The organism is Pseudomonas sp. CNPSo 3701 (assembly GCF_028674975.1).
GTDB lineage: Bacteria > Pseudomonadota > Gammaproteobacteria > Pseudomonadales > Pseudomonadaceae > Aquipseudomonas > Aquipseudomonas straminea.
The window spans coordinates 619339-674133 of sequence record NZ_JAQZSI010000004.1; the positions used below are offsets into that span (position 1 = coordinate 619339).

Consider the following 54795-nt stretch of genomic DNA (forward strand, 5'->3'; position numbering starts at 1 on the left):
CATCGGCGATCACCGCCAGATAGCGCACCGCCTGACCGGCCAGTTCGCCATCGGCTACGCGCAGCGAGGCTGGTAAACCCTGTTGCGGCTGGGCATCGCCGGTCAGGGCCTGGAACCAGTGCAGGCCGCGTTGTTCTTGGACTGTGCTCATGTTCATGCTCCCTGGTAGGCGTTGCGCACGGCAGCGGCATCGGCCTGGACGGTGGTGTCGACGGCGCGCAGACGCTGCAGGAACCAGGCGTGACGACGGCTGCGCTCCTGGGTCGGCTTGCCCTTGGCGAACAGCCCGTGCAGCTCGCTGCGAATGGCCTCGACGTCATCGGCTACATAGCCATCCACCAGACCGCTGGCGTGACGCTGCTCGCCACCGGTCAGGCTCCAGATGAACGGACGGTCGCGCGAGTCGTATTCGTCCAGCCCGGCTTCCTGTTCGATCACCTGCGGGCCGTTGAGGCCCAGGCGCGCCTCACGTGTCACCAGCAGATAGCTGCACAACCCGGCGGCGATGGACATGCCGCCGAAGCAGCCGACCGGGCCGGCCGCCAAGCCGATCACCGGCTGATACTGGCGCAGCTCGACGATGGCCGCCTGGATCTCGGCAATGGCAGCCAGGCCCAGGTTGGCTTCCTGCAAACGCACGCCACCCGTTTCCAGCAGCAGCACGGCGAGAGTCGGCGTGCCGTTGCGGTTATCTTCGGCGGCCAGCTCCAGAGCACCGGCAATCTTCGCGCCACCCACTTCACCCAGGCTGCCGCCCTGGAAGGCACCCTCGATGGCGATCACCACCGCAGGCTGGCCATCGATCAATCCCTTGGCCACCACCACGCCGTCATCGGCCTGGGGCACGATGCCCTGCTTGGGCAGCCAGGGCGACATCAGCCGAGCAAAGGGGTCGAGCAGCTCGCGGAAGCTGCCGCCATCGAGCAATGCGCGAGCGCGCTCGCGGGCACCCAGTTCGGTAAAGCTGCGCTGCGCCAGCAGGCGCTGGATATTCTGCTCAGCCATGGTTCAGTTCCTCCAGGCCCTGTTCCAGACGCAGGCGCACCACGCCCGGCGTGGCGCCGAAATCATGAATGGCGATGTTCAGCGCGGGCAGCTGCTGCTCGCGGAACATGCGCTCGAACAAAAGCTGCCAGCGCGGCGCACTGCCGTTGACCGAGGTCACCACCTGGATCGCCAGGGTGCCGGCCTGGCCGGGTTCGAGCAGCACTTCCAGGTCGCCGGAGCCAACGCAACCCACCAGCGCGCGACCCTGGGCCGGTTGCCCAGCGGGGAATTGAAAAGACAAGGTTTCCATTTCACAGACTCCCAAGCTGCGCCGGCAGGCCATGCTGCAGGCGGTCGAGGAACAGGGTGGCAGCGAGCAGATCGGCAGCGCCGCCAGGCGAGGCGCGCAGGTGCAGCATGTCGCGCTCCAGATCACGCAGCAGGCGGCGACCGTCGAGGCTGGCGCAGCCGCCGGCGGCTAGCACCGCGCGGGCGCCGCTCTGCATGCGGGTCAGCCCGGCCATGCCGGCGCGGTAGAGCACGCAGGTGTCGGCCAACTGGGTCATGATCGCCAGCAACGCATCGAGGCGGGCGTTCTGCTCCCCGGCCCCGGCGGCCCGGCTGCGCGCCAGTTGCGGCAGCGCCTGCTGGATGACTGCCGGGAAGCCCAGCTGCGCCTCCTCGCGGGCACCATGCACGCCGTACAGACGGCAGACCTGGGCACCATGGCTGTCGCCAGTGACGGGCGCGGCGCGGTCGTTGAGCATGGCTAGGCGTGCGGCGCGCAGGGCGACCTGGGCCGGCGCCAGCGCGCTGACGTCCAGTGCGGCGGCGCTGCTGAGCAGACCCAGCGCCCAGATCGCGCCACGATGGGTGTTGATGCCACCGGTGACACGCAGCATCTCCAGTTCACCTTCGCGACCGATGCGGCCGACGTCTTCACGCAGTGCCTGGCCGATCTCGCCGCGCTGCTGCGCGGCCTCGGCCATGGCCTTGAAGCTGGGCCACAGGGCCAGCGCCGAAGCGTGCATCAGGCCCAGGTGCAAATCGGTATGCGCGCCGCTACCACGGCGGTCGACCAGGCCCGGCTTGGGCGACAGGTCGGCCTCGTCGATCAGCGCGTCGACCGCCAGGTCCGCCAGCCAATCGCCTAAAGAGAGCTGTTGCTGAATTGCATTCAGTGCATTCATCACCAGCTCCTGAATTTGGCGGGCGGGTTGTACAGGCCGCCCGACCACTCGACCAGCTCGGCGATGCTCTTGGCCGCGAGCAGTTCGCGGCTGGCATCGGTGCGGCGGATGCCGAGGTCTTCGGGCAGGGCGATCAACCCTTCGCGGCGCATGCGCGCGGTGTCTTTCGGGTTATGCCGCAGGCCGATGGCGGTGACACCCGCGACCGCGGCGATCATCGCCTGACGCTCTTCCAGGGTGCGCGCCTTGTACAGGTAGGCGATGCCTTCCTCGGTGAGCAGATGGGTGACGTCGTCGCCGTAGATCATGATCGGCGCCAGCGGCATGCCGGCCTTCTTCGCTACGTCGACGGCATCCAGACGTTCGACGAAGGTGGGTTTGCCGCCCTCTTGGAAGGTCTCGACCATCTGCACCACCAGCTTCTTGCCGCGTTCGAGCAGAGTCACCGGGCCTTCGCCACCTGGCGTCGCCATGTCCAGCCAGGCCGGTGTGCTGTGGCGGCGCCCGCGCGGGTCATGGCCCATGTTCGGCGCGCCGCCGAAACCGGCCAGGCGCCCACGGGTCACGGTCGAAGAGTGGCCATCGCCGTCCACTTGCAGCGTGGCACCGATAAACAGGTCGACCGCGTATTGCCCAGCCAACTGGCACATCATGCGGTTGGAGCGCATCGAGCCGTCGCGGCCGGTGAAGAACACGTCCGGGCGCTGGGCGATATAGCCTTCCATGCCCAGTTCGGTGCCGAAACAGTGCACGCTTTCCACCCAGCCGGTCTCAATGGCCGGAATCAGCGTCGGGTGCGGGTTGAGCGTCCAGTTACGGCAGATCTTGCCCTTCAGCCCCAGTGATTCGCCGTAGGTCGGCAGGATCAGCTCGATGGCAGCGGTGTTGAAGCCGATGCCGTGGTTGAGCGACTGCACGTTGTGTTTTTCGTAGATGCCGCGAATCGCCATCATCGCCATCAGCACATGCACCGGCTTGATATGGCGTGGGTCGCGGGTAAACAGCGGCTCGATGTAGAACGGCTTGTCGGCCACCACCACGAAGTCGACCCAGGAAGCAGGGATGTCGACCCGCGGCAGCTCGTCGACGATCTCGTTGACCTGGAAGATCACGATGCCGTCGCTGAACGTCGTGGGCTCGACCAGCGCCGGGGTGTCCTCGGTGCTCGGGCCGGTGTAGATGTTACCGTGGCGGTCGGCCTGGAAGCCGGCGACCAGCGCGACGTTGGGGATCAGGTCCACCAGCAGGCGCGAATAGAGTTCGATATAGGTGTGGATGGCGCCGACTTCCATCTGCCCGTCTTCGAGTAGTTGGCCAATGCGCAGGCTCTGCGGCCCGGCGAAGGAGAAGTCGAGCTTGCGGGCGATGCCGCGCTCAAACAGGTCAAGGTGCTCGGCGCGGCTGACGCTGGGCATGATCATGTGCAGGTCGTGCAGGCGGCCGGGGTCGGCCTGGGCCAGCGAGCGGGAGAGGAAGTCCGCCTGCTTCTGGTTATTGCCTTCGAGCACCACGCGATCGCCGGGGGCGATCAACGCTTCGAGCGCCGCGACGATCTTGTCGCTGGGCAACACCACGCCATCGGCGAGGTTGCGCACCTGATCGAGTCGCCGGGCTTTTTCAGCGCGACGACGCGACCACTGCGGCGGTGGGGATATTGTTGTTGTCATTGAAGACTCCACGAGTTCCGCTGTCGTGGCGACACAGTAGGAGCGCAATTCCCACCCATCAATCAAGCCCGGCGTCTTATCGTTACGCTCAGGTTAACAATTGGTATCGGTTAACCTTGTTCAGCAGACCGGGCATACTGCCCCACCCTCCTCCTTTACCTTGGCCACCATGCGCATTCACGTCACCTTCATCGACCGCGTTGGCATCACCCAGGAAGTGCTCGCCCTGCTGGGCGGACGCAACCTGAACCTTGATGCCGTTGAGATGGTGCCGCCCAACGTCTATATCGACGCGCCAACGCTCAGTGCGGCGGTGCTCGAGGAGCTGCGCGACGCCCTGTTCAAGGTGCGCGGTGTGCAGGCGGTGACCATCGTCGACATCCTGCCTGGTCAACGTCGTCGCCTGCAGCTCGATGCGCTGCTGGCCGCCATGAGTGACCCGGTGCTGGCTGTTGACGGCGGCGGTCGCGTGCTGCTGGCCAACCCAGCCTTCAACGCGTTGTGTGGCCGCGAGCCGGAAGGTGAAGCCCTGGGCGAGCTGTTTGCTGAGGCCGATCTACAGCAGGCGCTGCTCGACCAGCAGTTCCGCCTTCCGCTGCGTGAGGTAACGCTCAACGGCCAGGCGCTGCTGCTCGACGCCACGCCCATCCGCGAAACCGCCGAAGCCGGCCAACTGGCCGGCGCGCTGCTCACTCTTTATGAGCCCAGCCGCATTGGTGCGCGCCTGGCGGCACTGCACCATGACCATGCCGAAGGGTTCGACTCGCTGCTCGGCGACTCACAGCCCATTCGAACGCTGAAGGCCCGCGCCCAACGGGTCGCGACACTGGACGCGCCCCTGCTGATTCACGGCGAAACCGGCACAGGTAAGGAGCTGGTGGCCCGCGCTTGCCATGCCCTGAGCCCGCGCCATGCCGCGCCATTTCTGGCACTCAACTGTGCGGCATTACCGGAAAGCCTCGCCGAGAGCGAGCTGTTCGGTTACGCCCCCGGCGCCTTCACTGGCGCCCAGCGTGGCGGCAAGCCCGGGCTGCTGGAGCTGGCCAATCACGGCACGGTATTTCTCGATGAGATCGGCGAGATGTCGCCGTATCTGCAAGCCAAGCTGCTGCGTTTTCTCAGCGACGGTACCTTTCGCCGGGTCGGTGGCGACCGCGAAGAGCGCGTCAACGTGCGCATCATCAGCGCCACCCACCGCGACCTCGAACGCATGGTCGCCGAAGGCGATTTCCGTGAGGATCTGTTCTACCGCCTCAACGTGCTGAACCTGCAGGTGCCGCCATTGCGTGAGCGCGGTCAGGATATCGTGCTGCTTGCCCGGCACTTCATGCAGCAAGCCTGCGCACAGATCCAGCGTACCCAGTGCCGGCTTACGCCCGACACTTACCCCGCACTTCTCGGCAATCGCTGGCCGGGCAATGTGCGGCAGTTGCAGAATGTGATCTTCCGAGCGGCAGCGATTTGCGAGAGCAATCTTGTACAGATCGATGATCTCGACATCGCCGGTACGGCAGTCGCCCAGCATTCAGGAGGTGAGGTGACCAGCCTGGAAGCAGCTGTGTGGAGTTTCGAGAAGGAGTTGCTGGAAAGGCTCTACGTCAGTCATCCCTCGACGAGGCAGTTGGCAACGCGCCTGCAGACGTCACATAGCGCCATTGCGACGCGGCTACGCAAATACGGTATCAAGGCCAAGCGCTAACTTCGCCAAGTGGGCGGGTGCTCCCAACCGCGGAGGCAGAAACACCCACGCCCGGTCAGCGCTTACTGGCTGGCGCCGCCGCCAGTGCCACCTGCACCACCGCTACCACCGGTGCCGCCACCCATGCCGCCGCCGGTGCCGGTACCTGTCCCAGTGCCCGAACCGCCGGTGCCGCCACCATTGGTACCGGTGCCGCCAGGCATCGGATCGGAACCAGCGCCCGTGCCATTGCCGGTCCCCGTTCCGGTGCCCGGGGTGGTGCTGGTGCCATCGGTACCAGGCGCAGGAGTGCCCGGGGTCATCATGCCGTTATCGGTAGGCGGGGCACCCGGTGTGGTCGACGGCTGCGGCGTAGTGGTGCCCGGGGCCGGCGCGCTGGAATCCGCAACGGCAGGCAGAACGGCACCGGCTAGCAGGCCGCTAAGTACGAGGGCAGGAATCTTCATCTTGTTCATTGTCGTCACCTTTCATCCAGTTGGTGTGCAAGCTCATCCGCTTTCTTCAATGAAAGCGAACGCTCCCTACACCCGACTGGCCGTGGTTCGACAACGTTCGTAAATCAGGATAAACGGTCGTTTTCCTGCAACATCCCGACAAATTCGTTGATCCACGGCTCCGCATCCTGCTCCGGCGTGACGCTTTCGCTGGCATCGATACGCAGCATCGGCAGCACTTCGCGCACGCCCAGTTCGCCATACAGTTCGCGGGCCTGTTCGCCGCCTGCGCAATAGGTATCGCCATAGCTGGAGTCGCCCAGGGCGATCACCCCGCCTGGCAGACCACTCCAGGCCGGCAGCTGATCGCGGATATGGTGATAAAGCGGTTGCAGGTTATCCGGCAGCTCACCCATGCCGGTAGTCGACGTCACCACCAGAAAGGCTTCAGGGGCGAAGGCCTTGACCTCATCCAGGGTAGCGCGCGGGTTGTGCCAGGCTTGGATACCGGCCTTTTTGAGCAGCGACTCGGCATGCCGGGCCACTTCTTCAGCAGTACCGTAAACCGAGCCGGAAAGAATCGCGACTTTCATGAAAACTCCATCGATTAGAACTGCGCGCCATTATGCCGTATCACGCGGCGCTGCCGTGCACAGCGAAGCGGCATTAGGAGTACCTCTGATAGACTGGCAAAAATCGACGGGGGCGCTTGTGATGATCAATGCCAACTTGCTGCAACGGGTGGTCGAGGCTTCAAACGACGGCATCGTGGTCGCGGAACAGGAAGGCGATGACCACATTCTCATCTACGCAAACCCAGCCTTCGAAGCACTGACCGGCTACGGCGGCGAAGAGATCCTCTATCAGGACTGCCGATTCCTGCAGGGCGAGGAGCGTGATCAACCCGCTCTAGAGCTGATCCGCAAGGCCATCCACAGCCGCCAGCCCTGCCGCGAGGTGATTCGCAATTACCGCAAGGACGGCAGCACCTTCTGGAACGAGCTGTCGATCACCCCGGTCTTCAACGAAGCCGATCAGCTGACCTACTACATCGGCATCCAGAAGGACGTCAGCGAACACGTCGCCAATCAGCAGCGGGTCAAAGACCTCGAAGCCGAGCTGGTGCAGGTGCGCGCCGAACTGGCAACGCTTAAAAACGCTCGGTAGCGGTAACTAAAGGGGTTGCGAGTTGTCACAAGGGAGCCCCACTCCCTTGCGTAGAAGCAGTCATGCAAGACTCGTCGCTGTTAACCCCGCTCGAAATGGAATTCATTCAACAGCTTACGGAAAGCGCCCCCACACCCGCCGAGCCAGAACCGGTTCTGCAGGTCGATGCTGCACGTCAGACCGCTGAGCTGCTGGCCAGTTGTGCTGCCAAGGAGCAATTGACCATCGAAGCGCACATCGACAATCAACGCCTGACCTTCAAGCCGCACCTGGTCACCGATGCCCATAACACACCGCATCTGGAGCTGGGCGTGCCGCAGATTTTCGAGGAAGGTTCCTTCAACCGCGCCTGGCGCCTGCCACTGGACCCGCCGCAGCCGTTACTGCGCCGTGATGGCCAGCCGAGCAGCCTGGAGATTCATGAACTTTCACTGAGCGGCCTGCTGGTGGCGCAAACCGCCAAGGCCTCGCCGCCGGAGCGCTTCAGCCTGGGTTTGGATATCGAGGATATCGAGCCGGTGATCCTGCAGGGCAGCCTGGTGCGCATTACCGACGAGGGTATGCTGGCCTACGAACTGGCGCTCGACGAAGACAGCAGCGAGCGCCTGCAGGCGCACCTGTACCAGCAGCACCGCAAGCTCTACCCCGAAGCGCACAGCCTATAAGAGGCAACTCAGGTATCCAGCCGCCCCGTCAGAAACTGCCGCAGACGGCGTCTGATCAGTCGCCCGTCGCTTCCCAGGCAAGCGATGGCCGAGCCGCGGAAGGTATCCTCCAAGAGATCGGCACCCTCGCCTACAATGGCCAGCGGGCATTCCAGGCTCATCGACAGGCGCTCCAGCTGTTGCGCGGTGTCGGCGGCCGGCGCTTGATTGGAAAACACCACCACCGCCACCGGTTGCATCTTGTCGCATACCTGCGGCAGCTCTTCCAGCGCTTGCCCAATGCCAAGTACATGCACCGCGGCGTCGGCCGGATTGAGCAACAGCCCGGTCACCAGCAACTCCAGCTCGCGGCAGCGCCCCGGCAACGCCACCAGCAACAGGCGACGGCCTGGCTCGTCCCGCAGGTTGTGCAGGCGCTGCAACACCCGGGTGCGCAGGTAGGTGTCGAAGAACAGCCACTCGCTGCCGTAGCCTGGCCGCCCGTAACGCAGCAGCAAACGCTGCCAGAGCGGCATGATGATGTCTTGAAAGGTCACTGCTTGCGGATAGCTGGAAAACACCTGGCCGTAGACCCGATCAAGCTCGGCCTCGTCGAATGCCTGCACAGCCGCCAGCAGCCGCGTTTGCCACTGCGCCCACTCACCCGAGGTGGCCGATTCGTAGGTCGGCGTGACGCTGGCCTGAGTGGTTTCATTGCGCGCCAGGATGCGCCCAACCTTGCTAACCGGCACGCCGCGCTCGATCCACGCCAGTACGCTGCGCACCATTTCCACGTCTGCCGGGGAATAAAGCCTGTGGCCACTGTCGGTGCGAACCGGCTGAATGAGGCCGTAGCGCCGCTCCCAGGCGCGCAGCGTCACCGGGTTCACGCCAGTCAAGCGCGACACCTCGCGGATCGGGAACAGGTCCTCTTCCTTAAAGGCATTGACGTTGAAAGGTGCGGAACCAACCAGATCGGACATAGAAAAAACCGTTGCTGAGGTCAGAATTCACAAGTCTACTCCAGCTCGGGCCGCCATTGACGTTACTTGTACAGGCCCTGTACAGACGATAAGAACTCCCGGCTGCTGTGCTCCCTAACGAATCCAGACTGCCCAAGCCGGTGCAAAGTTGAAGTGAATCGCGGGTAGCTGACTGGCGAATGCCGCTTTGGCCGACGAACGGCAAATTGCCTCTCGTCCCTGTAAATGCAGGCACCTGGCCATATTTTTCAGTTTGCCCGCAAAGGCCTCTAGCTAATTGGCCGGAAATAGGAATAATCCTTGCTGCAATCACGACGCGGCTCAACACCCCGAACCGCGTCTATCGCCTGGCCCTACCCTGGTCATGTGCTCAGCAGGAGATACACGATGTCTACCGAACCGGTCACCCTCATGGTGGCGCGCCGCGTCGCTGGCGAGCGCTATCACGATTTCATCGCCTGGCTGCGCGAAGGCGAACAACTGGCTACCGACTTTCCCGGTTATCTGGGTTCGGGCGTACTCGCCCCGCCGCCTGGCGACGACGAATTCCAGATGATCTTCCGCTTCACCGACGAGCACACCATGGCCACCTGGGAGCACTCCGCTTCGCGCCGGACCTGGCTGGAGCGCGGCAAGGGCCTGTTCGCCCAACCCCACGAACATCGTGCCCTGGGTCTGGATGCCTGGTTCGGTAGCGGCGTGCGCCAGCCGCCGCGCTGGAAGCAGACCATCGCCATCTGGCTGGCGTTCTTTCCGGTTTCGCTATGTTTCAACCTGCTGTTTGGCGGTCTGCTGGCCGATGTGCCACTGGTCACCCGCATATTGCTAAGCACCCTGGCGCTGACGCCGCTGATGACCTACCTGTTCATTCCGCTGGTCACCCGCATGCTCGCCCCCTGGCTGCAAGGTACCCGCAGTGCAGCAATGCCGCGCCGCGCGAGCCCTTCGACAAACAGCTGAATCAGTACGCCGGCGCCTTACGGTGACGGCATTTCACTTTCCCGTAGAAGTCGAAGGGTTGTACAGGTTGTACGGCTGCTATAACGTTGTACAACCTGATTAGCCGGCATGCATTGCGGCGCCTCCTTCGTTCACCTGCGGTCGACTTCTATGAGCGCCAGCAACGCCCCGATTCTGATCACCGGTGCCAGCCAGCGCGTCGGTCTGCATTGCGCCGAACGCCTGCTCGACGACGGCCATCAGGTGATCCTCACCTTTCGCAGCGAAAGACCTGCTCTGCTCCGCCTACGCGAGCGCGGTGCGCTGACCCTGCAAGCAGACTTTCGCGACGAAGCCAGCATCCTGGCCTTCATTGGCGAACTCAAAACACATACCGATAGCCTGCGCGCCATCGTGCACAACGCCTCGGCCTGGTTCGCCGAGGCGCCCGACGAGGAGGCCTCGGCCTTCACGCAGCTGTTCACCGTGCACATGCTGGCGCCCTACCTGATCAACCTGCACTGCGCCGAGTTGCTGCAGCGCAGCGAGCAGGCAGACATCATCCACATCAGCGATGACGTGGTGCGCAAGGGTTCGAGCAACCGCCCGGCCTACTGCGCCAGCAAGGCAGGCTTGGACAGCCTAACCCTGTCGTTCGCGGCCCGCTTCGCGCCCGACATCAAAGTCAACGGCATCGCCCCGGCGTTGTTGATGTTCAACGAAGAAGACGACGCCCAATACCGCGCCAAGGCCCTGAGCAAATCCGCCCTGGGTTTCGAACCCGGCCCCCAGGTGATCTACCAGAGCCTGCGCTACTTGCTGGACAACCCCTACATCACTGGCACCACCCTGACCGTGAACGGCGGCCGCCATCTCAAATGAGCCGCTTTGAGGACCTGACGATGAACCCATTACTGCCCAACCATTACCGTGAAATCCTCGTTGGCCTCGGCGAGAATCCCGAGCGCGAAGGCCTGCTCGACACGCCCAAGCGCGCCGCCAAGGCCATGCAGTACCTGTGCAACGGCTACGAGAAGAGCCTGGAGGAAGTCGTCAACGGCGCGCTGTTCAGCTCGGAAAGCGATGAGATGGTGATCGTCAAGGACATAGAACTCTATTCGCTGTGCGAGCACCACCTGCTGCCTTTTATCGGCAAGGCGCACGTGGCTTACATCCCCACCGGCAAGGTGCTCGGCCTGTCGAAGATCGCGCGTATCGTCGACATGTACGCACGCCGCCTGCAGATCCAGGAAAACCTCACCCGGCAGATCGCCACCGCCATCGAACAGGTCACCCAGGCCGCCGGCGTGGCCGTGGTGATCGAAGCCCAGCACATGTGCATGATGATGCGCGGCGTGGAGAAGCAGAACTCGGTGATGAGCACCTCGGTGATGCTCGGCGCCTTCCGCGAGTCCTACAATACCCGTCACGAATTCCTGCAACTGATCGGACGGAGCAAGTAAACATGCCCAGACTCGAACCCGGCATGGCGCGCATCCGCGTCAAGGACCTGCGCCTGCGCACCTTCATCGGCATCAAGGAAGAGGAGATCAACAACAAGCAGGACGTGTTGATCAACCTGACCATCCTCTACCCTGCCGTCGACGCGGTGCGTGATAACGACATCGAGCATGCGCTCAACTACCGCACCATCACCAAGGCCATAATCGCCCACGTGGAAGGCAACCGCTTCGCCCTGTTGGAGCGACTGACCCAGGAGATTCTCGACCTGGTGATGACCCACGAGGCCGTACGCTACGCGGAAGTGGAGGTCGACAAGCCCCACGCGCTGCGCTTCGCCGAGTCGGTATCGATCACCCTCGCCGGGCACCGCTGAGCCATCGGCCGCCCGGTTGCCGAGCGGCCTGCCGGCTTCTATCATCGCCGCCATCCCTCCCGGAGAGAGCATCGCCATGAACGACCAACAACGCCTCGAACTGGAAGCTGCTGCCTTTCGCCGCCTGGTACAGCACCTGCGTGAACGCCCGGATGTGCAGAACATCGACCTGATGAACCTGGCCGGTTTCTGCCGCAACTGCCTGTCCAAGTGGTACAAGGCCGCGGCTGACGATCTGGAAGTCTCTATCACTCCGGATCAGGCCCGCGAAGAGGTCTACGGCATGCCCTACGCCGAGTGGAAAGCCAAGTACCAGACCGAAGCCAGCCTCGAGCAGCAGGCTGCCTTCAACGCCAAGAACCCGAAAGGATCCGCATGAGCCACCTGAACGACTTCCGCGCCCGCCTGGGCGCCGAGCATTTCGCCTTCGCCGAAACCCTGGCCTTCATCGCCGAGCACTACGACTACCAGCCCAGCGCCTTTCGCAACGGCGAAGTGAGCAACGCAGCCGGCCAGAACGAAGGCTCTTGCAAAACCCTGGGCCTGGCCCTGCTCGAGGGTCTGACCGACCTGGAGGCCCTGCAGAGCTTTGGCGAGCACTACCGCAGCGTGTTGGCCACGCCCGAAGGCAGTGACCATGGCAACATCCGCGCCCTGATGAAGAACGGCTTGGCCGGCGTTGCGTTCGACCAGCAACCATTGACTCGCAAAGCCTGACGATCTCCCCTCACCCGCCAGAACGCCTGGCGGGCATTCCCGCGCCAAATCATCACGCCCACAGCCCATCGCCCCTGCCGGCCGTAGAGCCAGAGCGGTGAAAGAGGTGCGGGTGATGGAAACAGAGTCGTGAATCGCCCAGCGCCGCCCCGGCGAAGGCGGGGCGGCGCGGTGAGCGGGATGCCAGCGCTTACAGCAGCTTGCGATCCTTGCCGGCGGCGATGCGCAGGCGCAGGGCGTTGAGCTTGATGAAGCCCGCCGCGTCGGCCTGGTTGTAGGCGCCGCCGTCTTCTTCGAAGGTGGCGATGTTGGCATCGAACAGCGAATCGTCGGACTTGCGGCCGACAACGATGACGTTGCCCTTGTACAGCTTCAGGCGAACCACACCGTTCACGCTGGCCTGGGATGCGTCGATCATCTGTTGCAGCATCAGACGCTCCGGGCTCCACCAGAAACCGTTGTAGATCAGGCTGGCGTACTTGGGCATCAGCTCGTCTTTGAGGTGAGCGACTTCACGGTCCAGAGTGATCGACTCGATGGCACGATGAGCTTTGAGCATGATGGTACCGCCCGGGGTTTCGTAGCAGCCACGGGACTTCATGCCGACGAAACGGTTCTCGACGATGTCCAGCCGGCCGATGCCGTTCTCACCGCCGATGCGGTTCAGTTCGGCCAGCACGGTGGCCGGGCTCAGTTCCTTGCCGTCGATGGCGACGATGTCACCGGCCTTGTAGGTCAGCTCGATGTAGGTCGGGGTATCCGGCGCCGCTTCCGGCGACTTGGTCCAACGCCACATGTCTTCTTCGTGCTCGGTCCAGGTGTCTTCCAGCACGCCGCCTTCGTAGGAGATGTGCAGCAGGTTGGCATCCATGGAGTACGGCGACTTCTTCTTGCCGTGACGCTCGATCGGGATGGCGTGCTTCTCGGCGTAGTCCATCAGCTTCTCGCGCGACAGCAGATCCCACTCGCGCCATGGGGCGATGACTTTCACGCCAGGCTTGAGCGCATAGGCACCCAGTTCGAAACGCACCTGGTCGTTGCCCTTGCCGGTGGCGCCGTGGGAGATGGCGTCGGCGCCGGTCTCGTTGGCGATTTCGATCAGGCGCTTGGCGATCAGCGGACGGGCGATGGAGGTACCCAGCAGGTACTCGCCTTCGTAGATGGTGTTGGCGCGGAACATCGGGTAAACGAAATCACGCACGAACTCTTCGCGCAGATCGTCGATGTAGATTTCCTTGACGCCCATGGCCTGGGCCTTGGCGCGGGCCGGCTCGACCTCTTCGCCCTGGCCGAGATCGGCGGTGAAGGTCACCACTTCACAGTTATAGGTATCTTGCAGCCACTTGAGGATCACCGAGGTGTCCAGGCCACCGGAATAGGCCAGAACTACCTTTTTGACGTCCGCCATGCCATCCACTCCACGGGGTTGTTCGAAAGCCCGTGATTCTACTGCCCATGGCCGCCGATTTACAGGGGCGCGACAGGCGATGGCGTCGAAGCGACAGACTCAGGAGGTGGAAGCCGGGGTTGCCGGCACCGCCGGCGCTGCGGGTGTGGCCTGCTCGGTCGGCTGCACCGGCGCTTCCGGCACCCTGTCCAGACGCACGGACACCCGGCGGTTCTTGTCACGGTTGGCAGGACTGTTGTTGGGCACCAGCGGATAACGCTCGCCATGAAAACGCATGATGATGCGTTCGTCTGGCACGCCCTGGGCCTTCAGGTAATCCATCACCGCAAGGGCACGGCGGCGCGACAAGTCGCGGTTGGTCAGGCGATTGCCGCTGTTGTCGGAATGCCCGTCCAGCTCGATGCGGTTGACCGTGGGGTCGGCCTTCATGAAATCGAGAATGATCTCAAGCTTGGCCTTGGCCATGGCATCGAGTTCGGTGCCACCGCCTGGAAAACCGATGTTGGACTGGCGCACCTGGTCGAAATTGACCGGCAGCAGCTTGGTCGTGCAGTTGAGGTAATCCTCGTAGGCCTTGCGAAAACGCACCGGCAACAGCCGCACTTCCAGGCTCTCTCCGCCCATGGAAGTGCGATGGCGTACCAGCGGGCTGCGCCCCTCCAGCAGGCCGGTGAGCAGGCGCCCGGCCTGTTCCTGGCTGCTGTTGAACGGCACCTCGCCACTGACCACGCTGACTGCGCCCAGATTGATGTCGCCGCGCCCCGGCTGCCACGGCGCCGCGGCCGCCAGCAAGGTGGCCGAGCCGCTGCCCAGCCAGCGCTCGCGAACCTGCAGGCGGAAGGTGGCCTGCTCGCCAGCGCGCCGCACGAATTCTCCAGCACCGAAATCGGTGATTGGCTGGCTAAGGCGGCACTCGAACTTGTCGCCAGCCACCTGCCACTCGACCTTTTCCAGGCGCGTCTGGAAGCTGATCGCGTTGGCCGGCAAGTGTATGCCGGCGCTGACGAGCAAGCCGATGATGAGGGAAAGAGGCTGTCGCACAGCGAGCTCCGGGAAAACACTAGGTACTGTCTGGGTATCGGTGGCCGGCGGGAAAACTTGAGTGCGCTGCCCACCTATCTGCGGCGTGCCCCCGCCGCCCTTTTCCGGTAGCATTCCGGGCATGTTTTCGCCCCGCCTGGAAGCCTCAATGACCGACCGCATCACCCTGCTGCGTCCTGACGACTGGCACATTCACCTGCGCGACGGCGCTGTACTGCCGCACACCGTTGCCGATGTGGCCCGAACCTTCGCTCGCGCGATCATCATGCCCAACCTGGTGCCACCGGTGCGCAACGCCGCCGAAGCAGGTGAGTATCGCCAGCGCATTCTCGCCGCACGGCCAGCCGGCAGCCAGTTCGAGCCGCTGATGGTGCTTTACCTCACCGACCGCACCACCGGCGACGATATCCGCGCTGCCAAAGCCAGCGGTTACGTGTATGCGGCGAAGATGTACCCGGCGGGCGCTACCACCAATTCCGACTCCGGCGTCACCAGCCTGGACAACATCAGCGGTGCCCTCGAGGCCCTGGCCGAAACCGGTCTGCCGCTGCTGGTGCACGGTGAGGTGACACGCTCGGAAATCGACGTGTTCGACCGTGAGAAGGCCTTTATCGACGAACACCTGTGCCGCGTCGTCGAGCGTTTCCCGACACTCAAGGTGGTGTTCGAGCACATCACCACCGCCGATGCCGCGCAATTCGTAAAAGAGGCACCGGCCAACGTCGGCGCCACCATCACCGCCCAGCACCTGCTGTACAACCGCAACCACATGCTGGTCGGCGGCATTCGCCCGCACTTCTATTGCCTGCCGATCCTCAAGCGCAACACCCACCAGCAGGCGCTGCTGGATGCGGCCACCAGCGGCAGCCCGAAATTCTTCCTGGGCACCGACTCGGCGCCCCACGCCAAGCACGCCAAGGAAAACGCCTGCGGTTGTGCCGGCTGCTACACCGCCTATGCAGCCATCGAGCTGTACGCCGAGGCGTTCGAGGAGCGTGGTGCGCTGGACAAACTGGAAGGTTTTGCCAGCCACTTCGGCCCGGACTTCTACAGCTTGCCGCGCAACACCGACACCATCACACTGGTGCGTGAACCCTGGGTCGCGCCGGCCAGCCTGCCGTTCGGCGAGCAGACGGTGATTCCGCTGCGCGCCGGCGAAACCCTGCGCTGGCGCCTGCTGGAGGCCGGTCAATGACTGAAGAACTGTACGACGACGAACAGGACCTGCCGACCAGCAGCGGCGCACGCCACCCAATGGCCGCGCGCTTTCGTGGCTACCTGCCGGTGGTCGTGGATGTCGAGACCGGCGGTTTCAATAGCGCCACCGACGCCCTGCTGGAAATTGCCGCCACCACAGTCGGCATGGATGAAGGTGGCTTCCTGTACCCGGACCACACCTACTTCTTCCGGATCGAGCCGTTCGAGGGCGCCAATATCGAACAGGCGGCGCTGGATTTCACCGGCATCAAGCTCGACCATCCGCTGCGCATGGCGGTCAGCGAAGAGCATGCGCTAACGGAAATCTTCCGTGGCCTGCGCAAATCCCTCAAGGCCAACGGCTGCAAGCGCGCCATTCTGGTGGGCCATAACAGCAGCTTCGACCTGGGTTTTCTGAACGCTGCGGTCGCCCGCTGCGACCTCAAGCGCAACCCCTTCCACCCCTTCTCCAGCTTCGACACCGCGAGCCTCGCCGGCCTCGCCTACGGCCAGACCGTCCTGGCCAAGGCCTGCCAGGCCGCCGGCATCGAGTTCGATGGCCGTGAAGCCCACTCCGCCCGCTATGACACCGAGAAGACCGCCGAGCTGTTCTGCGGCATCGTCAATCGCTGGAAGGAAATGGGCGGCTGGGAAGACTTCGACGAGTGAATGCCATGAAAAAATATCAGATCTTCATCGATGGTCAGGCCGGCACCACTGGCCTGCAGATTCGCCAGCGCCTGGCCAATCATCCGCAGATCGAAGTGGTCACCATCGACCACGACAAGCGCCGCGACGTGGACGCCAAGCTCGCGCTGATGCGTTCGGTCGACATCACCGTATTGTGCCTGCCTGACGACGCAGCCAAGGAAACTGCCGTCCAGGCCCGCGAAGTTGGCTGCCGCGTGCTGGACGCCAGCTCCGCTCACCGCACCGCCAGCGACTGGGTGTTCGGCATGGCCGAACTGGCCAAGGGTCAGCGCGAAGCGATCGCCAAGGCGCGCGCCGTCAGCAACCCGGGCTGCTACGCCACCGGCGCCATCCTGCTGCTGCGCCCGCTGATAGATGCAGGCCTGCTGACTGCAGATCGCGAGCTGTGCATCAACGCGGTATCCGGCTACACCGGCGGCGGCACCAAGATGGTCGAGCGCTATGAAGGTGAAGGCGCGCCAGTCTACGCCGCCTACGGCTTGGGCTTCGATCACAAGCACATTCCGGAGATCCAGCACTGGAGCGGCCTCAAGGCCCGCCCGATTTTCCAGCCGGCGGTCGGCAGCTATGACCAGGGCATGTTGGTGATGATCCCGCTGCAAGGCAGCAATGGCACCGAGCTGCACAAAGCGCTGGCCGCCTACTATCAGGGCGAGCAGTTCGTGCAGGTGCAGCCCTACAACGAGATCGCCGCGGAAACCGCACCGTTCATCACGCCCCACGGCCTGAGCGGCAGCAACCGCGCCGAACTGCAGGTATTCGGCGCCGCCAACGGCCAGCAGGCGCTGCTGGTGGCCAAGCTCGACAACCTGGGAAAAGGTGCCTCGGGCGCTGCCGTGCAGAACCTGAACATCATGCTCGGGCTAGAAGAAGGACTCTGCACGCAGATTGGCTGAGCCCTGCCCGCCCCCGAAAAAAAACCGGCCACAAGCCGATTTTTTATTGCCTGCGCGTCAGCTTCCCAGCCGATTTGCAGGGCCGTTTACCGGCGCAGAGTACCGCCTGTCCAAAGTCTGCCAATCAAGAGTCGGTTTATCTTTGACACGCATTCTCATTAACATTAGTATCCTTCGCCATCAGTCACAGCCAAGCGACGGGCCCAAGCCTATGTACGTCTGCCTCTGCGAAGGTGTCACCGACGGTCAGATCCGCGAAGCAATCTATGAAGGTTGCTGCAGCTACCGTGAAGTCCGTGAAACGCTGGGCGTTGCCAGTCAGTGTGGCAAATGCGCGTGCCTGGCCAAGCAAGTGGTGCGCGACACGCTGAGCGAAGTGCAGCAAAGCCAGGGCGTAATGGCCTACTCAGGAAATTTTGTTGCGGCTTGAATCGCCCTGTTTTGAAGAACCGGATCTTGTATCCGGTTTTTTTATGCCTGAAATTCAATGAGTTAGCGCCAAGACGCACAACTTAAACACTCTCATTTATATTTATTTTCACTTATATTTCAATAACTTACGTTTGACAGCCGTATTGTGCAAGCCCAGAATTCGCCATCGGTTACTCAATTTCGGTGGGCATGCACATGAAAGGCGACAAGAAGGTCATCCAGCATTTGAACAAGATCCTCGGCAACGAGCTGGTCGCGATCAACCAGTACTTCTTGCACGCCCGCATGTACGAAGACTGGGGCCTGACCAAGCTGGGCAAGCACGAGTACCACGAATCCATCGACGAGATGAAGCACGCCGACAAGCTCATCAAGCGCATTCTGTTCCTAGAGGGCCTGCCCAACCTGCAGGATCTGGGCAAGATCCTGATCGGCGAGAACACTCAGGAAATGCTCGAGTGCGACCTGAAGATCGAACACAAGTCGCACATCGACCTGAAAGAAGCCATCGCCTACTGCGAAAGCGTCGGCGACTACGCCAGCCGTGAACTGCTCGAAGATATCCTCGAGTCCGAGGAAGAACATATCGACTGGCTGGAAACCCAGCTGAGCCTGATCAAGGCGGTAGGGCTGCAGAACTACCTGCAGTCGCAGATGGACGAATAATCGTCGACTGCAACAAAAACGGGAGCCAAGGCTCCCGTTTTTTATGCCTGCGCTCTGGGCATAAAAAACCGGAGAGCCTTAAGGGCACTCCGGTTTTTTCTACTAGTGACTCAGGGAGCTTGCGAGCTAGAGCCATGCAAGGCGAAAACTGGCGAAAAAGCGGAGTGTACTTTTGTACATGAGCATTTTGAGTCAGTTTTCAACGCAGCAGGGCCGACGCGCAGCTGCTCAACAGATCACTTCTCGACGAAGGCGCGCTCGATCAGGTAGTCACCCGGTTCGCGCATACGCGGCGAAATCTTTAGGCCAAAGCTGTCGAGCACTTCGCTGGTTTCGTCGAGCATGCTCGGGCTGCCGCAGATCATCGCGCGGTCATCCTGGGGGTTGATCGGCGGCAGGCCGATGTCCGCGAACAGCTTGCCGCTGCGCATCAGGTCGGTCAGGCGACCCTGGTTCTCGAACGGCTCGCGGGTCACGGTGGGGTAATAGATCAGCTTTTCCTTCAGCGCCTCGCCGAAGAATTCGTTCTGCGGCAGGTGCTCGGTGATGAATTCGCGGTACGCCACTTCGTTCACGTAGCGCACACCGTGAACCAGGATCACCTTCTCGAAACGCTCATAGGTTTCCGGGTCCTGAATCACGCTCATGAAGGGTGCCAAGCCGGTGCCGGTGCTGAGCAGGTACAGGTGCTTACCTGGGTTGAGGTCATCGAGCACCAGAGTGCCGGTGGGCTTCTTGCTGATGATGACTTCGTCACCTTCCTTGAGGTGCTGCAGCTGGGAAGTCAGCGGGCCGTCCGGCACCTTGATGCTGAAGAACTCCAGATGCTCTTCCCAGTTCGGGCTGGCGATGGAATAAGCGCGCATGAGCGGGCGGCCGTTTTCCTGCTGTAGGCCGATCATCACGAACTGGCCATTCTCGAAGCGCAGGCCCGGGTCGCGGGTGCACTTGAAGCTGAACAGCGTGTCATTCCAGTGGTGAACACTCAGAACGCGTTCGTGGTTCATGTTGCTCATGTACGGGGGCTCCTGAAAAGTCGGGGCGCTGATGTTAAAGCGCAATTGCGCGGCATTCTAATCGCGCCCAGAATATCTGTTAAATGAATTATCAAGATATGGGTTATCGGTTATATAGATATGCGATTTACACTTCGTCAGCTCCAGGTCTTCGTTGCCGTCGCTCAGCAAGAGAGCGTGTCCCGGGCTGCTTCCCAGCTCGCCCTGTCGCAATCGGCCGCCAGTACCTCGATCACCGAACTGGAACGGCAATCGAGCTGCCAGCTGTTCGACCGCGCCGGCAAGCGCCTGAGCCTCAATGCCTTGGGCCGCCAGTTGTTGCCCCAGGCGGTCGCCCTGCTCGATCAGGCGAAGGAAATCGAAGACCTTCTGAACGGCAAATCCGGCTTCGGTTCACTGGCCGTGGGCGCCACCCTGACCATCGGCAATTACCTGGCCACCTTGCTGATCGGCGGTTTCATGAAGGTCCACCCGGAAAGCCAGGTGAAACTGCACGTACAGAACACCGCGCATATCGTGCAACAGGTGGCTCACTACGAAATTGATCTGGGTCTGATCGAAGGCGACTGCAGTCACCCCGACATCGAGGTGCAGAGCTGGGTCGAGGACGAACTGGTGGTGTTCTGTGCGCCGCAACACCCGCTGGCGCAGCGCGGCCAGGTGGGTATTCGCGAATTGAGCGGCCAGGACTGGATTCTGCGTGAACAGGGTTCCGGCACGCGTCTGACCTTCGACCAAGCCATGCGCCACCACTCCGCGGCACTCAACGTACGTCTCGAGCTGGAACACACCGAGGCGATCAAGCGCGCCGTGGAGTCCGGCCTAGGCATCAGCTGCATTTCCCGGCTGGCGCTGCGCGATGCCTTTCGCCGCGGCAGCCTGGTGCCGGTGGAGACGCCGGATCTGGATCTGCGCCGGCAGTTCTATTTCATCTGGCACCGGCAGAAATACCAGACTGCCGCCATGCGCGAATTTCTCGACATGTGCCGGGCGCTGACCGCTGGTATTCGCCGCAGCGACGAGATCGTCCTACCCGAGGTGCGCTAGCCCAGAAGGATAAGCGCCCACACGCTGGCGATCAGCGTCAGGGCCACCAGCTGGGCGGCGCTGCCCATGTCCTTGGCGGTTTTCGACAGCGGATGCAGGTCCAGAGAGATACGGTCGATGGCCGCCTCGACCGCCGAGTTGAGCAGCTCGACGATCAACGCCAAGAGACACACCGCGACCATCAGCGCGCGTTCGACCCGGCTGACATCGAGCAGCAGCGCAACGGGGATCAGCATCACGTTGAGCAGCACCAGCTGGCGGAAGGCTGCCTCGCCAGTGAACGCCGCGCGCAGGCCATCGAGCGAATAACCTGCGGCGTTGAGGACGCGCTTTAAACCGGTTTGACCTTTGAACGGTGACATGGGCATCGGACTATGACGGGAAAGGCGCGCAGGGTACGCGAGCGCACCGTGAAAATCTCGTGAAATGCGCCAGCATCAGGCAGCCGGCACGCTCTCCAGCTGCTGCAGCAGTAACGCCGCCTGGGTGCGGGTACGTACCCCGAGCTTGCGGAAGATGGCCGTCACGTGAGCCTTGACCGTCGCTTCGGAAACGCTCAGTTCATAGGCAATCTGCTTGTTCAGCAGCCCTTCGCAGACCATGGTCAGCACACGGAATTGCTGGGGCGTCAGGCTGGCCAACCCGGCGCTGGCGGCCTTGGCCTCGCTGGACAGGCTGACCGCCTCCTCGCTTTGCGGCGGCCACCACACCTCGCCTTCCAGCACCTGGCGCACCGCCTTCTGAATCACTTCGAGGGAGCTGGATTTGGGAATGAAACCGCTGGCGCCGAACTCACGGGCACGTACCACTACCGCTGCTTCTTCCTGAGCGGAGATCATCACCACCGGAATCTGCGGGTATTGCCCACGCAGCAGCACCAGCCCGGAGAACCCGTAGGCGCCGGGCATGTTGAGGTCGAGCAGAACCAGATCCCAATCGGTCTTCTCGGCCAGCCGGGCTTCAAGCTCGGCGATGCTGGCGACCTCCACCAGGCGCGCGCCAGCGCCCAGGCCCATCGTCAGGGCCTGCTGCAGCGCACTGCGAAACAGCGGATGATCATCGGCAATCAGGATTTCGTAAGCGACCATGGCAGATCCTGTTCTTCTTATAGGCATACCGTGCTGCAGACCCCATTTGCCTGACAGCGTGACGTACGGTGCCCACCAGCATGCCCAGCGCAGGCGGGGTGGTCAAGCGCAGCGCTTTGCGGCAAAGTCTGCGCCTTTTTTGCAGGAAGCTTTCGATGCCCAACCACGCACTGCGCGCCGATCTGTTGATGCTGCTTACCGCGCTGATCTGGGGCTCGTCCTTCGTCGCCCAGCGCCTGGGCATGGATGCCGTCGGCCCCTTTCTGTATAGCGGCCTGCGTTTCGCCCTGGCGGTGATCGTGTTGTTGCCGGTGATCATGCTGCTGCGCCGCCGTAGCGCCCAGTCGGCCTCGCCCATCAGTCGCCCGGTGCTGCTTGGCGGCAGCCTGATGGGTGCGGTGCTGGCCCTGGGCATCAACCTGCAGCAGGTCGGCCTGCTGTTCACCAGCGTCACCAACTCGGGTTTCATCACCGGCCTCTATGTAATCGTGGTGCCGCTGCTGGGGCTGTTGCTGGGTCACAAGACCGGGCTGGGCATCTGGCTCGGTGCCTCGCTGGCGGTGATCGGTATGTTCCTGCTCAGCGTCGGCGACGGTTTCCACGTCGCCTCCGGTGACCTGCTGCAACTGGCCGGCGCCTTTGTATGGGGTATCCATGTGCTGCTGGTGAGCTTTTTCGCCACCCGCCATGACGCCCTGGTGCTAGCCCTGGTGCAGTTCATCACTTGCGCTCTGATCAGTCTCGCCCTGGCGCTGCTGCTCGAACCGCTGCCCGGCGCCGATATCGTCCGCGCACTGCCGGCCATCGCCTACGGCGGCATCCTCGGTGTGGGCGTGGGCTTCACCCTGCAGGTAATTGCCCAGAAACATGCCATCGCTTCCCACGCGGCGATCATTCTGTCCCTGGAAGCCGTGTTCGCTGCCATCGCCGGCGCACTGCTGCTTGGCGAGGCGCTGTCTTCACGGGGCTATGTCGGTTGTGGGCTGATGTTCGCCGGCATGCTGCTCGCCCAACTGTGGCCCAAGCCGGCTGCGGTCAGAGAAACGGCTTGAGACGCTGGTGCAACGCGTCGTCGAGATCCACCGCGCGCGGCGCCTTGGAGGCTAGGTAATGCGCACTGAACACGTCGAGATAAGCGTTCAGGGCATCGGCAGCTCGCTCGTCACCGGCCAACTCCAGGCACATGGCCGCGACCTCCGCGGTGCACAGGTGATCGTCACGCTTGGAGCGCCTTAGCCGGTAGCGCGACAACGTTTCCGGCTGCAGGCTGAGCACCGGCAGGCTGTCCAGGTACGGGCTCTTGCGAAACATCTTGCGCGCCTGGGTCCAGGTGGCGTCGAGCAGTACGAACAGCGGGCGCTTGCCTGCGGCAGCCTCCACAGAGGTCACCACCCGCTCCGGCTCGGCATATTCGCCGGGAAACACCAGATAAGGCTGCCATTGCTCGTCATCGAGCAGGGCCGGCAGCGCCGGATCGACTTCGGTGCGCGACCAACCAAAGGCCGAGGTATCGGCCACGACATCGGCGATCAGCCAGCCGGTATTGCTCGGCTTCAGCGCCTCGACATCATGCATTACCAAGCACACCCCCGCGCGGGCAGAAACCTGCGGCTTCCACGCGCACAGGCAGTGGCTGCTGGCCAGGCGGCACTGCTCGCAACGTGAGGCCCGCGAGCCTCTGGCCAGAAAGGGTTTGACGCTGCGCGCCAGACGCGCGGCGCGCAATGCGTGAACGGCGTGGCTCATGGGCGCACGCTCGGCTTGGTCGGAATCACGCAGTGCAAAGCAGGAGAACACATGACGGGGCGCATCGCCTGGCAAAAAGGGCGCGTAGTCTAGCTGTGCCACACCGCTCAATACCACGCCGCGGCGACAACAAGCTTGGTAACATCGGGCATCGGTTGCCGGCCTGGTTCGCCAGAACGAACATAACCAGAAGAGCCCGGTCTATTACCGCTCACTGCCTTCAGGAGTCTGCCCCATGCAGCGTATTGCCCTATCCGTTCTTCTTGCCAGCCTGCTCCTGCCCGCTGCCCACGCCGCCTCGCTCAACGATTACGAGCTGACCAAAACCCTGGAAAAAGTGGCCAAGGAAAGCAGCGTCGGCACCCCGCGCGCCATCAACGAGGACATCCTCGACCGCGGCTATACAGTCGAAGGTAACCAGCTGATCAACCACCTCAGCGTACGCCCTGCCCATGGTGCACAGATGCGCAGCAACCCCGATACCGTGCGTGCACAGCTGACCAACAGCGTGTGCAGCAACCCCGGCTTTCGCAAGCTGCTGGCCAGCGGAGCGGTGCTGCGTTACGAGTTCAGCGAGATCCAGAGCAATCGTCCCATCACCACCGAGCAATTCGGCAAAGCCGACTGCCGCCTGTAAGTCATGTGAGCGTGGTAAAACCCGGGGCATTGACGCATAAGGAGTAGCGCAATGAACGATCACAGCAATGGCACCCTACCGCTAGGCGGCGATGCACTGGCAGCCGAACTGGATGCACTGGCGGCGCGGATAACTCCCGCCGACAGCGTCAACACCGCGCTGTACCGAGAGATGCTCGCCACCGTGGCGCGCATGGCCCAGGCCGACCGCAACCGCTGGGACGCCAAGATCATGCTGCAGACCCTGCGTGAACTCGAGCGAGCCTTCGCCATGCTCGACCGCTTTCGCCATCGCCGCAAGGTCACCGTGTTCGGCTCGGCACGCACCCAGCCCGGCCATCCGGTCTACGCCCTGGCACGGGAACTGGGCAAGACCTTGGCCCGCCATGACCTGATGGTGATCACCGGCGCCGGTGGCGGCATCATGGCCGCCGCCCATGAAGGCGCGGGCCGCGACAACAGCCTGGGCTTCAACATCACCCTGCCCTTCGAGCAATCCGCCAATGCGGTGATGAAAGGCAGCGACAACCTGCTGTCCTTCCACTTCTTCTTTCTACGCAAGCTGTTCTTCGTGAAAGAGGCCGACGCACTGGTGCTCTGCCCCGGCGGTTTCGGCACTCTGGATGAAGCGCTGGAAGTCATCACCCTGATCCAGACCGGCAAGAGCCCGCTGGTGCCGGTGATCCTGCTCGACGAGCCGAATGGCACGTTCTGGCAGGGTTTGCTCGATTACATCCAGCAGAACCTGGACAGCAACGGCTATATCCTGTCCAGCGACCTGAACCTGATGCGCCTGGTACACGACGCCGAGTCGGCCGCCCAGGAGATCGATCGCTTCTACGCCAATTACCATTCCAGCCGCTGGCTGCAGGATCAGTTCGTGGTACGCATGCGCAATCCGCTGAACGAAGCTGCGCTGGCGCACCTGAACCTGCAGTTCAGCGACCTGTGCAAGCATGGCGACATCCAGCAGCGACCAGCCGGTGACGAACTCGTCGACGGCACCGAACTGCATAAACTGCCGAGGCTGACGTTCGCCTTTAGCGGTCGCAATGCGGGACGTTTGCGGGAATTGCTCGACGTGATCAACCAGCCGCAGCATTGGCTGAGCTGAACACAGCGTCAAAAGGAAAGGGACGCCTGGGCGTCAGGGATGGCGAACCGAGCGGCTTGACCTGAAAAGAGGAATCAGTCGTCGAACGCGCCGCACAGCAGCTGACCGACCAGATCCATCGGATAGCCGCGATAGACCAGAAAACGCATCTGCTTGGCCCGTTCGCGCGCATCGCCAGGCAATTGACCGGCAAACTTGCGTTGCCAGGTCTCCCGCAAGCCTTCACGCCAGTCGATACCGCTGTCGCGCAGCGCCTGCTCTACATCCGCGCGGGCCAGGCCACGCTGGGAAAGATCATCGCGGATGCGCTGCGGACCGAAACCTGAGCGCGCCCGGTAACTGATGAAACTCTCCAGATAACGCGCCTCGGACAACAGCCCTTCTTCGCTCAGGCGATCAAGGACTGCTTCGATATGCTCGTCGCTGGCGCCGCGCTGGCGCAACTTGCGGGCCAGCTCGACGCGCCCGTGTTCGCGGCGCGCCAGCAGATCCATGGCGGCATGCCGTACCGCGGCGACGTTATCCAGAACAGCGGGCATCAGAAGTCGGCTTCGGTATCCACCAAGTCAGCAGCTGCGGCATTGGCCTTGGCAGGGCCAGAGACCACCAGCAGTTTGTCACGGATCTGGCCTTCGATTTCGCGGGCTACTTCCACGTTGTCTTCCAGGAACTTGGCGGCGTTGGCCTTGCCCTGACCGATCTTGTTGCCCTTGTAGCTGTACCAGGCACCGGACTTCTCGACCAGGCCCTGCTGCACGCCGAGGTCGATGATCTCGCCGTTACGGTAAATACCCTTGCCATAGAGAATCTGGAACTCGGCCTGGCGGAACGGCGGAGCGACCTTGTTCTTGACGACCTTGACGCGGGTTTCGCTGCCGACCACTTCGTCGCCCTCTTTCACCGCACCAGTACGGCGGATGTCGAGGCGAACCGAGGCGTAGAATTTCAGGGCGTTACCACCGGTGGTGGTTTCCGGGCTGCCGAACATCACGCCGATCTTCATGCGGATCTGGTTGATGAAGATCACCAGGCAGTTGGCGTTCTTGATGTTGCCGGTGATCTTGCGCAGCGCCTGGCTCATCAGGCGAGCCTGCAGGCCGACGTGCATGTCGCCCATCTCACCTTCGATTTCTGCTTTCGGTACCAGGGCCGCCACGGAGTCGACGATGATCACGTCGATGGCGTTGGAACGCACCAGCATGTCGGTGATTTCCAGGGCCTGCTCACCAGTGTCCGGCTGCGAGACCAGCAGGTCGTCGACGTTGACGCCCAGCTTGCCGGCGTAGTCCGGGTCCAGTGCGTGCTCGGCGTCGACGAAGGCGCAGGTTGCGCCTGCCTTCTGGGCTTCGGCGATGACCTGCAGGGTCAGCGTGGTCTTACCCGAGGATTCCGGACCGTAGATTTCCACGATACGGCCTTTCGGCAAGCCGCCAATGCCCAGCGCGATGTCCAGGCCCAGGGAGCCGGTGGAAATGGACGGAATGGCCTGACGGTCATGATCGCCCATGCGCATGACCGCGCCCTTGCCGAACTGTTTCTCGATCTGGCCCAGGGCAGCCGCCAACGCGCGCTTCTTGTTCTCGTCCATTGTATTCCTCACGTGATCAGAAGGGCCTGACGGCCAATAACTGTATAAGTAGACAGTATTATTCCACAGGGTTCGGCACTCGCCTACCCCGCAGCAGGATTTTCTTCGACCAGTAGTCGCAACAGGCCCTGCAATGCCGCTTCCACGGTTTGCAAACGCACGGCATCGCGGTCCCCGGGGAATTGGAAGCGCCGACTGAACAAGGTGTCGCCATCGCCCCAGGCGATCCACACGGTACCGACCGGCTTCTCCAGGCTACCGCCGCCCGGCCCGGCGATACCGCTGACCGCCGTAGCGTAGCGCGCGCCACTCTGGGCCTGGGCGCCGCGCACCATGGCCTCGACCACCTCGCGGCTGACTGCGCCTACCGTAGCGAAGTGCGCTTCGGGCACACCCAGCTGGCGGGTTTTCTGAGTATTGGAATAGGTCACGAAGCCGGCCTCGAACCAGGACGAGCTGCCCGCCACACGGGTAATGGCTTCGGCAATACCGCCACCGGTGCAGGACTCGGCGGTGGTGACCTGGGCACTCTTTTCCAGCAGGGCTTGGCCGAGACGGGCGGCGAGCCCGGTGATGGGCTGATCGTCGATATTCATCTGCGCTCCGGGGTTAAAGCGGGAGGGGTCGATACCGTACACTACGCGCTTTTGCGATTCAGCCGGACACTCGACACGATGAGCCAAAGCGACCTCTCCAGCCACACCCCGATGATGCAGCAGTACTGGAGACTGAAGAACCAGCACCCGGATCAGCTGATGTTCTATCGCATGGGTGACTTTTACGAGATCTTCTACGAAGACGCCAAGAAGGCCGCCAAACTGCTGGACATCACCCTGACCGCCCGCGGGCAGTCGGCGGGCCAGTCGATTCCGATGTGCGGCATTCCATTTCACTCGGTCGAAGGCTACCTGGCCAAGCTGGTCAAGCTCGGCGAGTCGGTGGTGATCTGCGAGCAGATTGGCGACCCGGCCACCAGCAAGGGCCCGGTGGAACGCCAGGTGGTTCGCATCATCACTCCGGGCACCATCAGCGACGAAGCGCTGCTCGACGAACACCGTGACAACCTGCTCGCCGCCGTACTGGGTGACGAGCGTCTGTTCGGCTTGGCCGTGCTGGACATCACCAGCGGCCGCTTCAGCGTGCTGGAGATAAAAGGCTGGGAAAACCTGCTGGCCGAACTCGAGCGCCTCAACCCGGCCGAGCTGCTGATTCCCGATGACTGGCCCCAGGGCCTGCCGGCAGAGAAGCGCCGTGGCTCGCGTCGTCGCGCGCCCTGGGACTTCGAGCGCGACACGGCCCAGAAGAGCCTGTGCCAACAGTTCGGCACCCAGGACCTCAAAGGCTTCGGCTGCGAAACCCTGACCCTGGCCATCGGCGCAGCCGGTTGCCTGCTGGCCTACGCCAAGGAAACCCAGCGCACCGCCCTGCCCCACTTGCGCAGCCTGCGTCATGAGCGCATCGACGATACGGTGATCCTCGACGGCGCCAGCCGCCGCAACCTGGAACTGGACGTCAACCTCGCCGGCGGCCGCGACAACACCCTGCAATCGGTGGTCGACCGTTGCCAGACCGCCATGGGCAGCCGCCTGCTCGGCCGCTGGCTGAACCGCCCGCTGCGCGATCGCACAGTGCTCGAAGCCCGTCAGGAGTCGATTGCCTGCCTGCTGGATCGCTACCGTTTCGAAACCCTGCAGCCGCAGCTCAAGGAAATCGGCGACCTGGAGCGTATTCTCGCCCGTATCGGCCTGCGTAATGCGCGCCCGCGGGATCTGGCGCGCCTGCGCGATGCCCTTGGCGCCCTGCCCGAGCTGCAACAGGCCATGGCCCAGCTCGACTGCGCCCACCTGACCGCGCTGGCAGGCACCATCAGCACCTACCCGGAACTGGCCGAGCTGCTCGCGACGGCGATCATCGACAACCCGCCCGCGGTGATTCGCGATGGTGGCGTGCTGAAAACCGGCTATGACGCCGAACTCGACGAGCTGCAGTCGCTCAGCGAGAACGCCGGCCAGTACCTGATGGACCTGGAAACCCGTGAGAAGGCCCGTACCGGCCTGGCCAACCTCAAGGTCGGCTACAACCGCGTGCATGGTTACTTCATCGAGTTGCCGAGCAAGCAGGCCGAGTCGGCGCCGGCCGACTACATCCGTCGCCAGACGCTCAAGGGCGCCGAGCGCTTCATCACCCCCGAGCTCAAGGAGTTCGAGGACAAGGCGCTGTCAGCCAAGAGCCGCGCGCTGGCCCGTGAGAAGCAGCTCTACGAGGAACTACTGGAGCGCCTGATCGGCCACCTCGGCCCGCTGCAGGACAGCGCCGCCGCCCTGGCCGAACTGGACGTGCTGAGCAATCTGGCCGAACGCGCCCTGAATCTGGACCTCAATCGCCCACGCTTCGTCGACGAGCCGTGCATGCTGATCGAGCAAGGCCGCCATCCGGTGGTCGAGCAGGTGCTCACCACGCCGTTCGTCGCCAACGACCTGAAGCTCGACGACGCCACGCGGATGCTCATCATCACCGGCCCGAACATGGGCGGTAAGTCGACCTACATGCGCCAGACCGCGCTGATCGTGCTGCTCGCCCATATCGGCAGCTTCGTGCCGGCGGCGCGCTGCGAGCTGTCGATGGTCGACCGCATCTTCACCCGCATCGGCTCCAGCGACGACCTGGCCGGCGGCCGCTCGACCTTCATGGTGGAAATGAGCGAGACCGCCAACATCCTGCACAACGCCAGCGACCGCAGCCTGGTGCTGATGGACGAAGTGGGCCGCGGTACCAGCACCTTCGACGGCCTGTCGCTGGCCTGGGCCGCTGCCGAGCAGTTGGCCAATCTGCGCGCCTACACGCTGTTCGCCACCCATTACTTCGAGCTGACCGTATTGCCGGAAAGCCAGCCGGCGGTGGCCAACGTGCACCTCAACGCCACCGAGCACAACGAGCGCATCGTCTTCCTGCACCACGTTCTGCCCGGCCCGGCCAGCCAGAGTTATGGTCTGGCAGTGGCGCAATTGGCAGGCGTGCCGGCGCCGGTGATCCTGCGCGCCCGCGAGCATCTGGCGCGCCTGGAAACCACCAGCCTGCCCCACGATCTGCCGCCGCAAAATCCGGGACAACCAGCTGCACCGATGCAGAGCGATATGTTCGCCAGCCTGCCGCACCCGGTGCTGGAAGAACTGCAGCTGGTCGATCCGAATGATCTGAGCCCGCGCCAGGCACTCGAACTGTTATATGCATGGAAGGCGCGGGTCTAACGCCAGAGCCAACTAGCTGATAGAATCCCGCGCGCTCCGGGAGCGCTGCGGCCTTTAGCCTGGCCCGCAAGCCCATTCCAGAGCCTGAGAGCGGCCCATTGAGAAACCGCTCGCTGCCGTAGCCCGAGGAGAAAACTAGAAATGACCTTCGTCGTCACCGACAACTGCATCAAGTGCAAGTACACCGACTGCGTGGAAGTCTGTCCGGTGGACTGCTTCTACGAGGGCCCGAACTTCCTGGTGATCCACCCGGATGAATGCATCGACTGCGCGCTCTGCGAGCCGGAGTGCCCAGCGCAGGCCATCTTCTCCGAAGACGAGATTCCCGATGGCATGCAGGAATACATCGAGCTCAACGCCGAGCTGGCGGAAGTCTGGCCGAATATCACCGAGCGCAAAGAAGCCCTGCCCGATGCCGAAGAATGGGATGGCGTGAAAGACAAGCTTCAGCACCTCGAGCGCTGAGCGAGGCGGCACAGGCCGCTAACAAAAATGCCGCTACCCCAGAGGGTGCGGCATTTTTTATGGGCGCTTGAAAAGTCGCCTGCCGCCGCGCTCGTAACAGCACGGTGACGCCTGGCGGCTATTCAGAATCGCGGATAAGCAACGCGGCTTGAGCACTTTTCTGCAGGCAAAAAAAAGGGGCGGTTTTACCCGCCCACTCTTTTGTCCCTATTCCCTGAAACTCCCAACTCATCATCCTGATGAATCGCTTCCCGCGATGTCCTGATCGTTGTCCCTAACGACCTGCACTTGTCCCTAAGCACGGTTCAGATATTAACGGCCTCGAGATTTATCACAACGCCCTCTCAACCGACGCAGGCAGCCAAGACACTCAAGCGTCCAATAAATAAATCATTTATTTACAATAACTTGAGAAATATAGATAACTCAACGTCAGTTTCCCAACGCGGAACTGTCACCCAGGCTTACAGAGCTTGTAAGCAATGACTTACATGATCAGGGCGAAAACGTGCGGAACCACGGAAGTGACGCAAGCTCACACCGGTGCGGCGAGCGGATGGAAGCTGAAGTAGTAGCGAAGGGCGTCGACCATCTCCAGGTAATCCTGGGGCGGCGACTGCAGCGTGAAACCCGAATCGAAGCTGCCCGGCGTCACGTCTTCCTGGCACCACAGGCAGGTGGCGGTGAAGTCGATATGGCGAAAGCCGTCACAACCCGGAATTTTCAGGCGCAGATCGAAGCAGCCCCCCACCAGCACCGGCAGTTGGCTGATCAGCATCAGGCCGTCTGCCGATACATTGCCCAGGTAACCGACTGGTTTGTCGGTAAAGGCATTGAAGACCTTCAGGTAGTAAGGCAGCTGGTGCCGTTCGATATGGCGGTTGGCGTTCATGATAGCAGAGCGCTATGAGTGTGAGGCGAGTATGCCGCCTGCCCAACTGACTGACCAGTGCTCAGTGACAGCGGCCTGACAACTGGTCGCGAAGCTGGCTGCGTGCGGCTTCCAGCTGCTCGTCGCTGTAATAGTGGCGCTCGCCACTGGCGCCCTGATGAAAGTAACGTCGCCCCTCGGGCATCGAAGCCAGTTGCGCACGCAACTGAGCGCAATCCTTGACGAGCTGCGCCTGCTGCTCACGGCGGGCTTGCGCAGCCTGGGCCTGTTCGTCGCGGCGCGCCTGGAAGTAGCGCTCGGCGCGTTCCTGGCGCTCCTGGGTGGCGGCGTCGCGTTCGATTACCTGGGGCTTTACCTCGACAGTTTGAGCATTGCCGCCCCGGGGCTGCTGACCGAAATGCACCTGACCGTTTTCATCGACCCAGCGATAGACCTGCCCGAAGGCCAGGCACGGCAATAACAGCAAACCAACCAGAGCACGCGTCACAGCCTTCTCCAGGCAATCAGTCCCGTGCCGTCAAAGCGTGCCGGCAGGCGACACCTTGGCGGGCTCGGCCGCACCCTGATGGCCGAGCTGGCGCAGGGTTTCCAGCCGCGCGCGGGCACGGAACGCGTATTCGCTGGTGGGGTAACGGCCGATGATGAACTGGTAGGTCTGCGCCGCATCCAGGTACAGGTTCTGCCGCTCCAGGCACTGGCCGCGCAGCAGGGAAATCTCCGGCTGAATATAGCTGCGCGAGCGGCTCGAGCGCTCGGCCTGGGACAGATACAGCAGGGCGTCTTCGCAATCACCCCGATCATAGGCCTGGTAGGCCTTGTTCAGATGATGATCGAGCGACATGCGGGTGCACCCGCCAACGACCAGCACACAGCACAGCAGCAACAGAATACGCATGGGTTTCTCCTCCAATGAGCAGCGTATCGGCGCGTTCCGTAAAAACTGAACAGCCGCATTGCCTGCGGGACGTTCGATAGACAATGATGAGCTACGACGCGCCAGGCTGACTCAGGTCAACGCTTGCCCACTGATGATGGGCTGCAATGCCCGCTACAGACTCAGCGAGGGTGCGTCCATGAAACTCGAAACGCTACTGGTCGTGATCGACCCCAGCCAACCCAGCCACCCGGCTCTGGAGCGGGCCGCCTGGCTGGCCCGGCACACCCAGGCACGCCTGCACGTGCTGCTGGTCGAGTATAGCTCTGCGCTGGATGGCAGCACGTTGGAGCAGAGCCTGCAGACCAGAGCCCGTGACGCCCTGCTCGAGCAACGCAGCAACTGGCTGCAGGAGATGCTGGCGCCGCTGCAAGACGAAGGGCTGGCCGTGCAGCAGGACGTTCGCTGGGGCAAGCGCCTGCATGAAACGGTGCTGGAGGTGGCTGAACAACTGCAACCGGATCTGGTACTCAAGTCCGCCGCCCATAACAACCTGCTGCGCCGCCTGCTGCTCACCGACAGCTGCTGGCAACTGATGCGCCACTGCCCTTTCCCGCTATGGCTGGTGCACCATGCCGAATGGCGCGGGCACAACCTGTGCACCGCCGTCGATCCGCTGCACAAGGACGACAAGCCGGCCACCCTCGACCATCACCTGATCGACACCAGCCAGGCGCTTGCCAAGGCCATCGGCATGCATGCCGATGTCGTGCATTGCCACGCTCCACTGCCGCGCACTCTGCTCAACAACGCCGAGCTGCTGGCCACCTATCAGCAGTACGTCAACGATGATGCGCAGCAGCATCACCAGGCCTTCGACGACCTGATTCGTCAGCACGGGATCGAGCCGGACGCCGCTCACCTGCTCGAAGGTGCGCCGGAGAATATGCTACCGCGCTTCGTGCGCAAGCACGAAATCGATCTGCTGGTGATGGGCGCCATCGCCCGCGGGCGGCTGGATACCATCCTGATCGGCCACACCGCCGAGCGCCTGCTCGAATCAGTGGACTGCGACCTGCTGGTGGTCAAGTTGCCGGTGGAAAAGTAGTGCAGTGGAACAATGACTACAGCGCGGCGGCGTAGTAGCCTCGCGGTCTGCTTCAATAAAGGAGTTCGCGCATGACCGTTCGCCGCACCAAAATCGTCGCCACCCTCGGCCCAGCCAGCAACTCGCCACAGATGCTGGAAAAGTTGATCCTGGCCGGGCTGGATGTTGCCCGCCTGAACTTCTCCCACGGCACGCCGGAAGAGCACAAGGCACGCGCCCAGCTGGTACGCGACATCGCCGCCAAGCATGGCCGCCATGTGGCTCTGCTGGGCGACCTGCAAGGCCCGAAGATCCGCATTGCCAAGTTCGCCAACAAGCGTATCGAGCTGCAGGTCGGTGATCGCTTCACCTTCTCCACCAGCCATCCGCTGACCGAGGGCAACCAGCAGGTGGTCGGCATCGACTACCCGGATCTGGTCAAGGATTGCGGTGTCGGCGACGAGTTGCTGCTCGACGATGGTCGCGTGGTCATGCGTGTTGAAAGCACCACCCCCGACACCCTCGAATGCGTGGTGCTGATCGGCGGCCCGCTGTCCGACCATAAAGGCATCAACCGTCGCGGTGGCGGCCTGACCGCCCCGGCCCTGACCGAGAAAGACAAGGCCGACATCAAGCTGGCTGCCGAAATGGACCTGGACTACCTGGCCGTTTCCTTCCCGCGCGATGCCGCGGACATGGAATACGCCCGCCAGCTGCGTGACGAAGCCGGCGGCAAGGCCTGGCTGGTCGCCAAGATCGAGCGCGCCGAAGCGGTGGCCAACGACGAAACCCTCGACGGCCTGATCAAGGCCAGCGACGTGGTGATGGTCGCCCGCGGTGACCTCGGAGTGGAAATCGGCGACGCCGAGCTGGTCGGCATCCAGAAGAAGATCATTTTGCACGCACGTCGCCACAACAAGGCGGTGATCGTCGCGACCCAGATGATGGAATCGATGATCCAGAACCCGATGCCGACCCGTGCCGAGGTGTCCGACGTAGCTAACGCCGTGCTCGACTACACCGACGCCGTCATGCTGTCGGCCGAGAGCGCCGCTGGCGCCTACCCGCTGGAAGCCGTGCAGGCCATGGCGCGTATCTGCCTGGGCGCCGAGCGTCACCCGACCGGCAAGAGTTCCAGCCATCGCATCGGCAAGACCTTCGAGCGTTGCGACGAGAGCATCGCCCTGGCGGCCATGTACACCGCCAACCACTTCCCAGGCGTGAAGGCGATCATCGCCCTGACCGAAAGTGGTTACACCCCGCTGGTCATGTCGCGCATCCGCTCCTCGGTGCCGATCTACTCCTTCTCCCCGCACCGCGATACCCAGGCGCGCTCGGCGATGTTCCGTGGCGTGTACACCATCCCGTTCGACCCGGCGGCCCTGCCGGCCGGCGAAGTCAGCCAGGCGGCGGTGGACGAGCTGCTCAAGCGCGGCCTGGTCGAGCAAGGCGACTGGGTGATCCTCACCAAGGGCGACAGCTACCACACCATCGGTGGCACCAATGGCATGAAGATCCTGCATGTCGGTGATGTTCTGGTCTGAGGACTGGCGCAGCAACATGAAGGCCCGGATCGATGCGGGCCTTTTCATTTGTGCAGCGTTCAGGCGTGAGGCAGAAACAGGTCGCTGAACAGCTGGCTGCGCGACAGGCCAGCCAGATACAGGCGCCGCAAAAGCGCCTCGACGGTTTGCGGGCCGCCACAGAGCAGCGCTACCGTTTGCCGCGATGCGGGGCGCAGATTGCCCAGAAATGCCGGCAAGGCGGCCGTCTCGATCAGCTCGACCTGTACCTGCGGGTGCCGACTGGCGATGCCCTGCAGGGCGTCGGCCAGGTAATGCTCAGCAGGCGTGCCGGCCACATGCACCACGCGAATCGTCCCCTGATGATCCTGGCGCAGCGCCTCGCGCAATACCGCCCACAGGGGCGCCAGGCCGGTGCCGGCGCCGAGCAGCCACAGCGGTTTTTCCTGCCAGTCCGGGTCGTAGTGCAGGGCCGCGCCGCTCAAGGCGCCCAGGCGCAGGCTGGCGCCGACCTGCAGTTGACGCACGGAATCGCAGAAGGCGCCGGGCCGGCCGCAATCGATATGAAACTCCAGCCAGGCATCCTCACCGGGCAAAGAGGCCAGCGAGTACGGCCGGGCGATGCCGTCCGCTGTCCACAGCAGCAGATGCTGACCCGCTCGATAACGCATGGGGTGCTGCGGCAGGAGGCGCAGGCGCACGACACGCTCGCTCAACCAGTCCAGCGCCTGAATCTGCGCCGGCATGGCATCACGGGTGGGATCGAAAACCTCCAGTTGCAGCGGCTCGATCACGCTGCACTGGCAGGCCAGACGCCAGCCCTGCTCGCGGCGCGCCATATCCAGCGCATCGGGTTTGGCATCGTGCGGCTCACCGGCGACGCAGCGTACCAGGCAGGCCTGGCAGCTGCCGGCGCGGCAGCTGTAGGGCACCGGCACACCGGCGGCGAGTAGCCCATCGAGCAAATTGCTGGCCGGGGCGACGTCCCAGCAGCGGTCACTCAGTCGCAGCTGGGGCATCGGTCAGCTGCCAGGTCGAGGCGCTGCGGTTGCGACCGCTACGTTTGGCCTCATAGAGGGCCTGATCAGCTCGGTGCAGGGCATCGTCGAGATCGTCGTACAGGGTCACCAGGGTCATTCCCACGGAAAGGCTGAGGTTGGTCACCTTAACATTAACCGGCTCGCACTCACTGAAGGCCACGCGTAAGCGCTCGCAACAGGCCATGAAGGAGTCGGCATCGGTATCGGGAATCAGCAGCACGAACTCCTCGCCGCCGTAGCGGGCAATCACGTCGCCCTCGCGCAGGCAGGCGCTGGCCACCCCGGCAAACGCCTGTAGCACGCGATCACCGGCGGCATGGCCATAGCGGTCGTTGATGCTCTTGAAGTGATCCAGGTCGATCAGCGCCAGGCCATGCTGGCGCAAGGGCGTCAGGCCATCGAGCGCCTGGGCGGCCATGCGCAGAAAATGGCGGCGGTTGAACAGGCCGGTGAGCTCGTCGGTGGCCACCATGTCTTCCAACTGGCGCATCATGCCACGCAGGGTTTCCTGGTGCGCCTGTAGCGCGAAGCGTCGATTGCGCATGCGCTGGCGCATCTGCTGCATATACCAGGCGAACAGGTTCAGCCAGATCAGCACCAGCGCCAACATGCCTATCTGCAGCACCGCCAGGCTGACATCGCGCAGGGTACCGGTCTGGTACTCGTAGAGGTTGATGCCCACGAACCCGACGAACGCCAGGAAGGCGCAGCGAAAGAACACCCAGGTGCGCAGCTGGAACAACCCGAACAGCATCGACATCGGGTAGACCACCAACAGGGCGCCACGCCCATAGTCGATCATGGCCACCAGTGTCGTGGTCAGCACCAGGCTAATCAGCACCTGCGCCTGGGTGAGGCTCGGGTCGCTAAAGCGCAGATTGCGGCCGCTCAAGAACATGCCGAGCAGCACCGCCTGGGTGGTGAAGGTGGCCACCAGCACAGCGGCCACGGCGATGCCCGGCGCCCGGAACAGGTCGCAAAAATAGGCCAACACCACTACCACCGAGATTGTAAGGTAGGTGGCCACAGCCAATGCGAAGCGCTTGATCAACAGGCGCTGCAGGGTCTTTTGATTGAGTGAACGGTTGCTGGAGGCCATGGGCTCCATCCCATACTGGCAACTGGCCTCCACTGTAACTGCGTGCCCGTAAAAAACCTAGAGATTATGTGGAGTTATCGCAGCCGCCCAACGGGTGTCCCGTGCCCTGCCCGCGCGGTATACTGCGGCGCCTTTTTGAACCAGCCGGCCATGTTCCGGCATTTGAAGTTCCTGCCCTACAAGGGAGCGCCCCACATGACCGTGATCAAGCAAGACGACCTGATCCAGAGCGTCGCCGACGCCCTGCAGTTCATCTCCTATTACCACCCCGTCGACTTCATCCAGGCGATGCACGAAGCCTACCTGAAGGAGGAGTCGCCGGCCGCGCGCGACTCCATGGCGCAGATCCTGATCAACTCGCGCATGTGTGCCACCGGCCACCGCCCGATCTGCCAGGACACCGGCATCGTCACCGTATTCGTCAAGGTCGGCATGGACGTGCGCTGGGACGGCGCCACCATGAGCCTGGATGACATGATCAACGAAGGCGTTCGCCGCGCCTACAACCTGCCGGAAAACGTGCTGCGCGCCTCGATCCTGGCCGACCCAGCCGGTGCCCGCAAGAACACCAAGGACAACACCCCGGCGGTGATCCACTACTCCATCGTCCCTGGCGACAAGGTGGAAGTGGACGTCGCGGCCAAGGGCGGCGGCTCCGAGAACAAGTCGAAGATGGCCATGCTCAACCCGTCCGACTCGATCGTCGACTGGGTGCTGAAGACCGTGCCGACCATGGGCGCTGGCTGGTGCCCGCCGGGCATGCTCGGCATCGGCATCGGCGGTACCGCCGAGAAGGCCGCGGTGATGGCCAAGGAAGTGCTCATGGAGCACATCGACATCCATGAGCTGCAAGCCCGCGGCCCGCAGAACAAGATCGAAGAACTGCGTCTGGAGCTGTTCGAGAAGGTCAACCAGCTGGGCATCGGCGCCCAGGGCCTCGGCGGCCTGACCACCGTGCTCGACGTGAAGATCATGGATTACCCGACCCACGCCGCTTCGCTGCCGGTGTGCATGATCCCCAACTGCGCCGCCACCCGCCACGCCCACTTCGTGCTCGATGGCAGCGGCCCAGCGGAGCTGGAAGCGCCGTCCCTGGACGCCTACCCGGAAATCGTCTGGGAAGCCGGCCCGTCGGCGCGCCGCGTCGACCTCGACACCCTGACCCCGGAAGACGTGCAGAGCTGGAAGCCGGGCGAGACCATCCTGCTCAACGGCAAGATGCTCACCGGTCGCGACGCTGCGCACAAGCGCATGGTCGAGATGCTCAACAAGGGTGAAGAACTGCCGGTCGACCTGAAAGGCCGCTTCATCTATTACGTGGGCCCGGTCGACCCGATCGGCGACGAAGTGGTAGGCCCAGCCGGCCCGACCACCGCCACGCGGATGGACAAGTTCACCCGGCAGATCCTCGAGCAGACCGGCCTGTTGGGCATGATCGGCAAATCCGAGCGCGGCCCGACCGCCATCGAAGCGATCAAGGACAACAAGGCCGTATACCTGATGGCCGTCGGCGGCGCCGCCTACCTGGTCGCCCAGGCGATCAAGAAGTCCAAGGTGCTGGCGTTCGCCGAACTGGGCATGGAAGCGATCTACGAGTTCGAGGTCAAGGACATGCCAGTCACCGTCGCCGTAGACAGCAACGGCGAGTCGGTGCACATCACCGGCCCTGCGATCTGGAACAAGAAGATCGCCGAAAGCCTGGCGGTGGAAGTGCAGTAAGCATCGCCCTGCGATAAACAAAAGCCCGGCCTAGTGCCGGGCTTTTGCGTTCTGGGGGTTAGGCCGTAGCCATCCCCGGGTATCGCTTCGCTCAACACCGGGCTACAGGCGATCAACGTAGCCTGTGGTCGAACGCAGCGATACCCAGGTCGGCCATCCAGTCAGAACTCTAGGGTGCTGGAGAGCTGCACCTGGCGCGGCTCGCCGACGGAGACGGCAAGGTTGTTCACCGACGAGCTGTAGTAGGTCTTGTCGAACAGGTTCTTCACGTTGAGCTGCAGCTTGAGCTTGTTATCGCCCAGGCGCGTGTCGTAGCTGGTGAAGGCATCGGCCACGGTGTAGGACGGCAAGGTGAAGCTGTTGGTCGCATCGCCTTCCCGGTCACCCACATAGCGAGCGCCCACACCGGCACGCACACGGTCGCCACAGAACACCTGACCGAAGTCGTACACGCCGTACAGCGACGCGGTGTGCCGGGCCACGTTCTGCAGGCCATTGCCCTTGAGCTCCGGGTCCTTGGTCACCTCGGCATCGGTAAAGGCGTAAGTGCCGATCAGGCTGAGGTCATCGGTCAGCTGCCCGGTCACATCCAGCTCGACGCCGCGGGAGCGCACTTCGCCGGCGCCAGTCGCCACTGTGAGCCCTGTAGCATTGTCGGTCTGGGTCACCAGCACGTTTTCCTTGACGATATCGAACAGCGCCAGGGTGCCGGTGATGCGTCCGGGCCTATCCAGCTTGGCGCCGATCTCCCAGCTCTTGCCCTCCTCTGGCGGCACACCGTTTATGGAGACCCCATTGGTCAGCGGTGCGATGGTCGAGTTGGGCTTGAACGATTCGGTGTAGCCGCCATACAGCGACAGCTCGTCGTTAAGTTTGTACACCAGGCCGACCCGCGGCACCCAAACCTGGCCGTCGATATCGGTGTTCTTGTTGAACGGCCGGCCACGCCCGGCGAGTTGGTCATAGAGCTGATAGCGGGCGCCTGCCACAAAGATCCATTGCTCGTTGAGGTGCACCGAATCCTGGAAGAAGGCAGACTGGGTAACCACGCGATCGGTCTGGTCGCTGTCCGATGCAGCCACGGTGGTGGGCACCGGCACGTTGCCGTAGACCGGGTTGAACGGGTCGAAACGAATGGCGGTGTTCTGGCGCAGCAGGTCCTCGCGGTAGAACTTGCGGTACTCATGGTCCACGCCCATCAACAGGTCGTGCTGCATGCCGCCGAGTTGCACGGTGCCGTCCAGATCGAAGGTGGAGAAATGCGAGGTGCTGACCGCGCCGCGGGTGCCATCCAGGCGGCGAACATAGGCGTTACTGCTATCGGAGGGCGGCTCGCGAAAGATCCGCGCCTGGTAATCGTCGTAAGTATCGCGGTTGTAGCTGTAGGCGAAGTGGGCTTTCCAGTCTTCGTTGAGCTGGTGCGAGAGGTCGAAGATAGTCAGGTTCGAGCGACCATTAGTGATGTTGTAGGCCTCATCCATGCGCCGCTCGGCGGGAATGTCCAGCGGCTTGCCATGACGAAAGATGGTGCCGCGGTCGAACGGCACCGAATACTCGCGGTACTCGTGGCTGAGGGTGATCGTGGTGTCCCGGCCATACCAGGCCAGCGAGGGCGCGAAGGTCTTGTCGCGGTTGTGGCCGAAGTCGCGCCAGTAATCGGCATCGTCATAATCGGCGACCAACCGGTAAGCCAGGCCGGTTTCGCCCAGCGGGCCGGTGACGTCCAGGGTACCGCCGCTGCCGTTCTTGCCGTGGCCGTAGGTCGAGGCGCGGCCGGTGATGGCGCGGTAGCTCTCCAGTTGTGGCTTCTTGCTGACCACGTTGATTACGCCGCCCGGATCGAGAATGCCGTAAAGCATCGACGACGGCCCCTTGAGCACTTCGACGCGCTCGGCGGTGGCGGTGAAGTTGCGGCCCTGAATGGTGCGCATGCCGTCGCGCAGGATGGAGCCGTCGCGGTTATCGCCGAAACCGCGCTTCATCACCGCATCCAGGGTGCTGCCCAAGGTGTTGGACTGGGTGATGCCACTGACGCTGAACAGCGCCTCGTCGAGCGTCTGCGGCTGTTGATCCTGCAGTACCTGGGTCGGCACCACCGCGACGGCCTGGGGGATTTCCAGCAGCGGCGTGTCGCTGCGCGTCAGCGAAGTGGTTTCCGGCGGCTGGTAGCTGGAGCTCGGCGTGCGCTGCGACTGGATGTTCACCGCACCGAGGTTCACCGCGCCGTCGGCGGGCAGCGCCTGCAGGGTAACGGTGGTGGCGCCGACTCGGGCGAAGGTGAAGCCGGAGCCGGCCAGCAACCGGGCCAGCGCCTGCTCGGCGCTCATGCGCCCCTCGAGCGCTGGCGCCTGTAACGCGTAGGGCGCTTCGTCGGTGTACACCACATTGAGGCCGGTGACGCGGCTGAAGGCGTCGAGCGCCCGTGGCAGCGGCTGGGCGGCGATGGCGAAGTCGTAGGTCGCGGCCTGATCGGCGCTGACCTGGGCCTGGGCCGGCTGCGCCAGGGGCAGGATGGCCGAGCCCAGCAGGCAGGTGGCCAGACCGATGTGTTTCAAGGAGGCATCCTGCCGGCGCATGGTGCGGTGGTTCATGGTGGTGTTCATCCAGAGGCGGGCTGTCAGTGCGAAAAAGTCGCATTCAAAGCATTACACGAATGCCGCGCGGCTCTACCTCACCCCGGCCTGAAAATATTTTTCAGCGCAGGATGATCAGCCGCCCAAGCACCTTGTGCTGCTCAAAGCCCACCACGCCCTGCAGGGCATCGAGAATCGCTTCGGGATCCTGGCTGGCGAAGCTGCCGCTGACCCGCTTGCTGCGCAGCGCATCGTCGAGCAGCACGATGCGCCCCGGGTAATAACGACGCAGCTCGTCGAGCACCTCGCCCAGCGGGGCGCGATAGAAACTCAGGCGGCCATCGCGCCAGGCGGTCAGCGCACCGGTGTCGACGGCCAGGGGATTGCCGCTGACGCCATCCCGATAACTGACCTGCTGATCGGCCGTCAGTACCCGCGGCGCCTCCAGTGGCCCGCCGCGCACCGCCACCCGTCCCTGTTGCACCGAAACCCGCGCGCCCTCGCCCAGGCGCCGCACCTCGAAACGCGTGCCGAGCACCCGCGACTCGCCACCGGCAGCGGCGACGGTAAAGGGAATCTCGCCCGGCACCACGCTGAAGTAAGCCGCCCCACGGCGCAACTCGACGTGCCGCTCACTCGCGCTGTAGCGCACGGCGATGGCGCTGTCGGCGTCCAGCACCACGCTCGATCCGTCGCTTAGCGTCACCGTGCGCACCTCACCTGGCGCCGAGACCATATCCGCGCCCAAGTCATCGACCCAATGTAGCGGCTGCCAGCCGCCGGCCCACACCACCAGCAGCAGGCAGGCGGCCATCGCCAGGGTCGGGGCCCAGTAGCGGCGCTGGCGCTTCGGCGCACTCAGGTACTGCTGCAGGGCGGCGTGTTCCTCGTCGGCCAGTTGCTGGGCAGCCGGGCGACTGAGGTGCCAAAGCGACTGCATGCGCACGAAGGTATCGACATGCTCGGGCGCAGCGGCCAGCCATTGCTCGAACGCCATCTGCACGCCATCGTCGGGCTGGCCCTGCAGGCGGCCGAGCCATAGCCAGGCGTCCTGCTCGATAGACGACAGCGGTGGGGATGACTCGAGGCTCATGGCGCAGCGCTTCCGTGTGAATGGCTGGCCGGCGTATCGATGACGCTGGCCTTGCAAGCTTCCAGGGCGCGCATCATATGTTTTTCCACCGCGCTCTGGGAAAGCGCCATGCTGCGGGCGATCTGCCCGTAGGTCTGGCCGTGAATGCGGTTGAGCAGAAAGATGTGCCGGGTGCGCTCTGGCAAGGCGCGCAAGGCGGCCTCCACGCGGCGCAGATCACTGCCGGCTTCCAGAACAGCGTCCGGGGAAGCAGCACCGTCATCACACTGTGATGGCAGTAGCCCCGCCTCGCTACGGGAACGGGCGCCCTCGCTACGCAAATGATCGATGGCCAGGTTGTGGGCGCTGCGGATCAGGTAGCTGCCCAGATCTTCGAGGGGGGCGCTGGGCCGCCGCCAGAAGCGCAGGAACAGCTCTTGCAACAGATCAGCCGCCGTGGCCCGACAGCCGACACGACGGCGCAGCACCGCTTCCATCTGTTCTCGCCGGGCAAGAAAGGTGCGTAGGAAATCATCGCGCTGCGGTGCAGGCGCAGCGGCTGGATCCGGTTGGTGGGTATCGGGCAAGGACGGCAGGTCGACCATGAAGGAAAGCGGCTCGTGGCGATGCCGACAGGAGCGTGGCGGCAAGCGGAGCAAATGATAATGCTTATCAAATAAATTCGATAGTGCCCCAATACGCCGGCGGAACGATCCGTCATCGCCCACGGCCTAAGCCAAACGCGCCTACAGGAGTTGCCCATGACCTTTTCCATCGTCGCCCGCTGCCCACGCACCGGCCAGTTCGGGGTTGCCGCCGCCACCGCCATGCCCGCCGTGGGCAAATTGCTCAGCCATGCAGCGGCCGGTGCCGGTGCGGTGGCGACCCAGGCCCAGGTCAATCCGTATCTGGGGCTCGACGGCCTGGCGCTGTTACGTGGTGGCCATTCTGCGCCAGCAGCCCTGAAAAAGCTGATGGGCACCGACCCCTGCATGCAGCTGCGTCAGTTGGCGCTGATCGACCGTAATGGCGACAGCGTATGCTGGACGGGCAGCGATTGCATTCCCTGGGCTGGCTCGCTGTCCGGCGAACAGTTCTCCGTGCAGGGCAATCGCCTGGCCGGCCCTCAGGTGCTCGATGCCGTCGCCGATGCCTTTCGCCGTGGCGAACACCGCCCCCTGGTCGAGCGTCTGATCGACGCCCTGGAAGCCGGCGATGACCGCGGCGGCGACCGTGAAGGCGAATCCTCAGCGGTCATCTATATCGTCGACCGCGAGGAGTATCCGCTGTGGGACATCCGCGTCGACCATCACCGCGACCCGGTCGCCGAGCTGTGGCGCCTGCACGCGGTGTTCGCCCGTGAGGTGTTGCCGGAAATTCTCGATATGCCGACCCGAGAAAACCCAGCGGGCAAGGCGGCCGAAGATTCGGTATGAGATCTCGCGCTAGTGCGCTGGAGCCGCAAAGCGCTTGCGATAGTCACCCGGCGACAGACCGACCAATCGGGTGAACACACTGCGGAAGGCGCCGCTGTCGCGGTAGCCCACCTGCCACGCCACCTGATCGATGCTCTGCCGGGTGAATTCCAGCAGATCCCGCGCCCTGGCCACCCGCAATTGCTGACAGTACTGGGTCGGGTTCAGGCCCGTGGCCGCCCGGAAACGGCGCAGGAAGGTGCGTTCACCCAGGCACGCACGTTCAGCCATCTCGCCCAGGCTCGCCTCCACCGTGGCCTGCGCCTGCAACCAGTGCTGCACAGCGAGGATCGGCGCATCGCCATGGTCGAAAACCGGCACGAAGTGACTGAAGTGCAGCTGCGAGGTGCGGTTCAGGTCGACCACCAGAAAGCGCGCGGTTTCCGCCGCGATGGTGGCGCCGAGCAGCCGGTTGACCAGCGCCAGGCCCAGATCCGTCCAGGCCATCAGGCCGCCGGCGGTGATCAGGTCACCGTCCTCCACCAGCATGCGCTCGGGCAGCACGCGAACCTGCGGGTACTGCTGGGCCAGCTCGTTGCCCAGCGCCCAATGAGTGGCCACCGAGCGGCCGTCGAGCAGCCCGGCCTCGGCCAGCGCAAAGGCGCCGGCACATACCGAGGTCAGGGTCACGCCCTCCGTATGCTGGTCGCGAAGCCAGCTCAGATAAGGCTCGCCCAGCAAACGCCCCGGCGCCGGCTGCAAGCAAGGCGGCACGATGATCACCCGCAGGTTGCTCTGCTCGTCTGGCGCGCTATCGTACACGCGCTCCAGTGCCCCGCTCTCAACCACCTGCCAATGGCTGACCCGCACCGTGGTCAGGCCTTCGCGCGCCTGGCCGCCGGCCATGCGGTTGGCTACCGTGAACAGGTCGCCCAGGCCATGCACCACCGCCAGCTGTACACCGGGGTACAGCAGCAGGCCGATCTCCAGGTAGCGCTTCATTGTCAGTTTTTCCCCGTAGATTGTCGGCCCTGCCCGTGCCGGAAGTGGCGCGCCAGAGCTAAGGTGTAGGGCATATATCCCACGGAGAACACCATGAGCAAGCGTGCCCTGATTCTGATCGACATCCAGAACGACTACTTCCCTGGCGGCAAGTGGTCGCTGCACGAAATGGACGCCGCCACCGCCAAAGCCGCCCGCGTACTGGCCGCTGCCCGCGCCGCCGGTGACACGGTGGTGCATGTGCGCCATGAGTTCGAGAGTATGGACGCGCCCTTCTTCGCCCCCGGCTCCAGCGGCGCGCAAATTCACGCCGAAGTGCAGCCGCTGGCCGGCGAAGCCGTGGTGCTCAAGCACAAGGTCAATGCCTTTCTCGGTACCGACCTGAAGGCGCTGCTGGACAAGGCTGGCGTGGAGCAAATCACCCTGGTCGGCGCCATGAGCCATATGTGCATCGACGCCGCCGCCCGCGCCAGCGCCGATTTCGGTTACGCCACCACGGTGATTCACGATGCCTGCGCAACCCGTGATCAGGAGTTCGAAGGCAAACAGGTGCCGGCCGCCCAGGTGCAGGCGGCCTATATGGCCGCCCTGGCATTCGCCTATGCGAGCGTGGTGTCGACCGAGCAGTACCTGGCCGGCTGAACAGCTCCTCGGCCAAAATCCCGCAATGCCAGTCTGTAGGACGGGTCGGGCCGTGTAGGTGCTAACCCATCGGCAAATTGATGGGTTGCCACCCATCCTACATCCGCGCGACGCCACACTCCTTGATGACGCCGCAACTCCGTAGCCTGCGGTTGAGCTCAGCGATACCCAGGGCAATCGCTCCCGGGTATCGCTGCGCTCAACGCCGGGCTACAAACACCTCAAGCCAGCTCTCTGCGCAGCTGCCGCGCCGCCGCGACCATATTGATCAACGCCGCCTCGGTCTCCGGCCAGCCGCGGGTCTTCAGGCCGCAATCCGGGTTGACCCATAGGCGCTCAGCAGGAATGCGCCGCACCGCCTTGCGCATCAGCTTGACCATCTCGGCGGTGTCCGGCACCCGCGGCGAGTGGATGTCGTAAACGCCCGGGCCGATTTCGTTGGGGTATTCGAAGGCCTCGAAAGCGTCCAGCAACTCCATGTCCGAGCGCGAAGTCTCGATGGTGATCACGTCGGCATCCATGGCGGCGATGGACTCGATCACGTCGTTGAACTCGCTATAGCACATGTGGGTGTGGATCTGGGTGTCGTCGCGCACACCGCTGGCGCACAAGCGGAACGACTCGGTCGCCCAATCTAGGTAGCGCTGCCACTCGGCCTTGCGCAACGGCAAGCCTTCGCGGAACGCCGCCTCGTCGATCTGGATGACCTTGATACCGGCCGCCTCCAGGTCCACCACCTCGACGCGCAATGCCAGGGCCAGCTGGCGAGCCTGCACTTCGCGGCTGACGTCCTCGCGGGGGAACGACCACATCAGCATGGTCACCGGGCCGGTCAGCATGCCCTTCATCACCTTGGGGGTGAGGCTCTGGGCATAGCGGATCCACTCCACGGTCATGGCTTTCGGGCGGCTCAGGTCACCGTAGATGATCGCCGGTTTGACGCAACGCGAACCGTAGCTCTGCACCCAGCCGAAGCGGGTGAACAGGTAGCCATCGAGTTGCTCGGCGAAGTACTCGACCATGTCGTTGCGCTCGGCCTCGCCGTGCACCAGCACGTCCAGGCCCAGGCGCTCCTGAATCTCCACCGCATGGCGAATCTCGGCGTGCATCGCATCGGTGTAATCGCCCAGCGACAGCTTGCCCTGCCTGAACGCCTGACGGGCCAGGCGAATCGCCGAGGTCTGCGCAAAGGAGCCGATGGTGGTGGTGGGGAATGGCGGCAGGGCCAGGCCAATGCGTTGCTTGGCGATACGCTGGGCGAAAGGCGAACGGCGCTGGCTGTCGCCCGCTTTCACGGCGGCGAGACGGGCCTGCACCTGGGGTTTGTGAATGCGTGGCGACGCCGCCCGGCTGGCCTGCACGGCGCGGCTTTCGGCCAGCGCCTTGTGTACCTCGGGGGCATCGGGCTGGTTGACGGCCCGCGCCAACACCGCCACTTCGGCGCACTTCTGGGTGGCGAAGGCCAGCCAGCTTTTCAGCTCGGCATCCAGGTCTTCCTCACGGGCCAGGTCGACCGGGCTGTGCAGCAGCGAGCAGGACGGCGCGATCCACAGCCGTTCGCCGAGCCGGCTGTGGGCATGGCCGATCACCGCCAGAGCCTTTTCCAGGTCGCAGCGCCATACGTTGCGGCCATTGACCACGCCAAGGGACAGCACCTTATAGGCCGGCAGGCGGTCGAGAATGGTCGGATACTGCTCCGGCGCGCGCACCAGGTCGATGTGCAGGCCGTCCACCGGCAGGTTGGCGGCCAGGCCGAGATTGTCCTCCAGGCCACCGAAGTAGGTGGCGATCAGCTTCTTCAGCGGCTCGCGCTGCAGGCTGTTGTAGGCACGCTCGAAGGCGTTCTTCCAGTCCTGGGGCAAATCGAGCACCAGAATCGGCTCGTCGATCTGCACCCACTCCACGCCCTGCTCGGCCAGGCGCTGGAAAATCTGCCCATAGAGCGGCAGCAGGCGTTCGAGCAGCTCCAGTTTGTCGAAACCTTGAGCATCGCCCTTGAGCTTGCCCAGCCACAGGTAGGTGAGCGGGCCAATCACCACCGGCTTGACGTTGTGGCCAAGGGCATGGGCTTCGGCCACTTCCTCGAACAGTTGCTCCCAACTGAGGGCGAACTGCTGGTCGGCGGTGAATTCGGGCACCAGGTAGTGGTAGTTGGTATCGAACCACTTGGTCATCTCTTGCGCATGGGCACCGCCGCAGCAAGCATCGCCACTGACGCCACGGGCCATGGCGAACAGCGTCTGCAGGGTCGGCTTGCCGCTGGCCGGGCGGAAGCGCTCGGGTATCACCCCGAAGGTCAGCGAGTGAGCCAGCACCCCGTCGTACCAGGCGAAATCGCCGACCGGCAGCAGTTCGATGCCGGCATCCTTCTGCACCTGCCAGTGGCGAGCACGCAGCTCGCGGCCCACGGCGCGCAGGCCGGCTTCGTCCAGTTCACCTTTCCAGAACGCCTCCTGGGCTTTCTTCAGTTCACGGTCACGTCCGATTCGGGGGAATCCGAGGCTGTGGGCCAGGGCCATGGCGATCTCTCCACTGCATAAATGATGGCGTGCATTGTCGAGACTCGGCCCAGGTGAAACAAACTCAACGTACTAACGTTAAAAACAAGTTTCCCTCATGTTTCATCGATACGGCTCATGCGCCTCGCTCAGCGGCTTGAGGTGAACGGTGCAGTTCGGGCAAGCTGGCTGCAGCCCTGTGGACACGACCGGCATGCCTGAGCTTCCCGACGACCCCGCCCAGACCGAGCGCACCCGCGAAACCGTGCTGCGCTATCACTACAGCTGGAAATACCGCGACCTCGACGCGGTGATGGCGCTCTATCACCCCGAGGTCGAGTACCACGACTTCTTCCTCAACCGCGCCATGGGCCTGGCCGAGCTGCGCGACTACGTACTCAGCACCATGCCGCGCCACCCGGACGAAGCGCTGGAGCACACCGACCGCATCCGCATCGACGGCCATACCGCGTTCATCCAGTACCGCACCACGCTGCATGGCGGCGAGGGGCTGGTGTCGTTTCGCACTGCCGAAGCGATCACCGTGCGCGATGGGCTGATCTGGCGGGTCAACGAATACGCTTCGCTGGTACACGAAGGCCCCGATGCGCGGGCGCCGATGCAGAGCAGCGCGGCGATCAGCAAGCTGGGCCTATCGACCCGCCAACTGGGCTTCATGGCCCAGGACCTGCAGGATTACTTCCAGCAGCGCCAGCCCTTTCTCGACCCGGCCCTGAGCCTGCAGCAGGTGGCCAGCGCCACCGGCTACAGCCGTAACCAGATTTCCTACCTGCTCAACCAGGTACTCGGCCAGAGCTTCTACCGCTACGTCAACCAGGCGCGCCTGCAGCATCTGCTCGAGCGCCTGCAGGCCGGCAACGACCTGCGGCGCATGGACGAACTGGCCTTCGAGGCCGGCTTCAACTCCCTGACCGCCTTCTACAGCACCTTCCGCCGGCATACCGGAATGACGCCCAAGGCCTACCTGAAGGACCTGTACGCGCGGGCACGCACGCAAGACAAAGCCTGAGTCGGTCACTAGTCTTGCCCCATACATCTTGTGTGGAAGCGGTGCATGAACGACTGGCGCAACATCAGCCTCTGGATGGATCAACTCGATGAGCCCCTGACGCCGCGCCCGTCGCTGCCCGGTGATCTGCAGGTCGACGTGGCCATCATCGGCGCGGGCTATACCGGCCTGTGGACGGCCTACTACCTCAAGCACCAGGCGCCCAATCTGCGCATCGCCATCCTCGAGGCGAAGATCGCCGGCTTCGGCGCTTCCGGTCGCAACGGCGGCTGGCTGATGGGCAACCTGCTCGGCGAGGATCGCCTGCTCGCCGACCTCAGCCCGCAGGCACGGCGGGAATCCTACGACCTGCTGCACGGCATTCCCGACGAGGTCGGCCAGGTGCTGGAGCGCGAAGGCATCGACTGCGACTACCGCAAGGGCGGCGTACTGTATTGTGCAGCCCGCTACCCGGAGCAGGAGTTGCGCCTGCGCGAGTACCTGCGCGGCTACCGCGAAGAGGGGCTGAACGAGGACGATTACCGCTGGCTGCCCGCCGAGGAGTTGGCCCAGCAACTGCGCATTCCCGGTGCCTACGGGGCGATCCACACCCCCCATTGCGCGACCATCCAGCCGGCCCGCCTGGTGCGTGGCCTGGCGCGTTGCGTCGAAGCCATGGGCGTGAGCATCTATGAAGGCACCCCTGCCCTCAGCTGGCAGGCCGGCAGCGTGCGCTGCGAGGCCGGTGAGGTGCGCGCCGACTGGGTGGTGCCGGCCGTCGAGGGCTACTCACCCAAGCTGCCGCCACTGGGCCGCCATCAGATTCCGGTGCAGAGCCTGATCGTCGCCACCGAACCGCTGCCGGCCTCGACCTGGGCGGAAATCGGCCTGGAGCGGGGCCAGGCGTTTTGCGAAGCCAGCCGCCAGGTCACCTACGGCCAGCGCAGCCGCGACGACCGACTGATTTTCGGCGCCCGCGGTGGCTATCGCTTCGGCAGCAAGCTGCGCAGCGACTTCAACCTCAATGACGAGGAACGTGGCCTGCGCCGCTACCTGTTCAGCGAACTGTTCCCGCAGTTGCGCAACGTGCGCATCACCCACGCCTGGGGCGGCAACCTGGGCATGGCGCGGCGCTTCCACCCGCACATGCTCTGCGACCGCAGCGCCGGCATCGCCCTGTCCGGCGGTTATGGCGGCGAAGGCGTGGGCGCCAGCAACCTCGGCGGGCGCACCCTGGCCGACCTGATTCTCGGCCACAGTACCGCGCTCACCCGCCAGCCCTGGGTACGCCACGAAACCCGCGTGCAGGACCTGCCGCGCTGGGAGCCGGAGCCGTGCCGCTGGCTGGGTTACAACGCGATCATCCGCAGCTTCGTGCGCGAAGACCGGCTGCTGGCCGCCCCATCAAGCCGGCCCTGGCAGCGCTACATGGCGCAGCGCATCGCCAGCCTGATGGAAGGATTCATGAAGTGAACGCTCTCAAAACCTGTTCACGATCTCGCGAGCTAGAGCCATACAAGGCAAAAACAGGCGAGGAAGCGGAGTTTACGAGCTGTAAATGAGCATTCCGAGCCTGTTTTTAACGCAGTAGGGCCGACGCGCAGCAGATCGTGGACGGTTTTCACCCACTAGCAAGGTTAAAGTCATGACCATCACCCACTTCCGTGACACCGCCAGCGCCTCCCTCGACGATCACAACCCGGTCGCCGTGCCGCTTAGCGAACCCGCCGCCATCACCTCGGTGACCTGCGTGGAGCGCGACGACGGCGTGGAAACCGGCATCTGGGAATGCACCCCCGGGCGCTGCACCTTCATTCCCGACGTGGGCGAGCCCATCGAAATCAAAGCGGGCGACGCACTGATGTTGCCGGCCAACACCACAGGCGTGTGGGACATACAAGAAACGCTGCGCAAGACCTATGTACTGATTTTCTGACTGCTGCCTCCACAACATCGACAATAACGGTTGAGGTTTCCCATGCTGAAAACGCTTATCCCGCTGATGCTCGTCGCCTCGGTCAGCCAGGCGGCGCAGGACGTGCGCATCTACAACTGGACCGACTACATCGCCCCCGACACGCTGAAGAACTTCCAGCAGGCCAGCGGCGTGACGCCTCACTACGACGTCTACGACAGCAACGAAACCCTCGACGCCAAGCTGATGGCCGGCCGCTCCGGCTATGACGTGGTGTTCCCCTCCAACCACTTCATGGCCCGGCAGATCCAGGGTGGCGCGCTCAAGGAGCTGGACAAGAGCCAGCTGCCCAACTGGAAGAACCTCAACCCGACACTGCTCAAGGCCCTGGAAGGCAACGATCCGGGCAACAAGCACGGTTTCCCCTACCTGTGGGGCAGCACCGGCATCGGCTACAACGTCGAGAAGGTCAAGGCCGTGCTCGGCGACGACGTGCCGCTGGACTCCTGGGACCTGATCTTCAAGCCCGAGCTGATGGCCAAGCTGAGCAAGTGCGGCGTGGCGATTCTCGACAATGGCCCGGAAATGCTGCCCATCGCCCTGCACTACCTGGGCCTGCCGCACCACAGCCAGAAGCCCGAGGACTACAAGAAGGCCGAAGCGCTGCTGATGGAGATGCGCAAGAACGTCGCCTACTTCCACTCCTCCAAATATGTCGGTGAGCTGGCCAACGGCGACGTATGCATGGCGGTAGGCTTCTCCGGCGACATCATGCAGGCCAGCGCCCGCGCCAAGGAGGCCGGCAATGGTGTGAACATCGCCTACGTGATCCCCAAGGAAGGCGCGCCGATGTGGTTCGACATGGTCGCCATGCCCAAGGATGCACCGAACGAAAAAGCCGCCTACGCCTTCATGAATTACCTGCTCGAGCCAGAGGTGATCGCCGGCATCAGCGACCATGTGCACTACGCCAACGGCAACAGCCAGGCCGACGCGCTGGTCGACCCAGCGCTCAAGGCCGACCCCACCGTCTACCCGCCCGCTGACGTGATGGAAAAGCTTTACGCCCTGGAAGCCATGCCGCTGAACATCGACCGCATCCGCACACGGATCTGGACAAAGGTGAAAAGCGGCACCTGACACGCTTGCCAAGGGTTGGCGCTCGCAGGAGCGCCAACCCGGCCGTCAGATCCACAGATCGTTGATCGCCGTACGCTCCCCGCCCTCCGCCCCGGTGTTCAGCACGCCGCGCGGCTCGATCAGCAGCAACTTCACCTCATCCTCGGCGTAGGGTTTGTGCTCCACGCCCCTGGGCACCACGTACAGCTCGCCGCTGCCCAGGGTTACCGAACCGTCACGAAAATCCAGGCGCAGCTGGCCGTCGAGCACCAGAAAGGCTTCATCGGTTTCGGCATGGGCATGCCAGATGAAATCACCCTGCAGGCGAACCACCTTGAACTGATAGTCGTTCATTTCCGCGACCACCCGCGGTGACCATTGCTCGGCGATCAGGTCGAGCTTACGGATCAGGTTGATGGATTGTTTGGCAGACGAAACTGGCGCGTTCATGGAGCGTTCCTCGGTTGGTTTTCAGCAACTCTAGCGAGGGGCCCCAGGCGCTATCTTGTACGATCCTGCAACTTCACCATGCTCAGCCAGCGGGCCGGGGACAGGCCGAAGCTGGCCACGAAATGCCGGGTCATGTGGCTCTGGTCGAAGAACCCGGCAATGAGTGCCGCATCGGCCAGACCGACACCCGACAGGGCCAGTTCACGACAGCGCGCCAGACGGCGCATGGTCACGTAGCGATAAGGGCTGGTGCCGAACAGGGCACGAAAATCCCGCGACAGGCTCCAGCGATCCCGCCCGCTGACGTGCTCCAGCTCGTCCAGGGTAATGCTCGCGCCGTTACGGCTGTGGATGTACTCGCGCGCCCGATCCGTAGCGGGGTAATCGAAGGCGCGGCGGCCGCGGGGTTTGCCGGCAACGGCTTCGAGAGCGCGTGCCAGGTCGTATATGGCGTCGTCCTCTTCCAGCGACTCCAGCGGGCCGTCCATCGCCTGCAGGAAGCGCTGAGTCGCCCGGCGCAGGCGCACGTCATCACTCAAACCACCCTGAATGAACGGCAGCGGCTGGCCGCCCAGTACCTGCTGGATCAGCACCGGGTCGATATACAGCATGCGGTAATGAAAGCCGGCCTCGGTGCCGGCCATACCGTCGTGTAGCTCATCCGGGTGCAGCACCAGGGTGCCGCCGGGCAGGCTGTGACGCATGGCGCGCCGGTAGCGAAAGCTCTGCACGCCGGACAGCGTGCGGCCGATGGCATAAGCGTCATGGCGATGGGGGTCGTAGCCGTGGCCGCTGAAATACGCCTCGATGCGCTCCACCCGCCCCTGATCAGGGCTGCGCAGCAACCAGTCGCTGCGGCTTGTCGATTTGCCCATGTCGTGGTTCTCCCTTCCGCTGCCAGGCACGCGACACGGTAAACCCTCGGGCGTTAAAAAGCTCGCGGCTCGATCACCCCAGCGACGTCATGCCCCCTTGCGCCGCCCTCCTTATCGCGACCACTGCGGATCAGTGGTGAAGGCAATGGTCAGCCAGCGGTTGGGGCCTTCGTCACCGATGGCCTGGCCGATGACGTCGCGCACGGCGTCCCACTCATCGAGGGTTTGCGCCGGCCAGTCGACCGGCACGATGAAGTACAGCTCGATCTGCCGGGCACGGCCGACTCGCGCAACATAGGCCTGGTGGCTGATGAAACCGTACTGTTCGACGATGCCCTGGGCCACATCATCCACATGTTGTTTGAGCGCCGGTGGGGTGACCAGCAGGATATCCGCCAGTGCCTGGCGAATGGTCGCCAGCGGCATCGGCAGGATCACCAGGCAGATCAATGCCAGCACCGCCGGGTCGATGTACGGGCCAAGCCAGGCGTAGCGCGTCTGCTCCATCAGGTAGCCGACGACGAAGGCAATCAGCAGGGCGAGGGAAATACACCCGGACATCACCCAGCCTTTGGCGTCGAGGGCAAGGAAGTCCGAGCGGATACGCCGGTTGGCGCGAAACTCGTAGCTGGCGAACGCGAAGCAGATCAGCGTGGCGACACCGGCATACAGCGCCGCCAGGCCGAACGCCAACGGCGTACCGCCGGACAGCAGATTGGCCAGAGCGTTGATCAGTGCATAGGCCACCACCCCACACAGCAGCGTACCGTTGAGGGCAAGCACCATCGGCTCCAGGTGCCAGAAGCCCATGTTGAAACGCTCGGCCAGCCGGCGGCTGGCCTCGTTCTGCGTGGTGTGCCGGAGAATCAGCGTGGAAACCACCAGGGCCAGGCCGCTCATGCTGGCGTCGGCCAGGGAGTAGACGCCATCGAAGACGATGGAAAACGACCCCGAGAGCAGGCCGATGACGACGCCGAAGGCCGCCACCAACAACGTCATGGCAATCGAGCCACGCAGGATGCCCTGCTCCGTATTCATCTGCGCCCTCCTGCGTTTCAGGGCTGCAAGGGTACCGCGAGGCGGTAGACCTTGCAGCCGCCCTGCCTCAGACCAGACTGCTGACCGGCTTGTGCAGGTTACGGCGCCCGAAGGTCAGCATGATGACCACCAGGACGCAGCCGACCAGGATCGCACCTGAGGACAGCACGAAGATGCTGAAGCGATCATTGCCTTCGATGAACAGGCTCAGCAGGGTCGGCGCCGCGGCGGCCGATGCCACCTGCACCACACCGACGATCTTGGTGAGGCGGCCGGTCGGGTCATGGGTCACCACCGAGGACATGTAGTACGACAGCGCCAGGTTCCAGCCGAAGTTCATCAGGAACACGGCGATCGCCAGGTCCGAAGCCACGTGGATACGCGTTGCAA

The 54795-nt window shown here is 63.6% G+C and carries 60 protein-coding genes (2 of these 60 cut by a window edge); 29 read left to right on the forward strand and 31 right to left on the reverse strand.

Annotation, left to right across the window (positions count from 1 at the left end; genetic code table 11):
- The 5 genes in view from mdcE to mdcA are tightly spaced (at most 2 nt apart) and all read right to left on the reverse strand, a layout consistent with a single transcriptional unit that may run on beyond the window.
- Window positions 1-151: the 5' end (the start) of a biotin-independent malonate decarboxylase subunit gamma gene (mdcE, locus tag PVA39_RS15220; RefSeq protein WP_274124752.1), read on the reverse strand. 656 nt of this gene lie to the left of the window's left edge; only the first 151 of its 807 coding nucleotides appear in the window; its start codon is at window positions 149-151; its stop codon lies beyond the left edge, outside the window.
- A gap of 2 nt (window positions 152-153) precedes the next feature.
- Window positions 154-1005, reverse strand: coding sequence for a biotin-independent malonate decarboxylase subunit beta (locus PVA39_RS15225; RefSeq protein WP_274124753.1), 852 nt, complete (start codon window positions 1003-1005; stop codon window positions 154-156).
- The gene (locus tag PVA39_RS15230) at window positions 998-1297 is read right to left on the reverse strand and encodes a malonate decarboxylase subunit delta (protein WP_017676482.1); all 300 of its coding nucleotides are present in this window, start codon (window positions 1295-1297) and stop codon (window positions 998-1000) included. The genes PVA39_RS15225 and PVA39_RS15230 overlap by 8 nt, the downstream gene beginning before the upstream one ends.
- Window position 1298: 1 nt before the next feature.
- On the reverse strand, window positions 1299-2177 hold the full coding sequence (locus PVA39_RS15235; RefSeq protein ID WP_274124754.1) for a triphosphoribosyl-dephospho-CoA synthase: 879 nt from the start codon (window positions 2175-2177) through the stop codon (window positions 1299-1301).
- Window positions 2177-3844 carry a malonate decarboxylase subunit alpha gene (gene mdcA / locus PVA39_RS15240; RefSeq protein ID WP_274124755.1) on the reverse strand — a complete coding sequence of 556 codons (1668 nt, stop codon included), beginning with the start codon at window positions 3842-3844 and terminating at the stop codon, window positions 2177-2179. Before mdcA ends, PVA39_RS15235 begins: the two co-directional genes overlap by 1 nt.
- Before the next feature lie 169 nt (window positions 3845-4013).
- Between mdcA and PVA39_RS15245 the strand changes: the two genes are divergently transcribed.
- Window positions 4014-5543 (forward strand): sigma-54-dependent transcriptional regulator, encoded by a 1530-nt coding sequence (locus PVA39_RS15245; protein WP_274124756.1) that lies wholly within the window; start codon window positions 4014-4016, stop codon window positions 5541-5543.
- Window positions 5544-5605: 62 nt separating this feature from the next.
- On the opposite strand, the gene PVA39_RS15250 is transcribed toward PVA39_RS15245, so the two are convergent.
- The gene (locus PVA39_RS15250) at window positions 5606-5998 is read right to left on the reverse strand and encodes a hypothetical protein (RefSeq protein WP_093507386.1); all 393 of its coding nucleotides are present in this window, start codon (window positions 5996-5998) and stop codon (window positions 5606-5608) included.
- A 104-nt stretch (window positions 5999-6102) separates the two neighbouring features.
- The gene (locus PVA39_RS15255; RefSeq protein WP_274124757.1) at window positions 6103-6570 is read right to left on the reverse strand and encodes a flavodoxin; all 468 of its coding nucleotides are present in this window, start codon (window positions 6568-6570) and stop codon (window positions 6103-6105) included.
- 121 nt (window positions 6571-6691) lie between these two features.
- Here PVA39_RS15255 and PVA39_RS15260 point away from each other — a divergent pair, with 121 nt between their 5' ends.
- The gene (locus PVA39_RS15260; protein ID WP_274124758.1) at window positions 6692-7144 is read left to right on the forward strand and encodes a PAS domain-containing protein; all 453 of its coding nucleotides are present in this window, start codon (window positions 6692-6694) and stop codon (window positions 7142-7144) included.
- A gap of 62 nt (window positions 7145-7206) precedes the next feature.
- A complete protein-coding gene (locus PVA39_RS15265; protein WP_093507392.1) occupies window positions 7207-7809 on the forward strand; it encodes a hypothetical protein in 603 nt (200 codons plus the stop codon).
- A gap of 8 nt (window positions 7810-7817) precedes the next feature.
- Here PVA39_RS15265 and PVA39_RS15270 read toward each other — a convergent pair whose 3' ends face one another.
- Window positions 7818-8771, reverse strand: coding sequence for a MerR family transcriptional regulator (locus PVA39_RS15270; RefSeq protein ID WP_274124759.1), 954 nt, complete (start codon window positions 8769-8771; stop codon window positions 7818-7820).
- A 387-nt stretch (window positions 8772-9158) separates the two neighbouring features.
- Here PVA39_RS15270 and PVA39_RS15275 point away from each other — a divergent pair, with 387 nt between their 5' ends.
- From PVA39_RS15275 to PVA39_RS15300, 6 genes are all read left to right on the forward strand, one after another.
- A complete protein-coding gene (locus tag PVA39_RS15275; protein WP_147177182.1) occupies window positions 9159-9731 on the forward strand; it encodes an antibiotic biosynthesis monooxygenase in 573 nt (190 codons plus the stop codon).
- A 150-nt stretch (window positions 9732-9881) separates the two neighbouring features.
- On the forward strand, window positions 9882-10592 hold the full coding sequence (gene folM / locus PVA39_RS15280; protein ID WP_274124760.1) for a dihydromonapterin reductase: 711 nt from the start codon (window positions 9882-9884) through the stop codon (window positions 10590-10592).
- A 20-nt stretch (window positions 10593-10612) separates the two neighbouring features.
- Window positions 10613-11173 carry a GTP cyclohydrolase I FolE gene (gene folE / locus PVA39_RS15285; RefSeq protein WP_093507400.1) on the forward strand — a complete coding sequence of 187 codons (561 nt, stop codon included), beginning with the start codon at window positions 10613-10615 and terminating at the stop codon, window positions 11171-11173.
- A 2-nt stretch (window positions 11174-11175) separates the two neighbouring features.
- On the forward strand, window positions 11176-11547 hold the full coding sequence (folX, locus tag PVA39_RS15290) for a dihydroneopterin triphosphate 2'-epimerase (RefSeq protein WP_070885581.1): 372 nt from the start codon (window positions 11176-11178) through the stop codon (window positions 11545-11547).
- Window positions 11548-11623: 76 nt separating this feature from the next.
- Window positions 11624-11926 (forward strand): DUF1244 domain-containing protein, encoded by a 303-nt coding sequence (locus PVA39_RS15295; protein ID WP_274124761.1) that lies wholly within the window; start codon window positions 11624-11626, stop codon window positions 11924-11926.
- Window positions 11923-12264 (forward strand): HopJ type III effector protein, encoded by a 342-nt coding sequence (locus PVA39_RS15300; RefSeq protein WP_274124762.1) that lies wholly within the window; start codon window positions 11923-11925, stop codon window positions 12262-12264. The genes PVA39_RS15295 and PVA39_RS15300 overlap by 4 nt, the downstream gene beginning before the upstream one ends.
- A gap of 190 nt (window positions 12265-12454) precedes the next feature.
- Here the strand turns inward: PVA39_RS15300 and PVA39_RS15305 are convergent, their stop codons facing one another.
- Window positions 12455-13672, reverse strand: a complete 1218-nt coding sequence (locus PVA39_RS15305; RefSeq protein WP_013790449.1) for an argininosuccinate synthase — start codon at window positions 13670-13672, stop codon at window positions 12455-12457.
- A gap of 99 nt (window positions 13673-13771) precedes the next feature.
- Window positions 13772-14713 carry a flagellar protein MotY gene (locus tag PVA39_RS15310; RefSeq protein ID WP_274124763.1) on the reverse strand — a complete coding sequence of 314 codons (942 nt, stop codon included), beginning with the start codon at window positions 14711-14713 and terminating at the stop codon, window positions 13772-13774.
- A gap of 148 nt (window positions 14714-14861) precedes the next feature.
- Here PVA39_RS15310 and pyrC point away from each other — a divergent pair, with 148 nt between their 5' ends.
- The 5 genes from pyrC (at window position 14862) to bfr (ending at window position 18615) form a co-directional block, all read left to right on the forward strand.
- Window positions 14862-15908, forward strand: a complete 1047-nt coding sequence (gene pyrC / locus PVA39_RS15315) for a dihydroorotase (RefSeq protein ID WP_274124764.1) — start codon at window positions 14862-14864, stop codon at window positions 15906-15908.
- Complete coding sequence (rnt, locus tag PVA39_RS15320; protein ID WP_274124765.1) at window positions 15905-16579, forward strand: ribonuclease T; 675 nt, start codon at window positions 15905-15907, stop codon at window positions 16577-16579. Before pyrC ends, rnt begins: the two co-directional genes overlap by 4 nt.
- 5 nt (window positions 16580-16584) lie before the next feature.
- Window positions 16585-17517 carry an N-acetyl-gamma-glutamyl-phosphate reductase gene (argC, locus tag PVA39_RS15325; protein WP_274124766.1) on the forward strand — a complete coding sequence of 311 codons (933 nt, stop codon included), beginning with the start codon at window positions 16585-16587 and terminating at the stop codon, window positions 17515-17517.
- Between the two features lie 211 nt (window positions 17518-17728).
- Entirely contained in the window at window positions 17729-17947 is a 219-nt protein-coding gene (locus PVA39_RS15330; protein ID WP_013790444.1) for a bacterioferritin-associated ferredoxin, read from the forward strand.
- 197 nt (window positions 17948-18144) lie between these two features.
- Window positions 18145-18615, forward strand: coding sequence for a bacterioferritin (gene bfr, locus PVA39_RS15335; RefSeq protein ID WP_274124767.1), 471 nt, complete (start codon window positions 18145-18147; stop codon window positions 18613-18615).
- Between the two features lie 236 nt (window positions 18616-18851).
- Here bfr and fpr read toward each other — a convergent pair whose 3' ends face one another.
- A complete protein-coding gene (fpr, locus tag PVA39_RS15340; protein WP_013790442.1) occupies window positions 18852-19631 on the reverse strand; it encodes a ferredoxin-NADP reductase in 780 nt (259 codons plus the stop codon).
- 120 nt (window positions 19632-19751) lie between these two features.
- On the opposite strand from fpr, the gene PVA39_RS15345 reads away from it, so the two are divergent.
- Entirely contained in the window at window positions 19752-20678 is a 927-nt protein-coding gene (locus tag PVA39_RS15345; protein WP_274124768.1) for a LysR family transcriptional regulator, read from the forward strand.
- Here the strand turns inward: PVA39_RS15345 and PVA39_RS15350 are convergent.
- Window positions 20675-21046 carry a diacylglycerol kinase gene (locus tag PVA39_RS15350; protein WP_274124769.1) on the reverse strand — a complete coding sequence of 124 codons (372 nt, stop codon included), beginning with the start codon at window positions 21044-21046 and terminating at the stop codon, window positions 20675-20677. The two genes, PVA39_RS15345 and PVA39_RS15350, sit on opposite strands and share 4 nt — an antisense overlap.
- Before the next feature lie 69 nt (window positions 21047-21115).
- Complete coding sequence (erdR, locus tag PVA39_RS15355) at window positions 21116-21766, reverse strand: response regulator transcription factor ErdR (protein WP_027909811.1); 651 nt, start codon at window positions 21764-21766, stop codon at window positions 21116-21118.
- Window positions 21767-21921: 155 nt separating this feature from the next.
- Here erdR and PVA39_RS15360 point away from each other — a divergent pair, with 155 nt between their 5' ends.
- A complete protein-coding gene (locus PVA39_RS15360) occupies window positions 21922-22818 on the forward strand; it encodes a DMT family transporter (protein ID WP_274124770.1) in 897 nt (298 codons plus the stop codon).
- Here the strand turns inward: PVA39_RS15360 and PVA39_RS15365 are convergent.
- Window positions 22802-23512 carry a tRNA-uridine aminocarboxypropyltransferase gene (locus PVA39_RS15365; RefSeq protein ID WP_274124771.1) on the reverse strand — a complete coding sequence of 237 codons (711 nt, stop codon included), beginning with the start codon at window positions 23510-23512 and terminating at the stop codon, window positions 22802-22804. The genes PVA39_RS15360 and PVA39_RS15365 overlap by 17 nt on opposite strands.
- A 235-nt stretch (window positions 23513-23747) precedes the next feature.
- Between PVA39_RS15365 and PVA39_RS15370 the strand changes: the two genes are divergently transcribed.
- Together PVA39_RS15370 and PVA39_RS15375 are read left to right on the forward strand one after the other, a co-directional pair.
- On the forward strand, window positions 23748-24149 hold the full coding sequence (locus tag PVA39_RS15370; protein WP_274124772.1) for a quorum-sensing-regulated virulence factor family protein: 402 nt from the start codon (window positions 23748-23750) through the stop codon (window positions 24147-24149).
- Window positions 24150-24200: 51 nt separating this feature from the next.
- The gene (locus tag PVA39_RS15375) at window positions 24201-25262 is read left to right on the forward strand and encodes an LOG family protein (RefSeq protein ID WP_274124773.1); all 1062 of its coding nucleotides are present in this window, start codon (window positions 24201-24203) and stop codon (window positions 25260-25262) included.
- 74 nt (window positions 25263-25336) lie between these two features.
- On the opposite strand, the gene recX is transcribed toward PVA39_RS15375, so the two are convergent.
- From recX to PVA39_RS15390, 3 genes are all read right to left on the reverse strand, one after another.
- Window positions 25337-25801 carry a recombination regulator RecX gene (gene recX / locus PVA39_RS15380; protein WP_274124774.1) on the reverse strand — a complete coding sequence of 155 codons (465 nt, stop codon included), beginning with the start codon at window positions 25799-25801 and terminating at the stop codon, window positions 25337-25339.
- Complete coding sequence (gene recA / locus PVA39_RS15385) at window positions 25801-26850, reverse strand: recombinase RecA (RefSeq protein ID WP_093507426.1); 1050 nt, start codon at window positions 26848-26850, stop codon at window positions 25801-25803. The genes recX and recA overlap by 1 nt, the downstream gene beginning before the upstream one ends.
- A gap of 83 nt (window positions 26851-26933) precedes the next feature.
- Window positions 26934-27446: a CinA family protein gene (locus tag PVA39_RS15390; RefSeq protein WP_274124775.1), complete on the reverse strand. Its 513-nt coding sequence runs from the start codon at window positions 27444-27446 to the stop codon at window positions 26934-26936.
- A gap of 78 nt (window positions 27447-27524) precedes the next feature.
- Between PVA39_RS15390 and mutS the strand changes: the two genes are divergently transcribed.
- On the forward strand, window positions 27525-30098 hold the full coding sequence (mutS, locus tag PVA39_RS15395; protein ID WP_274124776.1) for a DNA mismatch repair protein MutS: 2574 nt from the start codon (window positions 27525-27527) through the stop codon (window positions 30096-30098).
- A 141-nt stretch (window positions 30099-30239) separates the two neighbouring features.
- Window positions 30240-30563 (forward strand): ferredoxin FdxA, encoded by a 324-nt coding sequence (fdxA, locus tag PVA39_RS15400; RefSeq protein ID WP_013790430.1) that lies wholly within the window; start codon window positions 30240-30242, stop codon window positions 30561-30563.
- Between the two features lie 535 nt (window positions 30564-31098).
- Here fdxA and PVA39_RS15405 read toward each other — a convergent pair.
- The 3 genes from PVA39_RS15405 to PVA39_RS15415 all read right to left on the reverse strand — a co-directional run bounded on the left by PVA39_RS15405 (window position 31099) and on the right by PVA39_RS15415 (window position 32350).
- A complete protein-coding gene (locus tag PVA39_RS15405) occupies window positions 31099-31455 on the reverse strand; it encodes a PilZ domain-containing protein (RefSeq protein WP_013790429.1) in 357 nt (118 codons plus the stop codon).
- A 61-nt stretch (window positions 31456-31516) separates the two neighbouring features.
- On the reverse strand, window positions 31517-31942 hold the full coding sequence (locus PVA39_RS15410; RefSeq protein ID WP_274124777.1) for a DUF4124 domain-containing protein: 426 nt from the start codon (window positions 31940-31942) through the stop codon (window positions 31517-31519).
- A gap of 30 nt (window positions 31943-31972) precedes the next feature.
- Window positions 31973-32350 (reverse strand): tetratricopeptide repeat protein, encoded by a 378-nt coding sequence (locus tag PVA39_RS15415; protein ID WP_274124778.1) that lies wholly within the window; start codon window positions 32348-32350, stop codon window positions 31973-31975.
- 178 nt (window positions 32351-32528) lie between these two features.
- Here PVA39_RS15415 and PVA39_RS15420 point away from each other — a divergent pair, with 178 nt between their 5' ends.
- Both PVA39_RS15420 and pyk read left to right on the forward strand, forming a co-directional pair.
- Window positions 32529-33437, forward strand: coding sequence for a universal stress protein (locus PVA39_RS15420; RefSeq protein ID WP_274124779.1), 909 nt, complete (start codon window positions 32529-32531; stop codon window positions 33435-33437).
- A 71-nt stretch (window positions 33438-33508) separates the two neighbouring features.
- Window positions 33509-34960 carry a pyruvate kinase gene (gene pyk / locus PVA39_RS15425; RefSeq protein WP_013790425.1) on the forward strand — a complete coding sequence of 484 codons (1452 nt, stop codon included), beginning with the start codon at window positions 33509-33511 and terminating at the stop codon, window positions 34958-34960.
- Between the two features lie 59 nt (window positions 34961-35019).
- Here pyk and PVA39_RS15430 read toward each other — a convergent pair whose 3' ends face one another.
- Window positions 35020-35958, reverse strand: a complete 939-nt coding sequence (locus PVA39_RS15430) for an iron-sulfur-binding ferredoxin reductase (RefSeq protein ID WP_274124780.1) — start codon at window positions 35956-35958, stop codon at window positions 35020-35022.
- Window positions 35936-37078, reverse strand: coding sequence for a GGDEF domain-containing protein (locus tag PVA39_RS15435; protein WP_274124781.1), 1143 nt, complete (start codon window positions 37076-37078; stop codon window positions 35936-35938). Before PVA39_RS15435 ends, PVA39_RS15430 begins: the two co-directional genes overlap by 23 nt.
- A gap of 195 nt (window positions 37079-37273) precedes the next feature.
- On the opposite strand from PVA39_RS15435, the gene PVA39_RS15440 reads away from it, so the two are divergent.
- A complete protein-coding gene (locus PVA39_RS15440) occupies window positions 37274-38797 on the forward strand; it encodes a fumarate hydratase (protein WP_147177198.1) in 1524 nt (507 codons plus the stop codon).
- A 161-nt stretch (window positions 38798-38958) separates the two neighbouring features.
- On the opposite strand, the gene PVA39_RS15445 is transcribed toward PVA39_RS15440, so the two are convergent.
- From PVA39_RS15445 to PVA39_RS15455, 3 genes are all read right to left on the reverse strand, one after another.
- Window positions 38959-41388: a TonB-dependent siderophore receptor gene (locus tag PVA39_RS15445; RefSeq protein ID WP_274124782.1), complete on the reverse strand. Its 2430-nt coding sequence runs from the start codon at window positions 41386-41388 to the stop codon at window positions 38959-38961.
- A 103-nt stretch (window positions 41389-41491) separates the two neighbouring features.
- On the reverse strand, window positions 41492-42463 hold the full coding sequence (locus tag PVA39_RS15450; protein ID WP_274124783.1) for a FecR family protein: 972 nt from the start codon (window positions 42461-42463) through the stop codon (window positions 41492-41494).
- Window positions 42460-43047 carry an RNA polymerase sigma factor gene (locus PVA39_RS15455; protein WP_274124784.1) on the reverse strand — a complete coding sequence of 196 codons (588 nt, stop codon included), beginning with the start codon at window positions 43045-43047 and terminating at the stop codon, window positions 42460-42462. Before PVA39_RS15455 ends, PVA39_RS15450 begins: the two co-directional genes overlap by 4 nt.
- Before the next feature lie 156 nt (window positions 43048-43203).
- On the opposite strand from PVA39_RS15455, the gene PVA39_RS15460 reads away from it, so the two are divergent.
- Entirely contained in the window at window positions 43204-43878 is a 675-nt protein-coding gene (locus tag PVA39_RS15460) for a DUF1028 domain-containing protein (RefSeq protein ID WP_274124785.1), read from the forward strand.
- Between the two features lie 9 nt (window positions 43879-43887).
- Here the strand turns inward: PVA39_RS15460 and PVA39_RS15465 are convergent, their stop codons facing one another.
- Entirely contained in the window at window positions 43888-44859 is a 972-nt protein-coding gene (locus tag PVA39_RS15465) for a GlxA family transcriptional regulator (RefSeq protein WP_274124786.1), read from the reverse strand.
- Window positions 44860-44952: 93 nt separating this feature from the next.
- Between PVA39_RS15465 and PVA39_RS15470 the strand changes: the two genes are divergently transcribed.
- Window positions 44953-45501, forward strand: coding sequence for a cysteine hydrolase family protein (locus tag PVA39_RS15470; RefSeq protein ID WP_274124787.1), 549 nt, complete (start codon window positions 44953-44955; stop codon window positions 45499-45501).
- 221 nt (window positions 45502-45722) lie between these two features.
- Here PVA39_RS15470 and metE read toward each other — a convergent pair whose 3' ends face one another.
- Window positions 45723-48020 (reverse strand): 5-methyltetrahydropteroyltriglutamate--homocysteine S-methyltransferase, encoded by a 2298-nt coding sequence (gene metE / locus PVA39_RS15475; protein WP_274124788.1) that lies wholly within the window; start codon window positions 48018-48020, stop codon window positions 45723-45725.
- 193 nt (window positions 48021-48213) lie between these two features.
- On the opposite strand from metE, the gene PVA39_RS15480 reads away from it, so the two are divergent.
- From PVA39_RS15480 to PVA39_RS15495, 4 genes are all read left to right on the forward strand, one after another.
- Entirely contained in the window at window positions 48214-49029 is an 816-nt protein-coding gene (locus PVA39_RS15480) for a helix-turn-helix transcriptional regulator (RefSeq protein WP_274124789.1), read from the forward strand.
- Between the two features lie 45 nt (window positions 49030-49074).
- The gene (locus tag PVA39_RS15485) at window positions 49075-50481 is read left to right on the forward strand and encodes an NAD(P)/FAD-dependent oxidoreductase (protein ID WP_274124790.1); all 1407 of its coding nucleotides are present in this window, start codon (window positions 49075-49077) and stop codon (window positions 50479-50481) included.
- 172 nt (window positions 50482-50653) lie between these two features.
- Complete coding sequence (locus tag PVA39_RS15490; protein WP_274124791.1) at window positions 50654-50944, forward strand: cupin domain-containing protein; 291 nt, start codon at window positions 50654-50656, stop codon at window positions 50942-50944.
- 42 nt (window positions 50945-50986) lie between these two features.
- The gene (locus tag PVA39_RS15495) at window positions 50987-52063 is read left to right on the forward strand and encodes a polyamine ABC transporter substrate-binding protein (RefSeq protein WP_274124792.1); all 1077 of its coding nucleotides are present in this window, start codon (window positions 50987-50989) and stop codon (window positions 52061-52063) included.
- 45 nt (window positions 52064-52108) lie between these two features.
- On the opposite strand, the gene PVA39_RS15500 is transcribed toward PVA39_RS15495, so the two are convergent.
- The 4 genes from PVA39_RS15500 to PVA39_RS15515 form a co-directional block, all read right to left on the reverse strand.
- Window positions 52109-52492 (reverse strand): cupin domain-containing protein, encoded by a 384-nt coding sequence (locus tag PVA39_RS15500; protein WP_274124793.1) that lies wholly within the window; start codon window positions 52490-52492, stop codon window positions 52109-52111.
- Window positions 52493-52542: 50 nt separating this feature from the next.
- Entirely contained in the window at window positions 52543-53367 is an 825-nt protein-coding gene (locus PVA39_RS15505; RefSeq protein ID WP_274124794.1) for an AraC family transcriptional regulator, read from the reverse strand.
- Window positions 53368-53478: 111 nt separating this feature from the next.
- Complete coding sequence (locus PVA39_RS15510) at window positions 53479-54405, reverse strand: cation diffusion facilitator family transporter (RefSeq protein ID WP_274124795.1); 927 nt, start codon at window positions 54403-54405, stop codon at window positions 53479-53481.
- Window positions 54406-54472: 67 nt separating this feature from the next.
- Window positions 54473-54795, reverse strand: the end of a protein-coding gene (locus PVA39_RS15515) for an MFS transporter (RefSeq protein ID WP_093507468.1). The gene runs 847 nt beyond the window's last position; the window shows 323 of its 1170 coding nt (coding positions 848-1170); its start codon lies off the right edge, out of view — the gene reads right to left on this strand; the stop codon is at window positions 54473-54475.

Coding starts and splice junctions, on each gene's coding strand:
- PVA39_RS15330 (WP_013790444.1), top strand. CDS start 17,729: ATGTACGTCTGCCTCTGCGAAGGTGTCACCGACGGTCAGATCCGCGAA.
- PVA39_RS15460 (WP_274124785.1), top strand. CDS start 43,204: ATGACCTTTTCCATCGTCGCCCGCTGCCCACGCACCGGCCAGTTCGGG.
- folM (WP_274124760.1), top strand. CDS start 9,882: ATGAGCGCCAGCAACGCCCCGATTCTGATCACCGGTGCCAGCCAGCGC.
- PVA39_RS15305 (WP_013790449.1), bottom strand. CDS start 13,672: ATGGCGGACGTCAAAAAGGTAGTTCTGGCCTATTCCGGTGGCCTGGAC.
- mdcA (WP_274124755.1), bottom strand. CDS start 3,844: ATGACAACAACAATATCCCCACCGCCGCAGTGGTCGCGTCGTCGCGCT.
- pyrC (WP_274124764.1), top strand. CDS start 14,862: ATGACCGACCGCATCACCCTGCTGCGTCCTGACGACTGGCACATTCAC.
- PVA39_RS15465 (WP_274124786.1), bottom strand. CDS start 44,859: ATGAAGCGCTACCTGGAGATCGGCCTGCTGCTGTACCCCGGTGTACAG.
- PVA39_RS15445 (WP_274124782.1), bottom strand. CDS start 41,388: ATGAACCACCGCACCATGCGCCGGCAGGATGCCTCCTTGAAACACATC.
- PVA39_RS15390 (WP_274124775.1), bottom strand. CDS start 27,446: ATGAATATCGACGATCAGCCCATCACCGGGCTCGCCGCCCGTCTCGGC.
- PVA39_RS15490 (WP_274124791.1), top strand. CDS start 50,654: ATGACCATCACCCACTTCCGTGACACCGCCAGCGCCTCCCTCGACGAT.
- folX (WP_070885581.1), top strand. CDS start 11,176: ATGCCCAGACTCGAACCCGGCATGGCGCGCATCCGCGTCAAGGACCTG.
- PVA39_RS15375 (WP_274124773.1), top strand. CDS start 24,201: ATGAACGATCACAGCAATGGCACCCTACCGCTAGGCGGCGATGCACTG.
- mutS (WP_274124776.1), top strand. CDS start 27,525: ATGAGCCAAAGCGACCTCTCCAGCCACACCCCGATGATGCAGCAGTAC.
- PVA39_RS15500 (WP_274124793.1), bottom strand. CDS start 52,492: ATGAACGCGCCAGTTTCGTCTGCCAAACAATCCATCAACCTGATCCGT.
- PVA39_RS15435 (WP_274124781.1), bottom strand. CDS start 37,078: ATGGCCTCCAGCAACCGTTCACTCAATCAAAAGACCCTGCAGCGCCTG.
- argC (WP_274124766.1), top strand. CDS start 16,585: ATGAAAAAATATCAGATCTTCATCGATGGTCAGGCCGGCACCACTGGC.
- fdxA (WP_013790430.1), top strand. CDS start 30,240: ATGACCTTCGTCGTCACCGACAACTGCATCAAGTGCAAGTACACCGAC.
- PVA39_RS15455 (WP_274124784.1), bottom strand. CDS start 43,047: ATGGTCGACCTGCCGTCCTTGCCCGATACCCACCAACCGGATCCAGCC.
- PVA39_RS15510 (WP_274124795.1), bottom strand. CDS start 54,405: ATGAATACGGAGCAGGGCATCCTGCGTGGCTCGATTGCCATGACGTTG.
- PVA39_RS15430 (WP_274124780.1), bottom strand. CDS start 35,958: ATGCCCCAGCTGCGACTGAGTGACCGCTGCTGGGACGTCGCCCCGGCC.
- PVA39_RS15370 (WP_274124772.1), top strand. CDS start 23,748: ATGCAGCGTATTGCCCTATCCGTTCTTCTTGCCAGCCTGCTCCTGCCC.
- folE (WP_093507400.1), top strand. CDS start 10,613: ATGAACCCATTACTGCCCAACCATTACCGTGAAATCCTCGTTGGCCTC.
- PVA39_RS15405 (WP_013790429.1), bottom strand. CDS start 31,455: ATGAACGCCAACCGCCATATCGAACGGCACCAGCTGCCTTACTACCTG.
- bfr (WP_274124767.1), top strand. CDS start 18,145: ATGAAAGGCGACAAGAAGGTCATCCAGCATTTGAACAAGATCCTCGGC.
- PVA39_RS15345 (WP_274124768.1), top strand. CDS start 19,752: ATGCGATTTACACTTCGTCAGCTCCAGGTCTTCGTTGCCGTCGCTCAG.
- PVA39_RS15235 (WP_274124754.1), bottom strand. CDS start 2,177: ATGAATGCACTGAATGCAATTCAGCAACAGCTCTCTTTAGGCGATTGG.
- PVA39_RS15495 (WP_274124792.1), top strand. CDS start 50,987: ATGCTGAAAACGCTTATCCCGCTGATGCTCGTCGCCTCGGTCAGCCAG.
- PVA39_RS15295 (WP_274124761.1), top strand. CDS start 11,624: ATGAACGACCAACAACGCCTCGAACTGGAAGCTGCTGCCTTTCGCCGC.
- PVA39_RS15265 (WP_093507392.1), top strand. CDS start 7,207: ATGCAAGACTCGTCGCTGTTAACCCCGCTCGAAATGGAATTCATTCAA.
- recA (WP_093507426.1), bottom strand. CDS start 26,850: ATGGACGAGAACAAGAAGCGCGCGTTGGCGGCTGCCCTGGGCCAGATC.
- PVA39_RS15350 (WP_274124769.1), bottom strand. CDS start 21,046: ATGCCCATGTCACCGTTCAAAGGTCAAACCGGTTTAAAGCGCGTCCTC.
- pyk (WP_013790425.1), top strand. CDS start 33,509: ATGACCGTTCGCCGCACCAAAATCGTCGCCACCCTCGGCCCAGCCAGC.
- PVA39_RS15255 (WP_274124757.1), bottom strand. CDS start 6,570: ATGAAAGTCGCGATTCTTTCCGGCTCGGTTTACGGTACTGCTGAAGAA.
- PVA39_RS15420 (WP_274124779.1), top strand. CDS start 32,529: ATGAAACTCGAAACGCTACTGGTCGTGATCGACCCCAGCCAACCCAGC.
- PVA39_RS15470 (WP_274124787.1), top strand. CDS start 44,953: ATGAGCAAGCGTGCCCTGATTCTGATCGACATCCAGAACGACTACTTC.
- PVA39_RS15450 (WP_274124783.1), bottom strand. CDS start 42,463: ATGAGCCTCGAGTCATCCCCACCGCTGTCGTCTATCGAGCAGGACGCC.
- PVA39_RS15275 (WP_147177182.1), top strand. CDS start 9,159: ATGTCTACCGAACCGGTCACCCTCATGGTGGCGCGCCGCGTCGCTGGC.
- rnt (WP_274124765.1), top strand. CDS start 15,905: ATGACTGAAGAACTGTACGACGACGAACAGGACCTGCCGACCAGCAGC.
- metE (WP_274124788.1), bottom strand. CDS start 48,020: ATGGCCCTGGCCCACAGCCTCGGATTCCCCCGAATCGGACGTGACCGT.
- PVA39_RS15365 (WP_274124771.1), bottom strand. CDS start 23,512: ATGAGCCACGCCGTTCACGCATTGCGCGCCGCGCGTCTGGCGCGCAGC.
- erdR (WP_027909811.1), bottom strand. CDS start 21,766: ATGGTCGCTTACGAAATCCTGATTGCCGATGATCATCCGCTGTTTCGC.
- PVA39_RS15300 (WP_274124762.1), top strand. CDS start 11,923: ATGAGCCACCTGAACGACTTCCGCGCCCGCCTGGGCGCCGAGCATTTC.
- PVA39_RS15360 (WP_274124770.1), top strand. CDS start 21,922: ATGCCCAACCACGCACTGCGCGCCGATCTGTTGATGCTGCTTACCGCG.
- PVA39_RS15250 (WP_093507386.1), bottom strand. CDS start 5,998: ATGAACAAGATGAAGATTCCTGCCCTCGTACTTAGCGGCCTGCTAGCC.
- recX (WP_274124774.1), bottom strand. CDS start 25,801: ATGCCCGCTGTTCTGGATAACGTCGCCGCGGTACGGCATGCCGCCATG.
- PVA39_RS15505 (WP_274124794.1), bottom strand. CDS start 53,367: ATGGGCAAATCGACAAGCCGCAGCGACTGGTTGCTGCGCAGCCCTGAT.
- PVA39_RS15270 (WP_274124759.1), bottom strand. CDS start 8,771: ATGTCCGATCTGGTTGGTTCCGCACCTTTCAACGTCAATGCCTTTAAG.
- PVA39_RS15440 (WP_147177198.1), top strand. CDS start 37,274: ATGACCGTGATCAAGCAAGACGACCTGATCCAGAGCGTCGCCGACGCC.
- PVA39_RS15260 (WP_274124758.1), top strand. CDS start 6,692: ATGATCAATGCCAACTTGCTGCAACGGGTGGTCGAGGCTTCAAACGAC.
- PVA39_RS15245 (WP_274124756.1), top strand. CDS start 4,014: ATGCGCATTCACGTCACCTTCATCGACCGCGTTGGCATCACCCAGGAA.
- PVA39_RS15225 (WP_274124753.1), bottom strand. CDS start 1,005: ATGGCTGAGCAGAATATCCAGCGCCTGCTGGCGCAGCGCAGCTTTACC.
- PVA39_RS15415 (WP_274124778.1), bottom strand. CDS start 32,350: ATGCGTATTCTGTTGCTGCTGTGCTGTGTGCTGGTCGTTGGCGGGTGC.
- PVA39_RS15480 (WP_274124789.1), top strand. CDS start 48,214: ATGCCTGAGCTTCCCGACGACCCCGCCCAGACCGAGCGCACCCGCGAA.
- PVA39_RS15230 (WP_017676482.1), bottom strand. CDS start 1,297: ATGGAAACCTTGTCTTTTCAATTCCCCGCTGGGCAACCGGCCCAGGGT.
- PVA39_RS15485 (WP_274124790.1), top strand. CDS start 49,075: ATGAACGACTGGCGCAACATCAGCCTCTGGATGGATCAACTCGATGAG.
- fpr (WP_013790442.1), bottom strand. CDS start 19,631: ATGAGCAACATGAACCACGAACGCGTTCTGAGTGTTCACCACTGGAAT.